Source organism: Pseudomonas sp. LA5, assembly GCF_028640825.1.
Lineage (GTDB): Bacteria > Pseudomonadota > Gammaproteobacteria > Pseudomonadales > Pseudomonadaceae > Chryseomonas > Chryseomonas aestiva.
Genome location: NZ_JAQYZY010000053.1, coordinates 2,179 through 57,776, shown reverse-complemented (window position 1 = coordinate 57,776; position 55,598 = coordinate 2,179). Strand labels below are relative to the sequence as shown.

Annotated in this window: 52 protein-coding genes, 3 tRNA genes and 5 pseudogenes; 32 read left to right on the top strand and 28 right to left on the bottom strand. The window is 65.8% G+C overall.

The window, feature by feature from the left end; translation table 11 throughout:
- Nucleotides 1–254: 254 nt before the first annotated feature.
- A complete protein-coding gene (locus tag PVZ72_RS20235; RefSeq protein ID WP_273862852.1) occupies nt 255–1,424 on the top strand; it encodes a GAF domain-containing protein in 1,170 nt (389 codons plus the stop codon).
- 5 nt (nt 1,425–1,429) lie between these two features.
- Nucleotides 1,430–2,041: a histidine phosphatase family protein gene (locus PVZ72_RS20230; RefSeq protein ID WP_273862851.1), complete on the top strand. Its 612-nt coding sequence runs from the start codon at nt 1,430–1,432 to the stop codon at nt 2,039–2,041.
- Here PVZ72_RS20230 and PVZ72_RS24355 read toward each other — a convergent pair.
- From PVZ72_RS24355 to PVZ72_RS20205, 7 genes and pseudogenes are all read right to left on the bottom strand, one after another.
- Nucleotides 2,038–2,475 (bottom strand): annotated as a pseudogene (locus PVZ72_RS24355) (methyl-accepting chemotaxis protein); the annotation flags it as partial. The gene PVZ72_RS20230 and the pseudogene PVZ72_RS24355 sit on opposite strands and share 4 nt — an antisense overlap.
- 105 nt (nt 2,476–2,580) lie before the next feature.
- Nucleotides 2,581–3,351, bottom strand: a pseudogene (locus tag PVZ72_RS24350) (PAS domain-containing protein); the annotation flags it as partial.
- Nucleotides 3,352–3,601: 250 nt separating this feature from the next.
- Nucleotides 3,602–5,068, bottom strand: coding sequence for a chemotaxis protein CheW (locus tag PVZ72_RS20220; protein ID WP_273862849.1), 1,467 nt, complete (start codon nt 5,066–5,068; stop codon nt 3,602–3,604).
- Nucleotides 5,065–5,511 (bottom strand): annotated as a pseudogene (locus PVZ72_RS24345) (methyl-accepting chemotaxis protein); the annotation flags it as partial. The pseudogene PVZ72_RS24345 and the gene PVZ72_RS20220, both read right to left, overlap by 4 nt.
- Nucleotides 5,512–5,676: 165 nt before the next feature.
- Nucleotides 5,677–7,539 (bottom strand): annotated as a pseudogene (locus PVZ72_RS20215) (PAS domain-containing protein); the annotation flags it as partial.
- Between the two features lie 141 nt (nt 7,540–7,680).
- Nucleotides 7,681–8,466 carry a sulfite exporter TauE/SafE family protein gene (locus PVZ72_RS20210; RefSeq protein ID WP_273862847.1) on the bottom strand — a complete coding sequence of 262 codons (786 nt, stop codon included), beginning with the start codon at nt 8,464–8,466 and terminating at the stop codon, nt 7,681–7,683.
- A 117-nt stretch (nt 8,467–8,583) separates the two neighbouring features.
- Complete coding sequence (locus PVZ72_RS20205) at nt 8,584–8,946, bottom strand: hypothetical protein (RefSeq protein ID WP_187979044.1); 363 nt, start codon at nt 8,944–8,946, stop codon at nt 8,584–8,586.
- Nucleotides 8,947–9,112: 166 nt separating this feature from the next.
- On the opposite strand from PVZ72_RS20205, the gene PVZ72_RS20200 reads away from it, so the two are divergent.
- The 3 genes from PVZ72_RS20200 to PVZ72_RS20190 all read left to right on the top strand — a co-directional run bounded on the left by PVZ72_RS20200 (nt 9,113) and on the right by PVZ72_RS20190 (nt 9,884).
- A complete protein-coding gene (locus PVZ72_RS20200; RefSeq protein WP_133859334.1) occupies nt 9,113–9,316 on the top strand; it encodes a hypothetical protein in 204 nt (67 codons plus the stop codon).
- Nucleotides 9,317–9,391: 75 nt separating this feature from the next.
- A complete protein-coding gene (locus PVZ72_RS20195; RefSeq protein WP_260175664.1) occupies nt 9,392–9,520 on the top strand; it encodes a hypothetical protein in 129 nt (42 codons plus the stop codon).
- A gap of 178 nt (nt 9,521–9,698) precedes the next feature.
- Nucleotides 9,699–9,884: a hypothetical protein gene (locus tag PVZ72_RS20190; RefSeq protein WP_133859335.1), complete on the top strand. Its 186-nt coding sequence runs from the start codon at nt 9,699–9,701 to the stop codon at nt 9,882–9,884.
- A 95-nt stretch (nt 9,885–9,979) separates the two neighbouring features.
- Here the strand turns inward: PVZ72_RS20190 and PVZ72_RS20185 are convergent.
- From PVZ72_RS20185 to PVZ72_RS20175, 3 genes are all read right to left on the bottom strand, one after another.
- Nucleotides 9,980–10,064: transfer RNA gene (locus tag PVZ72_RS20185), tRNA-Leu, on the bottom strand.
- Nucleotides 10,065–10,115: 51 nt separating this feature from the next.
- Nucleotides 10,116–10,191: transfer RNA gene (locus tag PVZ72_RS20180), tRNA-His, on the bottom strand.
- A gap of 35 nt (nt 10,192–10,226) precedes the next feature.
- Nucleotides 10,227–10,303 (bottom strand) — tRNA-Arg (locus PVZ72_RS20175).
- Nucleotides 10,304–10,550: 247 nt separating this feature from the next.
- Between PVZ72_RS20175 and folD the strand changes: the two genes are divergently transcribed.
- Nucleotides 10,551–11,405: a bifunctional methylenetetrahydrofolate dehydrogenase/methenyltetrahydrofolate cyclohydrolase FolD gene (gene folD, locus PVZ72_RS20170; protein ID WP_133859336.1), complete on the top strand. Its 855-nt coding sequence runs from the start codon at nt 10,551–10,553 to the stop codon at nt 11,403–11,405.
- A 42-nt stretch (nt 11,406–11,447) separates the two neighbouring features.
- Here folD and PVZ72_RS20165 read toward each other — a convergent pair whose 3' ends face one another.
- On the bottom strand, nt 11,448–12,293 hold the full coding sequence (locus PVZ72_RS20165) for a glycine betaine ABC transporter substrate-binding protein (protein WP_371099721.1): 846 nt from the start codon (nt 12,291–12,293) through the stop codon (nt 11,448–11,450).
- 269 nt (nt 12,294–12,562) lie between these two features.
- Here PVZ72_RS20165 and PVZ72_RS20160 point away from each other — a divergent pair, with 269 nt between their 5' ends.
- Together PVZ72_RS20160 and PVZ72_RS20155 are read left to right on the top strand one after the other, a co-directional pair.
- Nucleotides 12,563–13,873, top strand: a complete 1,311-nt coding sequence (locus tag PVZ72_RS20160; protein ID WP_133859337.1) for an alpha/beta fold hydrolase — start codon at nt 12,563–12,565, stop codon at nt 13,871–13,873.
- A 97-nt stretch (nt 13,874–13,970) separates the two neighbouring features.
- Nucleotides 13,971–14,687 (top strand): MlaA family lipoprotein, encoded by a 717-nt coding sequence (locus PVZ72_RS20155; RefSeq protein ID WP_252977306.1) that lies wholly within the window; start codon nt 13,971–13,973, stop codon nt 14,685–14,687.
- A 3-nt stretch (nt 14,688–14,690) separates the two neighbouring features.
- Here the strand turns inward: PVZ72_RS20155 and PVZ72_RS20150 are convergent, their stop codons facing one another.
- Both PVZ72_RS20150 and PVZ72_RS20145 read right to left on the bottom strand, forming a co-directional pair.
- Nucleotides 14,691–15,827, bottom strand: a complete 1,137-nt coding sequence (locus PVZ72_RS20150) for a patatin-like phospholipase family protein (RefSeq protein ID WP_273862845.1) — start codon at nt 15,825–15,827, stop codon at nt 14,691–14,693.
- Nucleotides 15,828–16,763, bottom strand: coding sequence for a lipid A biosynthesis lauroyl acyltransferase (locus tag PVZ72_RS20145; RefSeq protein ID WP_187979041.1), 936 nt, complete (start codon nt 16,761–16,763; stop codon nt 15,828–15,830).
- 151 nt (nt 16,764–16,914) lie between these two features.
- On the opposite strand from PVZ72_RS20145, the gene minC reads away from it, so the two are divergent.
- From minC to PVZ72_RS20115, 6 genes are all read left to right on the top strand, one after another.
- Nucleotides 16,915–17,661, top strand: coding sequence for a septum site-determining protein MinC (minC, locus tag PVZ72_RS20140; protein WP_133859341.1), 747 nt, complete (start codon nt 16,915–16,917; stop codon nt 17,659–17,661).
- A 134-nt stretch (nt 17,662–17,795) separates the two neighbouring features.
- Nucleotides 17,796–18,614, top strand: coding sequence for a septum site-determining protein MinD (minD, locus tag PVZ72_RS20135; protein WP_133859342.1), 819 nt, complete (start codon nt 17,796–17,798; stop codon nt 18,612–18,614).
- Nucleotides 18,611–18,865 (top strand): cell division topological specificity factor MinE, encoded by a 255-nt coding sequence (gene minE / locus PVZ72_RS20130; RefSeq protein ID WP_017642793.1) that lies wholly within the window; start codon nt 18,611–18,613, stop codon nt 18,863–18,865. The genes minD and minE overlap by 4 nt, the downstream gene beginning before the upstream one ends.
- A 117-nt stretch (nt 18,866–18,982) precedes the next feature.
- Nucleotides 18,983–19,618 carry an RluA family pseudouridine synthase gene (locus tag PVZ72_RS20125; protein ID WP_187979040.1) on the top strand — a complete coding sequence of 212 codons (636 nt, stop codon included), beginning with the start codon at nt 18,983–18,985 and terminating at the stop codon, nt 19,616–19,618.
- 45 nt (nt 19,619–19,663) lie between these two features.
- Nucleotides 19,664–20,242: a class I SAM-dependent methyltransferase gene (locus PVZ72_RS20120; protein WP_273862844.1), complete on the top strand. Its 579-nt coding sequence runs from the start codon at nt 19,664–19,666 to the stop codon at nt 20,240–20,242.
- Nucleotides 20,243–20,330: 88 nt separating this feature from the next.
- Entirely contained in the window at nt 20,331–21,620 is a 1,290-nt protein-coding gene (locus PVZ72_RS20115) for a M18 family aminopeptidase (RefSeq protein WP_273862843.1), read from the top strand.
- Between the two features lie 7 nt (nt 21,621–21,627).
- Here PVZ72_RS20115 and PVZ72_RS20110 read toward each other — a convergent pair whose 3' ends face one another.
- Complete coding sequence (locus tag PVZ72_RS20110) at nt 21,628–22,365, bottom strand: UTRA domain-containing protein (RefSeq protein ID WP_273862842.1); 738 nt, start codon at nt 22,363–22,365, stop codon at nt 21,628–21,630.
- A 182-nt stretch (nt 22,366–22,547) separates the two neighbouring features.
- Between PVZ72_RS20110 and PVZ72_RS20105 the strand changes: the two genes are divergently transcribed.
- Genes PVZ72_RS20105 through PVZ72_RS20080 form a run of 6 tightly spaced genes read left to right on the top strand, consistent with a single transcriptional unit; the run spans nt 22,548 to nt 27,649 of the window.
- Nucleotides 22,548–23,609, top strand: coding sequence for an ABC transporter substrate-binding protein (locus PVZ72_RS20105; RefSeq protein ID WP_133859346.1), 1,062 nt, complete (start codon nt 22,548–22,550; stop codon nt 23,607–23,609).
- A 4-nt stretch (nt 23,610–23,613) separates the two neighbouring features.
- Nucleotides 23,614–24,411, top strand: coding sequence for an alkaline phosphatase family protein (locus PVZ72_RS20100; protein WP_273862841.1), 798 nt, complete (start codon nt 23,614–23,616; stop codon nt 24,409–24,411).
- A complete protein-coding gene (locus PVZ72_RS20095) occupies nt 24,408–25,241 on the top strand; it encodes an ABC transporter permease (protein ID WP_133859348.1) in 834 nt (277 codons plus the stop codon). Before PVZ72_RS20100 ends, PVZ72_RS20095 begins: the two co-directional genes overlap by 4 nt.
- Complete coding sequence (locus PVZ72_RS20090) at nt 25,228–26,013, top strand: ABC transporter permease (RefSeq protein WP_133859349.1); 786 nt, start codon at nt 25,228–25,230, stop codon at nt 26,011–26,013. The genes PVZ72_RS20095 and PVZ72_RS20090 overlap by 14 nt, the downstream gene beginning before the upstream one ends.
- The gene (locus tag PVZ72_RS20085; protein WP_273862839.1) at nt 26,010–26,999 is read left to right on the top strand and encodes an ABC transporter ATP-binding protein; all 990 of its coding nucleotides are present in this window, start codon (nt 26,010–26,012) and stop codon (nt 26,997–26,999) included. The genes PVZ72_RS20090 and PVZ72_RS20085 overlap by 4 nt, the downstream gene beginning before the upstream one ends.
- Nucleotides 26,996–27,649, top strand: a complete 654-nt coding sequence (locus PVZ72_RS20080; RefSeq protein WP_187979034.1) for an HAD family hydrolase — start codon at nt 26,996–26,998, stop codon at nt 27,647–27,649. The genes PVZ72_RS20085 and PVZ72_RS20080 overlap by 4 nt, the downstream gene beginning before the upstream one ends.
- 173 nt (nt 27,650–27,822) lie before the next feature.
- On the opposite strand, the gene PVZ72_RS20075 is transcribed toward PVZ72_RS20080, so the two are convergent.
- Nucleotides 27,823–28,785, bottom strand: coding sequence for an NAD(P)H-quinone oxidoreductase (locus tag PVZ72_RS20075; RefSeq protein WP_187979033.1), 963 nt, complete (start codon nt 28,783–28,785; stop codon nt 27,823–27,825).
- Between the two features lie 237 nt (nt 28,786–29,022).
- On the opposite strand from PVZ72_RS20075, the gene PVZ72_RS20070 reads away from it, so the two are divergent.
- Both PVZ72_RS20070 and PVZ72_RS20065 read left to right on the top strand, forming a co-directional pair.
- Nucleotides 29,023–31,104, top strand: a complete 2,082-nt coding sequence (locus PVZ72_RS20070; RefSeq protein WP_187979032.1) for a carboxy terminal-processing peptidase — start codon at nt 29,023–29,025, stop codon at nt 31,102–31,104.
- Between the two features lie 92 nt (nt 31,105–31,196).
- Complete coding sequence (locus PVZ72_RS20065) at nt 31,197–32,942, top strand: bifunctional diguanylate cyclase/phosphodiesterase (protein ID WP_273862838.1); 1,746 nt, start codon at nt 31,197–31,199, stop codon at nt 32,940–32,942.
- Between the two features lie 3 nt (nt 32,943–32,945).
- On the opposite strand, the gene PVZ72_RS20060 is transcribed toward PVZ72_RS20065, so the two are convergent.
- From PVZ72_RS20060 to PVZ72_RS20050, 3 genes are all read right to left on the bottom strand, one after another.
- The gene (locus PVZ72_RS20060; RefSeq protein WP_133859354.1) at nt 32,946–33,317 is read right to left on the bottom strand and encodes a hypothetical protein; all 372 of its coding nucleotides are present in this window, start codon (nt 33,315–33,317) and stop codon (nt 32,946–32,948) included.
- 5 nt (nt 33,318–33,322) lie between these two features.
- A complete protein-coding gene (locus PVZ72_RS20055) occupies nt 33,323–33,787 on the bottom strand; it encodes a YkvA family protein (RefSeq protein ID WP_133859355.1) in 465 nt (154 codons plus the stop codon).
- Between the two features lie 150 nt (nt 33,788–33,937).
- Entirely contained in the window at nt 33,938–34,711 is a 774-nt protein-coding gene (locus tag PVZ72_RS20050) for an FKBP-type peptidyl-prolyl cis-trans isomerase (RefSeq protein ID WP_133859356.1), read from the bottom strand.
- Nucleotides 34,712–34,966: 255 nt separating this feature from the next.
- On the opposite strand from PVZ72_RS20050, the gene PVZ72_RS20045 reads away from it, so the two are divergent.
- From PVZ72_RS20045 to PVZ72_RS20010, 8 genes are all read left to right on the top strand, one after another.
- Complete coding sequence (locus PVZ72_RS20045) at nt 34,967–35,257, top strand: hypothetical protein (RefSeq protein ID WP_187979031.1); 291 nt, start codon at nt 34,967–34,969, stop codon at nt 35,255–35,257.
- Nucleotides 35,258–35,320: 63 nt separating this feature from the next.
- Nucleotides 35,321–35,995: an ABC transporter ATP-binding protein gene (locus PVZ72_RS20040; RefSeq protein WP_273862837.1), complete on the top strand. Its 675-nt coding sequence runs from the start codon at nt 35,321–35,323 to the stop codon at nt 35,993–35,995.
- Nucleotides 35,992–38,451 (top strand): FtsX-like permease family protein, encoded by a 2,460-nt coding sequence (locus PVZ72_RS20035; protein ID WP_273862836.1) that lies wholly within the window; start codon nt 35,992–35,994, stop codon nt 38,449–38,451. The genes PVZ72_RS20040 and PVZ72_RS20035 overlap by 4 nt, the downstream gene beginning before the upstream one ends.
- Nucleotides 38,441–39,493 carry a lipocalin-like domain-containing protein gene (locus PVZ72_RS20030; RefSeq protein ID WP_273862835.1) on the top strand — a complete coding sequence of 351 codons (1,053 nt, stop codon included), beginning with the start codon at nt 38,441–38,443 and terminating at the stop codon, nt 39,491–39,493. The genes PVZ72_RS20035 and PVZ72_RS20030 overlap by 11 nt, the downstream gene beginning before the upstream one ends.
- 125 nt (nt 39,494–39,618) lie before the next feature.
- Nucleotides 39,619–39,930, top strand: coding sequence for a DUF6482 family protein (locus tag PVZ72_RS20025; RefSeq protein ID WP_273862834.1), 312 nt, complete (start codon nt 39,619–39,621; stop codon nt 39,928–39,930).
- Nucleotides 39,931–40,093: 163 nt separating this feature from the next.
- Entirely contained in the window at nt 40,094–40,525 is a 432-nt protein-coding gene (locus PVZ72_RS20020) for a DUF4440 domain-containing protein (RefSeq protein WP_273862833.1), read from the top strand.
- Between the two features lie 143 nt (nt 40,526–40,668).
- A complete protein-coding gene (locus tag PVZ72_RS20015) occupies nt 40,669–41,694 on the top strand; it encodes a TerC family protein (RefSeq protein WP_273862832.1) in 1,026 nt (341 codons plus the stop codon).
- Between the two features lie 14 nt (nt 41,695–41,708).
- Entirely contained in the window at nt 41,709–42,101 is a 393-nt protein-coding gene (locus PVZ72_RS20010) for a hypothetical protein (protein ID WP_273862831.1), read from the top strand.
- Between the two features lie 353 nt (nt 42,102–42,454).
- Here PVZ72_RS20010 and PVZ72_RS20005 read toward each other — a convergent pair whose 3' ends face one another.
- A complete protein-coding gene (locus PVZ72_RS20005) occupies nt 42,455–42,928 on the bottom strand; it encodes a GreA/GreB family elongation factor (protein WP_273862830.1) in 474 nt (157 codons plus the stop codon).
- A gap of 141 nt (nt 42,929–43,069) precedes the next feature.
- Between PVZ72_RS20005 and PVZ72_RS20000 the strand changes: the two genes are divergently transcribed.
- Nucleotides 43,070–43,903, top strand: coding sequence for a DUF1206 domain-containing protein (locus PVZ72_RS20000; RefSeq protein WP_273862829.1), 834 nt, complete (start codon nt 43,070–43,072; stop codon nt 43,901–43,903).
- A 235-nt stretch (nt 43,904–44,138) separates the two neighbouring features.
- Here PVZ72_RS20000 and hrpA read toward each other — a convergent pair whose 3' ends face one another.
- From hrpA to PVZ72_RS19985, 3 genes are all read right to left on the bottom strand, one after another.
- Nucleotides 44,139–48,164 carry an ATP-dependent RNA helicase HrpA gene (gene hrpA / locus PVZ72_RS19995; RefSeq protein ID WP_273862828.1) on the bottom strand — a complete coding sequence of 1,342 codons (4,026 nt, stop codon included), beginning with the start codon at nt 48,162–48,164 and terminating at the stop codon, nt 44,139–44,141.
- Between the two features lie 143 nt (nt 48,165–48,307).
- Nucleotides 48,308–49,087: an SGNH/GDSL hydrolase family protein gene (locus PVZ72_RS19990; protein WP_273862827.1), complete on the bottom strand. Its 780-nt coding sequence runs from the start codon at nt 49,085–49,087 to the stop codon at nt 48,308–48,310.
- Between the two features lie 152 nt (nt 49,088–49,239).
- Complete coding sequence (locus tag PVZ72_RS19985) at nt 49,240–50,919, bottom strand: long-chain fatty acid--CoA ligase (protein WP_133859369.1); 1,680 nt, start codon at nt 50,917–50,919, stop codon at nt 49,240–49,242.
- Between the two features lie 259 nt (nt 50,920–51,178).
- Here PVZ72_RS19985 and PVZ72_RS19980 point away from each other — a divergent pair, with 259 nt between their 5' ends.
- The gene (locus tag PVZ72_RS19980) at nt 51,179–51,649 is read left to right on the top strand and encodes a MaoC family dehydratase (RefSeq protein ID WP_187979019.1); all 471 of its coding nucleotides are present in this window, start codon (nt 51,179–51,181) and stop codon (nt 51,647–51,649) included.
- A gap of 16 nt (nt 51,650–51,665) precedes the next feature.
- Here PVZ72_RS19980 and PVZ72_RS19975 read toward each other — a convergent pair whose 3' ends face one another.
- The 6 genes and pseudogenes from PVZ72_RS19975 to PVZ72_RS19950 form a co-directional block, all read right to left on the bottom strand.
- Complete coding sequence (locus PVZ72_RS19975; protein ID WP_273862826.1) at nt 51,666–52,241, bottom strand: DUF1349 domain-containing protein; 576 nt, start codon at nt 52,239–52,241, stop codon at nt 51,666–51,668.
- Nucleotides 52,242–52,294: 53 nt separating this feature from the next.
- The gene (locus PVZ72_RS19970; protein ID WP_133859372.1) at nt 52,295–53,365 is read right to left on the bottom strand and encodes a protein-glutamate methylesterase/protein-glutamine glutaminase; all 1,071 of its coding nucleotides are present in this window, start codon (nt 53,363–53,365) and stop codon (nt 52,295–52,297) included.
- A complete protein-coding gene (locus PVZ72_RS19965; RefSeq protein WP_187979017.1) occupies nt 53,362–53,871 on the bottom strand; it encodes a chemotaxis protein CheD in 510 nt (169 codons plus the stop codon). The genes PVZ72_RS19970 and PVZ72_RS19965 overlap by 4 nt, the downstream gene beginning before the upstream one ends.
- Nucleotides 53,872–53,873: 2 nt before the next feature.
- The gene (locus tag PVZ72_RS19960; protein WP_133859374.1) at nt 53,874–54,677 is read right to left on the bottom strand and encodes a CheR family methyltransferase; all 804 of its coding nucleotides are present in this window, start codon (nt 54,675–54,677) and stop codon (nt 53,874–53,876) included.
- 10 nt (nt 54,678–54,687) lie between these two features.
- Nucleotides 54,688–55,158, bottom strand: coding sequence for a chemotaxis protein CheW (locus PVZ72_RS19955; protein ID WP_183630429.1), 471 nt, complete (start codon nt 55,156–55,158; stop codon nt 54,688–54,690).
- Nucleotides 55,158–55,598: pseudogene (locus PVZ72_RS19950) on the bottom strand (methyl-accepting chemotaxis protein); the annotation flags it as partial. The pseudogene PVZ72_RS19950 and the gene PVZ72_RS19955, both read right to left, overlap by 1 nt.

Sequence of the window (55,598 nt, the reverse complement as noted above, 5' to 3'; positions counted from 1 at the left end):
CCCCGCGCCAACGTGGCGTTTCCAGGTGTACCTGGACAAGGAACATCCCTTGCGTGAGAGGATCCCACCGATGAAAAGCATCACCCCGGCCAATCTGTTGCTGCTACTGCTTTGCCTCACGGTGCTGGCCTACGCGACCGACCTGATCGGCTAGCCTCGGCCTGGAACAACCTCAATGAGGCGTAGCTGATGGTTGCCGTCCGGCGTCTCTTGGCCTAGCGTTCAGGCCGTGTCCGTCAGAGAACTACAGCGTCATGCCCAGCCAACTCTCCAGCACCGTCGAAAGCATCGAGCTGCTGGCGTCCCTGGATTCCGTCGCGGCGCTCCTGCGCGTCGTCTGTGATGTCAGCGGCCTTGGGGTCGCCACCGTCGCCGAGGTCACCGAGCAGCGCTGGATCGCCTGCGCGGTGGAAGATCGCATCGCCTTCGGCCTGCAACCCGGCGCCGAATTGGACCTCGAATCCACCCTCTGCAACCACGTACGCTCCTCCCACGACGCCGTGATCATCAGCGACGTGACCCAGAACCCCACCTACTGTGATCACCCGGCGCCCGGCCTCTATGGCTGGAAGAGCTACCTGTCGGTCCCGGTGTTTCGACCCAACGGCACCTTCTTCGGCACGCTGTGCGCCTTTGATCCCCAACCCGCACCGCTGCTGGAGCAGCGCCCGGTGATCGCTACGCTGGAGGGCTTTGCCCGCCTGCTGGGCGAACTCCTCGCCCGCGAAGAACAGCGTCGCGAAGAAAGTCCCGGCCCGCGTGGCGACCTCGATCTCACACCGTTGCGCGAACAGTTGCTGGTGCTGCTGGAGGAGGATCTGCAGCATCCGCTGCAGGCGCTGGCCAAGGACGCGCCCGTGGATGCCTCCCAGGCGCAGCGCTGGCAGACCGAGGCCCGGCGCCTGGCCGAACGCAGCGCTGCGGCCGCCGACTTCGTGCGCGTCCGCCTGGGCCATGGCCTGCCCCTGAAACCGGCCCTGGTGGCAGGCGCCAATGAACGGCTCCTGGACCTGCTCGTCAGGCTGCAGACGCGTTTCCCCGACCATACCCTGGGCAGCGAGTTGCCGGAGCTACCCGCCGCCCTGCGCCTCGACCTGCCGCGCCTGTTGCAGGCGGTGGAGGCGCTGCTGGAGTGGGTCGCATCCCGCAACCCTGCTGGTGGCACCCTGCTGCTGCGCGGCGTGCTCGACGAACGCTGCTACCGCCTCGCCGTGGAAAGCCGCACCGCCGTGGTGGAGCCTGCAACCCTGAACCAGGTGTTCCAGCCGCTGCTGACCCAGGCCGATTCCGAGCAGCCCGCCCGCCTGGACCTGGGCCTCTATCTCGCCCAGGAAATCGCCCGCGGCCATGGCGGCAGTCTGGTCGCGCGCCTGGAAGCCGGCCACCTGAGATTTCTCCTTACCCTGCCCACTGCTCTGGATTGATACCCTTGCCCTTCCCTTCTCCCCTGCTGGTGATCCGTCACGGCGAAACCGACTGGAACGCCAGTGGTCGCCTCCAGGGTCGCCAGGACATACCCCTCAACGCGCGCGGCCGTGCCCAGGCCGAAGCCGTGGGCCTGGCCCTGCGCGACCGCCTCGACGTCTCTCGCTTCGCCTGCCTGAGCAGTCCGCTGCAACGCGCCAGCGCGACGCTCGATCTGATCCTGGCGCAGCTGCCGGGCACGCCAAGAAGCCTGGCCCGCGATGCGCGCCTGGCGGAAAAGGCCTTTGGTGACTGGGAGGGACTGGACATGCCGACCATCGCCCAGCGCTATCCGGAGCAGCACGCCCGACGCGTCGCCGAGCCCTATACCTTCCGGGTACCCGGTGGCGAAAGCTATGCCGATGCCGCCGAGCGGGTGCGCCCGCTGCTGGAAGAACTCCAGGGTCCCACGCTACTGGTGGCCCATGGCGCCCTGATCCGCAGCCTGCTGGTGGCGACCGGTCTGGCCAGCACTGAGGTGGCGACCCGGATGGTCATCCACCAGGGGCGCTGGCTGGAACTCGATGCGACCGGTTATGCGTGGTACAGCGCTCCTGGCTGGGACGAGCAGTCCTAACTCAGCCGCCGGGCGAACTGGCTGACCGCGCCCACCACCTGGCGGGCGCCCTCCTGGATCTCGGTGATGCGCACCCCGGCGTTGCTCGCCAGGTGCAGCCCCTGCTCCGCCTGCTGGCGGCTGGCGGCCATGTTGCTGACCGCGGTCTGCGCCAGTTGCTGATTCTGCTGCACCACCCCGACGATCTCTTCGGTGGCCTTGCTGGTGCGCCCGGCCAGTTGCCGGACCTCGTCCGCCACCACAGCGAAACCCCGGCCCTGTTCGCCCGCCCGGGCGGCTTCGATGGCGGCGTTGAGCGCCAGCAGATTGGTCTGCTCGGCGATACCGCTGATGGTCTTGACGATGGCGCTGATCACCAGCGACTGCTTGCCGAGGTCCTCGATGCCGTTGGCAGCGACCTGGATCTCGTCGGCGATGCGGGTCATCACCGCCACCGTGTCCCGCACCACCGCCGCACCCTGACGGGCGCTTTCGTCGGTGGTCTGGGAGATGTCGAAGGCGACCCGCGCGGCTTCGGCCACCGCCAGCTCCTGCTCCACCTGCTCGGTGATGACGGTGGCGAACTTGATGACCTTGTACAGCTCGCCGCGGGTGTTGAGCACCGGGTTGTAGGAGGCTTCCAGCCAGACCGTGCGGCCATGGCTGTCGATGCGCTTGAAGCGACTGGCCACGTAGTCACCCCGGTTGAGCCGCTCCCAGAAGGCGCGATAGTCGGCCGATTCGGCCTCTTCACGGCTGCAGAACATCCGATGGTGCTTGCCGACGATCTGCGCCAGCGAATAGCCCATGCCCTGCAGGAAGCGCTCGTTGGCGGTGAGCACCTCACCGGACAGATCGAATTCGATCACCGCGGTGGAGCGCAGCAGTGCATTGATGATGCCCGAGTGCTCGGTGGAGACTTCCACCTGCTCGGTCCGGTCGTAGGCATAGCAGCGGATCTGCTTGACCTGGCCCTGGCTGTCACGCACCGGCGTCCAGATCGCATAGAGCCAGGCAACGCCGCCCGTGCCGCGCAGCAGCCGATAGATGCCACTGGCCTGGTGACCTTCGCTGAAGCTTCGCTTCAGATCCCGATAGCAGTCCATGCATTTGATGTAGTCGGGAATGAGGTCGTCGAGTTTCCATCCGGTCAGGCTACCAGGCGCGTAGCCCAGGCAGAGCGCGAAGTTCTCGTTGAAATCCTCGATCCGGCCCTGGGCGTCCAGCAGCAGATGCAGCGAATCCTGATGGAAGGCCGCGCTGACCTGGCGGTGTTCGGACAGTTCGGCTTCGAGATCGGCGATGCGGCGTTTGAGTGCGGAGTTGAACATGGGATCACCCAGGAAAGTTGTGTCTTCCTCTGGTTCGACGCGCCGCGGAATTTCTTGACAACTCGCTGATGAACGCCTGCACCCGGTTCCGGCAGAGGAGGCGCGGGTGGCGCGCCCCGTCTGGCGACTCCCGGCAAACACCACTCGCTCTAGCCTGCCGGTACCGCTTTGATGAGGGACGCCTGCGGTGGCCGACAAAGCCACGGGTAATCCGTTACCCGACCGTTCGACGAAGCGACGAGCGGTATCGTCAAACTGTCGCAGCCACGCGCTCCGGAAGGGTCTGCCGGGCCTGACCTTCCAGACGTTTCACCAGCGCCCCGAGATCGATCAGGGTCGCCTGGCGACTGTTGCCCGCGGATCCTACGCCCACCCAGCTCTGCGCCCGCTGCGCCGGTACTGCCCCGCCCTCCCCTGGCAACTGCCAGCTGCGCGCCAGGGCATCGGCGCGCAACTCGGTAAAGGCCTCGATGGCCTCGACCCGCTGCACCACGAAACCCAGGCGCTGGCGTTGCCCTTCCACCACGATCACCTGATCGCCGGGACCGGACTCCACCGCTGTCGCACCGGCCAGGGTCCGCAGGCAGACCAGGGTGATCTGCTGGCCGCGGACCTCCATCAATCCCAGCAACCGCGGATCCCGCTGGCCGAGGCGTAGGTAGTGCGCCGGCAGCGGCAAGACCTCCGCCACCTGCTCCAGCGGGACGGCGAACAGCAATTCGGCGAGAAAGGTCAGGCACGGCTGACGGCGGACCTGACGACGCTCTTCGCGCAGCAGGTCGCGATCGGTGCGATAGATCCGCGCATAGGCCACCGCCGCCTCCTGGCACCCCAGGGCCAGGTGATCGATCACGATGGCCGCCTCGCCCTCCGCGGCGCTGAACACCCCGCGCAACAGCCCGGGCTGCTCCAGCCCGAAGCCAAGCAGCGGCGCGCACTGCGCCGGATCCCGCCGCCACATGCCGAGCAGCCGCTGGAAGCCGAAGGCGACCCGATACTGACCCCGGTCGCCCGCCGCCAGCACCAGCAGCTGCTCATGGTGAGCCTGGGCGGACGTGGCCAGCCCCAGCAGCTCGGACAGCTCCAGCACCGGCAAGGCCTGGCCTCTCAGCTGCACCTGGTAGCGACAGCTGTCGCTGGCGAATTCGCTGGGCGTCAGCTGCGGTCGATCCACCAGCTCCTGAACCACCGCCGCATCCAGGCACAGGCGCCGCCCGTCGCACTCGAACAGCAGATAGAGCCGCTCCGCTTCCGTGCCAATGGCGGCCTGCCGCTGTAGCGGCGGCGGCCTGTCGGCACTGACCTCGAAGCCCGGCAAGGCGGCCAGGGTGTCCAGATCCAGCAGATGGACCAGCCGGCCGCTTTCCGGGCGCAGATGGACGCGCCCCAGCAGGCGCCCGGGCGTCCCCTGCAATTGCACGATGGCGTCATCCGCCAGCTTGAGGATGTCCACCACCCCATCGATGGCCAGGCCGAAGCGTCCCCCCCCATGACGGATCACGGCGATCCGGCGCTCGTGCTCGACCGCCGGCAGCCCCAGCAGGCAATGGCCGTGCACCAGCGGCAGCGGCTGGCCGCCCAGCTCGAAGAGGCCCAGCAACCAGGGCACCGGACTTGGATGAGGCGCCAGGCGCTCCGGCCAGGGCACCACGCGTTCCAGGGCCTGGGCGGACAGCGCGACTTCCAGTTCGCCGATCCGCACCACACCCTGGGTCACGGCCGTCCTCCCCCAACCACCGGCGAAAGGGTGGTGGCCGCGTCCAGTTCCTGAATCAGCTGATTGACCCGCGCCGCATCGTCGAGCTGGGCCGCGGTGGAGCCGTTGATGGCCTCGATGGACTGCTGGGTCTTGCCCACCCCTTCGGCGATCAGGCCGAAGGCCTCGCCCACGCTGCGCGAGATCTCACTGCCCTGGGCGATGCTCTTGACCGACTCCAGGATCAACTTGTTGATCTCCTTGGTCGCCTGGGACGACTTCTCGGCCAGCTTGCGGACCTCATCGGCCACGACCGAGAAGCCCAGGCCGTGCTCGCCGGCGCGAGCCGCTTCGATGGCGGCGTTGAAGGCGAGCATGTTGGTCTGATTGGCGATGTCGCTGATCACCTGGACGATGTCCTGGATGCCTCCGGCCGTGGTACCGATGGCCTCCATGGCGTCCAGCGAGCGGGTCAGGGTCAGGGAACCACGCTCGGCTTCTTCCAGGGTGCGTCGGGCCATGCGGTTGGCGTCGTCGGTGGTCTCGGCGATCTGGTTGATGGAGCGGGTCAGGGCGTGCAGCGAAAGATTCATCTGCTCGATCTTCTGCCGCACGTGCTGTTCCATCTCCACCTGGCGGGTGATGTCGGTGGCGAACTTCACCACCTTGTGCACCTGCCCATCGGCGTCGAAGATGGGGTTGTAGGTGGCCTGGATCCAGATCCGCTGGCCGAATTTGCTCAGCCGCATGAAGCGCCCGCCAAACACCTCGCCCTGGGCCAGCCGCGCCCAGAACTCGCGGTACTCGCCGGAGGCGACGTGCTCCGCCTCGCAGAAGATGCGGTGATGCTGGCCGCGGATCTCCTCCAGCCGATAGCCCAGGGTCGCCAGGAAGTTGCGGTTGGCTTCGAGGATCTTGCCGGTCAGATCGAATTCGATCACCGCCTGGCCGCGGTCGACGGCCGCCACCTTGCCCGCATAATCGCTGTTGCGAATCTGGCTTTCGGTGATGTCCACGGCGAACTTCACCACCTTGCACGGCTTGCCGTCGGCGTCGAAGATCGGGTTGTAGGTGGCCTGGATCCAGATCTCCTCGCCCCGGCTGTTGCGTCTCTTGTACACCCCGGCGTCGAATTCGCCCCGCGCCAATTTATCCCAGAACAGCCGGTACTCCGCCGAGCGGGCATAGTCGTCGGGACAGAAGATGCGGTGATGCTTGCCCACCACTTCATCGGTCTGGTAACCCAGGGCCAGCAGGAAGTTGCGGTTGGCGGCGAGCACCGTGCCGTCGAGGGAGAACTCGGCGATGGCCTGGGATCGGTCGATGGCCGCCACCTTGCCTTCGTAGTCGCTGTTGCGCAGCTGAGTCTCGGTGACGTCGCTGGCGAACTTGACCACCTTGTACGGCTTGCCCTCAGCATCGAGGATGGGGTTGTAGGTGGCCTGGATCCACACCTGGCGGCCGTCGCTGGCGCGTCTCTTGTACAGCCCGGCATCGAAGTCGCCGCGGCTGAGCTTTTCCCAGAACAGCCGATAGCCCGGCGAGCGGGCATGCTCGGGTTCGCAGAAGATCCGGTGATGCTTGCCACGCACCTCGTCCAGGCTGTAACCCAGAGCCGACAGGAAGTTCTCGTTGGCCGTCAGGATGTTGCCGTGCAGATCGAATTCGATCACCGCCTGGGCACGGTCGATGGCGGCCATCTTGCCTGCGAATTCGGCGGCCTGAAGTTGCGCATCGGTCACATCGGTGGCGAACTTCACCACCTTGTAGGGTCGACCGTCGCTGTCGAGGATGGGGTTGTAGGTGGCCTGGATCCAGATCGGTCGACCATCGCGGCGGATGCGCTTGTAGACCCCGGTATCGAAGACACCCTGCCCCAGGCGATTCCACAGCAGGGCGTACTCCGCCGAACGCGCGTATTCGGCCGGGCACATCAGGCTGTGATGACGCCCGCGCAACTCGTCCAGCGCATAGCCGGTCATGCCGAGGAAGTTGTCATTGGCCCAGAGCACGTTGCCCTGCAGATCGAATTCGATCACCGCCTGGGAGCGATGGATGGCTTCGATCTTGCCTTCGTACTCGACCGCCTGCAGCCGCGTCTCGGTGATGTCGGTGGCGAACTTGATGATGCGCTGCGGGCGCCCCTGCGCATCCAGCAACGGATTGTAGGTGGCGCGAATCCACCTCAGAGTGCCGTCCTTGTGCTTGCGGCGATAGACACCGCTGTGGAACTCGCCGCGCGCCAACGCCGCCCAGAAGTCCTGATAGTCCTCGCTCTCCGCCACCCCGGGCGGACAGAACAGGCGGTGCTGTCGCCCGCTGATCTCGTCGAGGCGATAGCCGAAGGTCTGCAGGAAGTTGTCGTTGGCGTGAAGGATCGTGCCCTGCAGATCGAATTCGATCACCGCCAGGGAGCGGTCCAGCGCCTGGCGCAGGGCATGATAGGCAGAGGCATCGTCGACAGCAGCGGATTCGGCAGAGGCGGAAAACATGGGCAGCTCCAGGAGAGAACTCGGCGAACAGGTTATCGGCAATCGCGATAACAAATTGAACACCGTCTATCCTAGAGATGTTTTCTCCTGGCGGATTGCCAGTAGTCGTCCGATGAACGACCTTAAGTTTCCCCCCGACGTTCAGACCACCAGCTTGGCGCCTATGACCAGCAGCATCACCGCCAGACAGGGTCGCAGCACGCCATCCGGTACGCGTCCGGAGAGATGGCTGCCCAGGAAGATCCCCGGCAAGGACCCCAGCAGCAGAAAGCCCAAAACATGCCAGTCCAGATTGCCCAACCCGGCGTGACCGAGTCCCGCCACCAGCGTCAGGGGTACCGCATGGGCGATCTCGGTACCGACCAGGCGCCGGGTCGCCATCAGCGGATAGAGCAGGAACAGCGCCACCGTGCCCAGGGCCCCAGCGCCGATGGAAGTCAGGGTCACCATGAAGCCCAGCACTGCGCCGGTAAGCGCCGTCAGGGCATTGAGCCGCCTGGCACTCAGGTGAAATCTGTCGCTGGCATGGCGGCTGGCAAAGGCGAAGATCTGCTTTTTGAAGAGAATGGCCAGGGCCGTCAAAAGCAGCACGATGCCCAGGGCATGCTTGATGAGGGCATTGGTGGCGTGCTGATCACCGGGCAGCAGCGCCAGGGCGAGTAGCGTCAGGGCGGCAGTGGGTACGCTGCCGGCGGCCAGCCAGCCGGTCACCGTCCAGTCGATATTGCGGTTGCGCTGGTGGACGAAGACGCCGCCCGCCTTGGTGATGGCGGCATAGAGCAGATCGGTGCCTACCGCTGCCGCGGGGTTGATCCCGAACCAGAGCAGGATGGGGGTCATCAGCGAGCCACCACCCACGCCCGTCATGCCAACGATGAAGCCAACCACCAGCCCCGCGATCACGAAGCCCAACGCCCCTACTTCCATTACAGCCCCAATTGCCGTTGTCGGCTCATCTTGCGGCCGCACAGGATAACCACTCAGGTTAGACCGACCTATATTGAAAGGGTCTTTGCTTATAACCGATAACACTAGATTCCCGGGTCAGCGGCTCTGGTGGGCATTCAGATAGGCCGCGACCTCTTCGTCGCCATAGCCGGCGCGCCGAGCATGCGCCTCGATGGCGGCACGGCAGGCGGGATCGGTAACGGTCGCCGGCATGACGGTGCCGCAGGGCGCCAGGCTCGCCTGCGCCAGGAAGCTCTCAAGATCCTGCTTGTGTTCGTCCGCGACCGAATGGGTACCCGTGGTGGGTGCGTGGGCCGCTACCGGGGGCGTGGTGGTGGCCACCACGGCTGGCTCACTGCTGGTCGAATCGCTACGGTGGGTGGTTGCCACTGCAGCCACTACCAGCAGGCCGAAACCTGCGGTCAACACCAGCAACTTGCGAGTTGAAGTCCCGCTCATGATTTCTTCTTCCCTATGAAAAAGCTGACAGCTCGGACCTGAAAACGACATGAGCTGCCGAAAGTCCGACTTTTAACCAATCAAGTCAGACAATATTTTTCCAGTCTGTGTTCAGTCAAAGGCGGCGCATGCCACACTCGGCGGTATCAGGAGACAGGAGCGGCTCATGCAGCACAAGGATTTCATCGGCCCCCGGTTGCGCCAGCTCAGCGCGGACCTTTCGCTCGCCGATCGTCTGGCGGAGAGTGCCCAGGTCGATCTCAATGCCGACCTGAAGCGCCGGGTCCGGGAAGACCTCGAACGGGCGTTGCGCGAGGTCGGTCAGCTCAGCGAAGAGCAGACCCTCTGGCTGAACTGGGCGACCAGCTAACCCGGCACGCCCGCCGTCGTCGCGCTGTAACGCGCGGCTGCTATCTGTAGCGGCAGCCATCCTCTGGAGCCGAGCATGAAAGCGGAATACGAAATCAGTGACGACATCGCCCACTTCGTCGGGGGCGCCTTGATCAGCCTGGTGCTGCTCAGTGGCGGAGCCATCGGCGGCGCCCTGTTCCTACTGGCCGAGACCTTCAACTGACCGTTTGTCGCCAGTCGCGTCACTCCCGCAGCAGCTGCGAGGCCGTCCTTGACCGGGTCAGTGTTCGACCGCGCAGCCGTCACTCGCCCCGAATCCGCCCGCATCTTGCATTACCCGCCCGCCGCATTAGTCTTGAAAGTGCCAATAACAATTAGTGCAGACGGCAAGAGGTCGGATCATGCGCACCCAACTGACCCGCTCGATCACCCTGTTCGACAGCCCGGATCATCAGCCTGCGACGGCAGAGGTCTCCTCCGCGCCGGGCAATCGCAAGCGCAACCTGCAGAGGTGGACCAAGACTCTGGTGTTCGGCACCTCGTTCGCCGTCGCGCTCTGTGCGCCGCTGCTGCGGCATCTGCACTGAGACAGGGTACCAGCACTGGACACCCGCTGGCCGCCACCTGAATCCCAGGCACAAAAAAACCGGCGCTGGGCCGGTCTTCTGCTGTGCATCTTGATTGGTGCGGACGGAGAGACTCGAACTCTCACACCTTGCGGCGCCAGAACCTAAATCTGGTGTGTCTACCAATTCCACCACGTCCGCGAGACGCTTGAAAGACGAACGCCAGACACGAGGTCTGGCGTTCGCTGAATATGGGGTGGACGATGGGAATCGAACCCACGACACCAGGAGCCACAATCCTGTGCTCTACCAACTGAGCTACGCCCACCATATCTTACGTGCTTGCCGTCGCCGAACCGCCAATGGCGCGCCCGGCAGGACTCGAACCTGCGACCATCCGCTTAGAAGGCGGATGCTCTATCCAGCTGAGCTACGGGCGCCTGTTACGGCAGCTGCCCTAGCAGAGACTTCCTTGGTGAGAAGCCTCTTGCCTGGCCCTTGTCAGTGACTTGGGCTGTGCTCGGCAAGCGGGGCGAATGTTATAAAGCTCCCGCCGGCCCGTCAACTAATTTTTAAAAAATTTTTAAGCAGAAGAATGAGTTAGCCGCCGCAGAGGCTTCTCTGTTGCCAGCGGGCCCGTCCATGCGAAAATAGCCGACCTCTTTCCGTCACCACCAGAAATCGCCCATGACCGCCCAACTGATCGACGGCAAGTCCATTGCCGCCCGCCTGCGCCAGGATATTGCCCAGCGAGTCTCTCAACGTCGTAGCGCCGGACTGCGCGCCCCTGGCCTCGCCGTCATCCTGGTCGGCACCGATCCCGCCTCGAGCGTCTATGTGGCGCACAAGCGCAAGGATTGCGAAGAGGTCGGTTTCGACTCCTATGCCCATGACCTGCCGGCCAGCACTACCCAGGCAGAACTGGAAGCCCTGATCGACCGGCTCAACGACGACACCAGCGTCGACGGCATCCTGCTGCAGTTGCCGCTGCCCGCGCACCTGGATGCCACCCAGCTGCTGGAACGCATCCGCACCGACAAGGACGTCGACGGCTTCCATCCCTACAACCTGGGTCGTCTGGCACAGCGCAATCCCCAGCTGCGCCCCTGCACGCCCAAGGGCATCATGACCCTGCTGCACAGCACCGGCGTCGACCTCTATGGGCTGGATGCGGTGGTGGTCGGCGCCTCCAACATCGTCGGTCGGCCCATGGCGCTGGAACTGTTGCTGGCCGGGTGCACCGCCACCGTGACCCACAGATTCACCCGCTCCCTCGAACACCACGTCAGCCAGGCCGATCTGGTGGTCGTCGCCGTGGGCAAGCCGGGACTGGTCAAGGGTGAATGGATCAAGCCCGGCGCCATCGTCATCGACGTGGGCATCAACCGCCAGGCCGATGGCCGTCTGGTGGGCGACGTGGAATTCGACAGTGCCTGCGAGCGCGCCAGCTGGATCACTCCGGTTCCCGGTGGCGTCGGCCCGATGACGCGCGCCTGCCTGCTGGAAAACACGCTGTACGCGGCCGAGCAGCTGCACAGCTAGCAAAACGGGCCCCGCAGGGCCCGTTTTTCATTCAGCCAACCCTCAGGGCAGCCAGGACTTCACGCGATCCGGATGGGCAGCGATCCAGGCCTTGGCGGCCTCTTCCGGCTTCTTGCCCTCTTCCACGGCCAGCATCACCTCATTCACCTCACCCGGCTGCCAGGCGAACTTCTTCAGGAAGTCCCAGACCGGCTTGGCCTTGGCTTCCAGCGCGGGGTTGGCCACGGTGTCCACGTGCTCGGAGCCGCCGAACACACCCTTGGGATCTTCGAGGAACTTCAGCTTCCACTTGGCGAACATCCAGTGCGGCACCCAGCCCGTCACCACGACCGGCTTCTGGTCCTTCTCGGCCCGGGTCAGCTCGGCGATCATGCCGCTACCGGAACTGGCCACCAGCTTGTAGTCCAGGCCATAGTCCTTGATCGCCTGGTCGGCCTTGAGCATGACCCCGGCACCGGCGTCGATACCGACGATCCGACCACCGAAGTCGGCCTTCTGCGCCTGCAGATCGGCGATGCTGTTGGCCTTGACGTACTCCGGCACGATCAGACCGATCTTGGCATCGGGGGTGTTGACGTTCAGATCGACCACCTGGTCCTTCATCTTCTCGTAGTAGGCGCCATGGGTGACCGGCAACCAGGCGGACAGCATGGCGTCGAGCTTGCCGCGCGCCACGCCCTGCCACATGATGCCGGCGGCCACCGGCATGAGCTTGACCTCGTAGCCCAGATTCTGGCGGATCACTTCAGCTGCGGTATGGGTGGTGGCCACGCTATCGGCCCAGCCATCGACGTAGCCGATGGTGATTTCGGGCTTGGCCGCCTGGGCCAGGCTCATGGCCGAGGTCAGCGCGACACCGAGTCCTATTCCCAACAGTTTCTTCACCATGCTCATGCAGCAGTCCTCTCGCTATGGAAGTCGGGCGGTTGCCCCACCCCCATCATTCGGGCAATGCAAGATGGCCACTACCGTCTGGGCGACGCATAACGACCGGTTAGCGACAGGAGCTGCACTTTTCACGACATGCGATGTCGCTTGACGCAGCCCGGCGACCGCTCTGTAATCGACGCCGCGCAGAAACCTGCACCTGCCGATGCAACCTATTGGCGGGCCGTTGTCTTACCTACGCTCTCAAGCCCTCTGAAAGGACTCTGTCCATGCGTCTTTCGTTGCGCGTCGCCGCCCTGCTGGGCGCGCTGTTTTCCGGTCTCTGGGCTACCGCGCACGCGGCCGCCGAAGTGGATGCCGCCACCTATGGCTATCCACTAGTCAATCCTTTCGAAGCCACCATCGTCACCACGCCGGAAAAATTCCGTCCCGAGCTGCCGCCTGAAAGCACCATAGACCAGGATGACTACAGCCTCAACTTGCGTCCGGAACGGGAATACCAGCTGCCCGGCAACTTCTGGCCGGTGAAGAAATTCCACTACCGTCTTGCCCGCCAGGACCATCCGGCACCGCTGATCTTCCTGATCGCCGGTACCGGGGCCAACTACTCCTCGAGTACCCAGGAATACCTCAAGCGGCTGTATTACGCGGCCGGTTACCACGTGGTGCAGCTGTCCTCGCCCACCAGCTGGGACTTCATGGTGTCGGTGTCGCGCACCGCTACCCCGGGCTACACCCCGCACGATGCCGAGGATCTCTATCGCGCCATGCAGGCGGTACGCGCCCAGCATCCCAAGCTGCCGGTCACCGACTACTACCTGACCGGCTACAGCCTGGGCGGCCTGGACGCCGCCTTCGTCTCCTACCTGGACGAGAGCCAGCGCAGCTTCAACTTCAAGAAGGTGCTGATGGTCAATCCGCCGGTCAATCTGCTGACCTCGGTACGCAACCTGGATCGCCTGGTGCAGACCGAGGTGAGGGGCGTGACCAACAACCGCACCTTCTACGAGCTGATCTTGTCGAAGCTGACCCGCTACTTCCAGGAGAAGGGCTACGTCGACTTCAACGACGCCGTGGTGCGCGATTTCCAGCGCTCGCCGGAGCGACTGAGCAACGAAGAACTGGCCATGCTGATCGGCTCGTCCTTCCGCTTCTCGGCGGCTGACATCGCCTTCACGTCCGACCTGATCAACCGCCGCGGCCTGATCACCCCGCCGACCTACCCCATCAGCGAGGGCACCAGCCTGACGCGCTTCTTCGCCCGTTCGCTGCAGTGCGATTTCGACTGCTACATGACCGAGCAGGTAATGCCGTTCTGGCAGAAGAACTTCAAGGGGCAGAACCTCGACGATCTGGCGCGCAAGTCCAGCCTCGTCGCGCTGGAAGACTACCTGAAGAGCAGCCCGAAGATCGGCGTCATGCACAATGCTGACGACATCATCCTCGGCCCGGGCGACCTTGGTTTCCTGCGCAAGACCTTTGGCGATCGCTTGACCGTCTATCCCCACGGCGGCCATTGCGGCAATCTCAACTACCGCGTCAACGCGAACGCCATGCTGGAGTTCTTCGCCCGTGGTTAAGTCCCTGCTCGCTCTCCTCCTGATGGCCAGTGCCTCGGTCTTCGCCGCCGAATCGAGTCCGCCGCCCTCCTCGACCCTGACCATCGGCTCGGACACCATGCCGGCCGCGCCGGTGGGCGCCGATGGCTTCAGCAATCCGCTGTCGACCCTCAAGTACAACCCGGGTCTGGACCAGCGCGAATTCGAACGGGCGTCCCTGGTCGCCCTGGACGTCTACGATCCCTTCGAATCCTGGAATCGCCACGTCTACCACTTCAACTATCGGCTGGACGAGTGGGTCCTGCTGCCGGTGGTCAACGGCTACCGCTGGATCACCCCGCGCTTCGTACGTTCGGGCGTGAGCAACTTCTTCAGCAACCTGGGCGACGTCAACAACCTGCTCAACAGCGTGCTGCAGTTCAAGGGCCGCCGCGCCCTGGACACCACCGGCCGCCTGCTGCTCAACACCACCATCGGGGTGTTCGGCCTGTGGGACCCGGCGACTCGCGTCGGGCTGATCAAGCAGCCGGAAGACTTCGGCCAGACGCTGGGCTTCTATGGGGTTGGCAATGGCCCCTACCTGATGCTGCCGGTCCTCGGCCCGTCCAACCTGCGCGATACCGGCGGTCTGGCGGTGGATTTTGCCGCTGAAGCCCAGGTGAACTTCCTCAACGTCAGCGACGAAAGCGGTCGTCATCCGGAGATCATGGTGCTGCGCGGCATCAACCTCAGGTACGTGACCGACATGAGATACGGCCAGCTCAACTCGCCCTTCGAGTACGAGAAGATCCGCTATTTCTACACCAAGGCGCGGGAACTGCAGATCGCCGAATAAGGCCTAGGCGCGGGCGAGAAAGGTCTGGAGTTCGGGCAGGCGGGCCAGGGCATCGGTCCGCCCCAGCGCCATGAGTTCCTGGCAGTAGGCCGCCTCGAACAGCAGATAGCTGAGCAGCGCGCTGCCCGAGGGGCGATTCACCCCGACTCCCCGTAGCAACTGCCGCAACGCCGGTGGCAGGCGTTTGCGGTGCCGGGTGGCGATGTCCGCCAGCGGCTGGCTGGGCGAGATCACCAGCATGTCCACGGGACGGCAGAAGCGTCCGCTGACCGGGTCCCCTGCCGGCAGGGCGCTACTCAGCAGATTGAGGCGCCGGAGGGTTTCGGTATCGCTGTCCAGGGCATCGACGAAGGTGCTGTTGAGCAGATGACCGCCGATCTGCGCCACCGTCGGCGGCCGACCCTGCAGTCCGTGCTCGTGACCCCCAGGCGCGCCGAGTCCGATCACCAGGATACGCTCCGCCCCCAGATGCAGCGCCGGACTGATGGGCGCCGTCTGCCGTACCGAACCGTCGCCCAGGAACTCCCGCCCGACCTTCACCGGCGGAAAGAACAGTGGAATGGCCGTGCTGGCCAGCAAATGGTCGACCGCCAGCCGTGCCGGCACCCCGACGCGCCGATGACGAAACCAGGGATCGAGCGCGCCATGACTCTGGTAGAAGGTCATCGCCTGGCCCGAGGCATAGCCGAAGGCCGTGACCGCCACGGCTCGCAGGGCGCGCTGGCGCAAGGCCGCGGTGATCCCGGAGAAATCCAGCTCGCGGCTGAGCAGCGCCCGCAGGGGCGCGTTGTCGAGCAGGGCCAGCGGTTCCTGGCGCCAGGCGCCGAACAGCGTCTGCAGGCCGAAACGCGCGGCCTGGCGGCTCGCCCCGACCCAGTCGCTGCGATAGATCATCGCCGTTTCCAGGCTCGACCAGACCGCCGCCAGGCGATCCACCGCACGGCCGAAATCCAGGGCGCCGCAGCCCAGCACGGCGGCGTTGAGCGCGCCCGCCGAGGTACCGACGAGGATCGGGAAGGGATTCTCGGAACGGACCGCCAGGGTATCGGCCACCACCTGCAGCACCCCGACCTGATAGGCGGCCCGCGCGCCACCGCCGGCCAGAATCAGCCCGGTGCGCCGCTCGCCGCCCAGACTCATCTAGCGCTTCTTCTTCGGATAGAGCTTGGGCTCGCCGGGCGGACGGGTCTTGAACCGCCGATGGGCCCAGAGGTACTGCTCGGGCAACTCGCTGACGCAGCGCTCGACCCAGTGATTGATGCGCAGGCAGTCGGCTTCCTCGCTCTCGCCAGGGAAGTCGGCCAGCGGCGGATGAACGACCAGGCGATAGCCCGAACCGTCCGCCAGGCGCTCCTGGGTGAAGGGCAGCACCCGTGCGCGCCCCAGGCGGGCGAACTTGGTGGTGGCCGTTACCGTGGCTGCCTGGATGCCGAACAGCGGCACGAACAGACTCTGCTTGGCGCCGTAGTCCTGGTCGGGCGCATACCAGATGGCCCGTCCGGCGCGCAGTACCTTGAGCATGGCGCGGACGTCCTCGCGCTCGATGGCGGTGGCGTCCTGGTTGTGGCGCTCGCGACCGCGGCGCTGGATGAAGTCGAACACCGGATTCTTGTGCTGGCGGTACATGCCATCGATGGTGTGCCGCTGCCCGAGCAGCGCCGCGCCGATTTCCAGGGTGGTGAAATGCAGCGCCATGAGGATCACCCCCTGACCTTCGCGCTGAGCGGCCTGCAGATGCTCGAGGCCTTCGATATGGGCCAGGCGGGCCAGGCGCTGCCGCGGCCACCACCAGCTCATGGCCATCTCCAGCAGGGCCATGGCGCTGCTGGCGAAGTTGCGCCTCAGCAGGCGATCGCGTGCCCGCTCGTCGAGCCGGGGAAAGCAGAGTTCCAGATTGCGGCGGGCGATGGCGCGGCGCTGACCGGCGACGTGATAGAAGAGCCAGCCGAGCCCCTGGCCGAGTCGCAGCAGCACGGCATAGGGCAGTTGCACCAGCAGCCAGAGCAGCCCCAGCCCCAGCCAGAGCGGCCAATAACGTGGATTGAGAAAGGCGAGGCGGAAAGACGGCCGCTCCATCGGAACTCCTGCATGAAAAAGTCGCGCCATTCTACAGGGCTCGCGCAGATTTCCCGTAGCCTTCACAGTCATGGTCCCCCAGACCCGGTGAGGGTTGCGACACGCGGGGCATCCCGCTATAAGTCCCGCCATCCAAGCACAAGTACCCACCATGACCGCAGCCGATCCTTCCGAAAGCGACTCCGTCTTCCAGCTCAAGGGCAACATGCTCGCCGTGACCGTGCTGGAGCTTCTCCGCAACGACCTGGGGCGCCTGGACCGGCAACTGGCCCAGAAGGTCGCCCAGGCCCCCAACTTCTTCCAGGAAACGCCGCTGGTACTGGGCCTCGACAAGCTCGCCGAGGATGCCGGCCCGCTCGACCTGGGCGCCCTCCTCGACCTCTGCCGCCGGCACGGCCTGCGCACCCTGGCCCTGCGCGCCAGTCGCAGCGGGGATCTGGCCGCCGCCAACGACTACGACCTGCCGATCCTGCCAGTCAGTTCCGGCGGGCGTGAACGCCAGGTCGAACCGCGCGATCGCGAGCCGGTCAAGCCGGCGGAACCGCCCAAACCGGCCGCACCGACGATCAATCCGACCAAGATCATCACCGCCCCGGTGCGCGGCGGTGTGCAGCTCTATGCCCCGGCCGGTGACCTGGTGGTGCTGGCGCCGGTCAGCCCGGGCGCCGAATTGCTCGCCGACGGCAACATCCATGTCTACGGCCCCATGCGCGGCCGAGCGCTGGCCGGGGTAAAAGGTGATACTAAAGCGCGGATTTTCTGCCAGCAGCTGACCGCGGAACTGCTCTCCATCGCTGGCCAGTACAAGGTCGCCGAGGACCTGCGACGCCATCCACAATGGGGCAATCCGGTACAGGTCAGTCTGGTGGGAGATGTGTTGAACATCACCCGTCTTTGACGGATACTTCCGCGAATTTTTCGCACTTGGCGCCTAAGCCGCCAACGGCAACACGAAGCGCGACACTGCCTGCAATCTCGTCACCGAGGGCATCGAGTCGCTTCAGTTATTCCTTTCGATCAAGGTGAATCAGTTTGGCCAAAGTACTCGTAGTCACCTCCGGCAAGGGCGGCGTCGGCAAGACCACCAGCAGCGCCGCCATCGGTACCGGTCTCGCCCTGCGCGGCCACAAGACCGTCATCGTCGACTTCGACGTCGGCCTGCGTAACCTCGACCTGATCATGGGCTGCGAGCGCCGCGTGGTGTACGACTTCGTCAACGTGATCAACAACGAAGCCACCCTGAGTCAGGCCCTGATCAAGGACAAGCGTCTCGAGAACCTGTTCGTGCTGGCCGCCAGCCAGACCCGCGACAAGGACGCCCTGACCCAGGACGGCGTGGAGCGCGTGATCAACGAACTCAAGCAGACCTTCGACTTCATCGTCTGCGACTCCCCGGCCGGCATCGAGAAGGGTGCCCACCTGGCGATGTACTTCGCCGACGAGGCCATCGTGGTGACCAACCCCGAAGTCTCCTCGGTCCGCGACTCCGACCGCATGCTCGGCCTGCTGGCCAGCAAGTCGCGCCGCGCGGAAAAGGGCGAGGAAGCCATCAAGGAACACCTGCTGCTGACCCGCTACAACCCCGAGCGCGTCACCAAGGGTGAAATGCTCGGCGTCGAGGACGTGGAAGAGATCCTGTCCATCCGCCTGCTCGGCGTGATCCCCGAATCCCAGGCGGTGCTCAAGGCGTCGAACCAGGGTATCCCGGTAATTCTCGACGAACAGAGCGACGCCGGTCAGGCCTACAGTGATACCGTGGAACGACTGCTCGGCAAGGAAGTGGCCTATCGCTTCCTCGACGTGAAGAAGAAAGGCTTCCTGCAACGTCTGTTCGGGGGTGGTAGCGAATGAACATCTTCGACTTCTTTCGCGATCGGAAGAAGCAGAACAGCGCTTCGATAGCCAAGGAGCGGCTGCAGATCATCGTGGCCCACGAACGCGGTCGCCACGAGCAGCCGGACTATCTGCCGCAATTGCAGAAAGACCTGCTGGAAGTGATCCGCAAGTACGTGCCCATCGAGCAGGACCAGATCCAGGTCGAACTGGAAAATCAGGGCAGTTGCTCGATCCTCGAACTCAACATCACCCTGCCCGACCGCTAAGGCGAGCGCAGCAGGACAGCGGCGGCCCCAGGGCCGCCGCTGGCGTTTAAGCCATGGCGAATCCTCGGTACCTGCCCAGCGCGGTGCCGCGATTCGCCGCCAGGCCCCAGGAAGCCCATGCCCCTCTCCAACATTCGCATCATTCACGAGGACGCCGCCCTGCTGGTGGTCGACAAGCCTACCCTGCTGCTGTCGGTCCCCGGTCGCGCCGAAGACAACCGCGACTGCCTGGTGACCCGCCTGCAGGAAAACGGCTATCCCGAGGCGCGCATCGTCCATCGCCTGGACTGGGAGACCTCCGGCGTCATCGTGCTGGCGCGGGACGCCGACAGCCATCGCGAGCTGTCCAGGCAATTCCATGATCGCGAAACGGAAAAGGCCTACATCGCCCTCTGCTGGGGCGAACCGGAGGCCAACAGCGGCCGCATCGAATTGCCGCTGCGCTACGACCCGCCGACCAAGCCGCGCCATGTGGTGGATCACGAACTGGGACGCCATGCCCTGACCTTCTGGCAGGTGCTGGAGCGCCATGGCCACTACAGCCGGGTGGAGCTCACGCCCATTACCGGCCGCTCCCATCAGCTGCGCGTCCATATGCTGAGCATCGGGCATCCGCTGCTGGGCGATCAGCTCTATGCCGAGGGCGAGGCGCTGGCGGCCCAGCCGCGCCTCTGCCTGCACGCCAGCCTGCTGACGCTGACCCACCCCCTTTCGGGCGAGCGGATGAGCTTTACCAGTCCCGCGCCTTTCTAAGCCTGGGCGCTGGCATACTGAGGCATTCAGCCAGAGGAGTGCCGCTTGTCTCACTGGACGTCCTACTACACCGCCACTGCCGCGGGCGGTCCGCGCGAGACCCTGCTGCAGGCACTCTCATCCCGCTCAGATCCGCCAGGATTGGCGCTGGATCTGGGCTGTGGCACCGGGCGCGACACCCTCGTCCTGCTGGAACGCGGCTGGCAGGTGCTGGCGGTGGATGCCGAGGCCGAGGCGCTGAGCACCCTGTGCGAGCGCACGCCGACCCTGCTGCAGAAACGCCTGGAAACCCGCCAGGCACGCTTTGAAACGCTCGAAATCCCTCCCTGCGACCTCGTCAATTCCAGCTTCGCCCTGCCCTTTTGCGAGCCAGCGCGCTTCCCGCTGCTCTGGACCGGGATCACCGCGGCGGTGCGCCCGGGTGGGCTGTTCTGCGGCCAGTTGCTCGGCGAGCGGGACAGCTGGGCCAGCAAGGGGGTGGCGGTCGTCGACGCCGCGGTCCTGCAACAGCTGCTGCGGGACTGGCAAGTCCTCCTGCAGCGGGAAGAGGAGGAGGACGGCCATACCGCGGTCGGGCGGCCCAAGCACTGGCATATCCATCACCTGGTGCTGCAGCGCCGCTGAGCCCTGAGCTGCCGTCCGCCCTGGGCGCTACGCTCGACTCCCCTGGGTCCAGAACCTAGACTGGACGCCTTGTCGTCCGGAGTCGTCCATGCGTACCGATCAGATCCAAGGCCTCATCGATTTCCTCTCCACCTCGCCCACGCCCTTCCACGCCACCGCAACCCTCGCGCGCCGTCTCGAAGCCGCCGGCTACCAACGCCTGGACGAGCGAGAAAGCTGGTCCGTGCAGCCGGGTGGACGCTACTACGTCACCCGCAACGATTCGTCGCTGATCGCCGTGCGCCTGGGTGCCCAACCGCTGGAACGCGGCCTGCGCCTGGTCGGCGCCCATACCGACAGTCCCTGCCTCAAGGTCAAGCCGCAGCCGGAGCTGCAGCGGCAGGGCTTCTGGCAACTGGGCGTCGAGGTCTACGGCGGCATGCTGATGGCGCCCTGGTTCGACCGCGACCTGTCCCTGGCGGGCCGGGTGACCTATCGCGCCGAGGGCCGGGTGCAGAGTCGCCTGATCGACTTCCGCAAGCCGCTGGCGATCATTCCCAATTTGGCCATCCACCTCAATCGCGAAGCCAACCAGGGCTGGGCCATCAATGCCCAGAACGAGCTGCCACCTATCCTGGCCCAGGTGCCTGCCGGCGAGCGGCGCGACTTCCGCGCCCTGCTGGCGGCGCGCCTGCAGCAGGAACATGGCATAGACCAAGCCGAGGTGCTGGATTTCGAACTGAGCTTCTATGATGTCCAGCCCGCCGCCCTGATCGGGCTGGATGACGACTTCATCGCCGCCGCTCGCCTGGACAACCTGCTGTCCTGCTATGCCGGCCTGGCAGCCCTGCTGGCCGACGAGGGCGACGAGAACGCCGTGCTGGTCTGCACCGATCACGAGGAAGTGGGCTCCACCTCCTGCTGCGGCGCCGACGGTCCCTTCCTCGAACAGGTGCTGCAACGCCTGCTGCCCGCCGGGGATGCCTTTACCCGCAACCTGCAGCGCTCGCTGCTGATCTCGGCCGACAACGCCCATGGCGTGCACCCCAACTATGCCGACAAGCACGATGGCAACCACGGCCCGAAACTGAACGGCGGCCCGGTGATCAAGGTGAACGCCAACCAGCGCTATGCCACCAGCAGCGAAACCGCGGCCTTCTTCCGCGACCTCTGCCAGCGCGAAGCGGTGCCGGTACAGAGCTTCGTGGTGCGCAGCGACATGGGGTGCGGTTCCACCATCGGCCCCATCACCGCCGGGCAGCTGGGGGTGCGCACCGTAGACATCGGCCTGCCCACCTTCGCCATGCACTCCATCCGCGAACTGGCCGGCAGCCATGACCTGGGCCATCTGATCAAGGTGCTGACGGCCTTCTATGCGAGCAGCGAACTGCCGCTCTGAAGCCAGCCTAGTCCGGTACTTCGACCCTGACCTGGATGGCGTCATGCCGCCAGAATTCCAGGTCGCAATCGATCAGTCGCCCCTGCTGGTCGTGGTTGATGCGGGTGATGTGCAGCGCCGGACTGCCCTGCGCCACCCGCAGCGCCTGGGCTGCCTCCGGCAGCAGCGCCGTCGGCAGGATCTCGAAGCGCACCTCGCCGTAGCGAATGTCGTAGCGGTCGAGATACAACTCGGTGAGGGAGCGCTGCAGATCGTGCTCCAGCAAGCCCGGGAAATAGGCGGCATTGAGGTAGTGCTCGACATAGAGCACCAGCCGGCCGTCCACCCGACGCACCCGGCGGATCTGATAGACACTGGACAGCGCCGGCAACTCCAGCAGGCGACAGATCTCCGCGGACGCCAGCATCTGCCGCGCCGCCACGACCTCGGTCGCCGGTACCCGTCCCTGGGCTTCCACCATGGCGTGGAAATGGGTCCGTGCCAGGGGGTTGTAGGCCAGCCGTGGCGGGGCGACGAACCAGCCCCGGCGTTCTTCGCGATAGATCAGCCCCAGGGCCTCCAGCTGCAGCAGGGCTTCGCGCAGGGTGATACGGGTGGTGACGAACAGCTCGCTCAGCTGGCGCTCGGAGGGCAGGCGCTCCATGGCCGGCAGCAGGCCATGGGCGATCTGCTCCTGCAATGCCTGGCGGATGGCACCGGCACCCGGCGCACTTCTTTGGACTAGACCAGTTTCGGATTGGTGCACCCGGAGTGCCTCGACTAGGGTTTGTTGGGAGACTAAGACGGCCAGATGACCGCTTGGTGACGACTGCAGCGCCCGTGCCAGCGGTGAAACAGGGCGCATTGCCATCAAATCGTCATACCCCGGTCCTAGATTGGCCTGTGTCTTGCTGACCTAGACCAAGCCCTAACACCTGGAGCACCCGTATGACCCGTCTGCTTGCTTCCTTGTTGGCCACTGCCGTTGCGCTACAGGCCGGTACCGCCTTCGCCGATACCGTCGACCTCAAATCCCTCGAAGCCGCCGCCCGAAAGGAAGGCGAGGTGAACAGCGTCGGCATGCCCGATACCTGGGCAAACTGGAAAGGTACCTGGCAGGACCTTGAGCAGAAATATGGGCTCAAGCATCAGGATACCGACATGAGCTCCGCCCAAGAGATCGCCAAGTTCGCCGCCGAAGGCGAAAACGCCTCCGCCGACATCGGTGACGTCGGTGCTTCCTTCGGCCCCATCGCCGTGCAGAAGGGCGTTACCCAGCCCTACAAGCCGAGCACCTGGGACCAGGTACCGAGCTGGGCCAAGGACAGCGACGGTCACTGGGCGCTGGCCTACACCGGCACCATCGCCTTCATCGTCAACAAGCAGACCGTCAAGGACGTCCCCCACTCCTGGGCCGATCTCCTCAAGGGCAACTACAAGGTCACCATCGGCGACGTCAGCGCCGCCTCCCAGGCGGTGAGTGGCGTACTGGCAGCGGCCTATGCCAACGGCGGCGACGAAAAGAACATCAAGCCGGCGCTGGACTTCTTCGCCAAGCTGGCCAAGCAGGGTCGCCTGGCCTTCACCAACCCGGTGGTGGCCAACCTCGAGAAGGGTGAAGTGGAAGTCGGGGTGGTGTGGGACTTCAACGCCCTGAGCTATCGCGACCAGATCGATCGCTCGCGCTTCGAGGTGCTGATCCCCTCCGATGGCTCGGTGACCTCCGGCTACACCACCATCATCAACAAGTACGCCAAGCACCCCAACGCCGCCAAGCTGGCCCGCGAGTACATCTTCTCCGACGCCGGCCAGATCAACCTGGCCCAGGGCTATGCCCGGCCGATCCGCGCCGAGCACCTGACCCTGCCGGCCGACGTCCAGGCCAAGCTGCTGCCCCAGGCGCAATACGCCAAGGCCCGGCCCATCGCCGACGCCAAGGCCTGGGAGGAAACCTCCAAGCGCCTACCGCGGCTCTGGCAGGAACACGTTCTGATCAACATGCAGCAGTGACGTCATGAAGGTCATCCTGGTCGTGCTGGACGGACTCGCCCTGAGGGTCGCCGAACACGGACTCGGCTTTCTCCAGGCGCTCTGCCTGGCTGGCCGGGGTCGCCTCTACCGGTTGGAATGCGAGTTGCCCTCGCTCTCCCGCCCGCTCTACGAATGCCTGCTCACCGGGGTACCCCCGGTGCGCAGCGGCATCGTCCACAATGGCGTGGATCGGCTGTCCAACCAGATCAGCCTCTTCCATCTGGCCCAGGCCGCCGGCCTCACCACGGCGGCGGCGGCCTATCACTGGGTCAGCGAACTCTACAACCGCAGCCCCTTTGATCGAGCGCGGGACAGGCATGTCAGCGACACCGCCCTGCCGATCCAGCACGGCCACTTCTATTACGCCGACCACTACCCGGATTCCCATCTGTTCGACGACGCCGAGCACCTGCGCCTGACCCAGGCGCCGGACATCCTCCTGGTCCATCCGATGAACATCGACGATGCCGGCCACCGGCACGGCCTCTCCAGCCCCGAATACCGCAATGCCGCGCGCCGCGCCGACGGCCTGCTGTCCCACTACCTGCCCGCCTGGCTGGACGCCGGCTACCAGGTGCTGGTGACCGCCGACCACGGCATGAACGACGACCGCGGTCACGGCGGGACGCTTCCGGAAGAACGCGAGGTGCCCCTGTTCGTCTTCGGCGCGGGCTTCTCCCTGGGCGAGGCCACACCGCGCCAGGTGGAGATCTGCGGCACCGTCTGCACGCTGCTGGGTCTTGCCCACGACAAGCCGCTATGCCGGGAGTTGCTGGCATGAAGCGGCCCTGGCTCGCCCTGCTGCTGATCCTGCCTTTCCTGCTGGTGTTCGGCGCCTTCCAGCTGGCGCCCCTGGCCTGGATCGCCTTCAACAGCTTCAATTCCAGCGAAAGTGGCTGGGGCCTGGGCAACTACGCCGAAATCCTCGGCTCGCCCTTTTACCTGCAGGCCATCCGCTTCTCCCTGGAAATTTCGCTCTGGTCCAGCGTCTGCGGTCTGCTCATCGCCCTGCTCGGCGCCTATTCGCTGACCCGGGTCGACTCGCGGCTGCGCGGCTTCGTGGTGGCCTTCACCAACATGACCAGCAACTTCGCCGGGGTGCCGCTGGCCTTCGCCTTCATCATCCTGCTGGGCATCAACGGTTGCCTGACCCTGGCGCTCAAGCAATTCGGACTGATCGAAGGCTTCAACCTCTACACCAAGGGCGGACTGATCCTCATCTACACCTACTTCCAGATTCCCCTGGGGGTGTTGCTGCTGTTCCCGGCCTTCGAAGCCCTCAAGCAGGACTGGCGCGACGCGGCGGCGCTGCTCGGCGCCGGCACCTGGCAATACTGGCGGCACATCGGCCTGCCGGTGCTCAGCCCGGCGCTGGTCGGCACCTTCATCATCCTGCTGGCCAACGCCCTGGGCGCCTACGCCACGGTCTATGCGCTCACAACCGGCAACTTCAACGTGGTACCGGTGCGCATCGCCGCCCTGGTTTCCGGCGACATCTATCTGGAGCCCAACCTGGCCGCGGCGCTGGCCATGCTGCTGGTGGCCTTCATGACCCTGATCACCCTCGTCCACCAGTGGCTGCTACGGCGGAGTCGGCATGTCCAGAACTGAGCGCCTCTATCATCGGACAGTGGTCTGGGTCCTGTTCCTGATCCTGTTCACGCCCCTGGCCGCGACCCTCCTCTATTCCCTGGCCACCCAGTGGTCAGCGACCCTGCTGCCGGCGGGCTTCACCTTCAAGTGGTACCTGCAGCTGTGGAGCGAGCCGCGCTTTCTCGCCGCCTTCGGTCGTTCCCTGGCGATCTGCTTTGGCGCCCTGGCCCTGTCCTGCGTGCTGATCCTGCCGGCCATGTTCGCCGTCGCCTATCACTTTCCACGGCTGGATGCGCTGATGAACGTGCTGATCCTGCTGCCCTTCGCCGTACCGCCGGTGGTCTCGGCGGTTGGTCTGTTGCAGCTCTACGCAAGTGGTCCGTTGCCGCTGACCGGCACGCCTTGGATCCTGGTGTTCTGCTACTTCACCATCGCCCTGCCCTTCATGTACCGCGCCATCAGCAACAACCTCCAGGCGCTGAATCTGCGCGACCTGATGGACGCCGCCCACCTGCTCGGCGCCAGCTCCTGGCGCGCCGCCCTGCTGGTGGTGCTGCCCAATCTGCGGACCGGGCTGATGGTGGCGCTGTTCCTGTCCTTTTCCTTTCTCATCGGCGAATTCGTCTTCGCCAACCTGCTGGTGGGAACGCGCTACGAGACGCTGCAGATCTACCTCTACAACCTGCGCAACGGCAGTGGCCACCTGACCAGCGCCTTGGTGATCTCCTATTTCCTCGCGGTCCTGCTGCTGACCTGGATCGCCAATCGCCTGAATCGGGAGCGGACATGAGCTATCTCGCGGTCAAGGGACTGCACAAGCGCTACGGCGCCAACACCCTGTTCACCGACATCGAATTCCATGCCGAACAGGGCGAACTGGTGACCCTGCTCGGCCCCTCGGGCTGCGGCAAGTCCACCCTGCTGCGCTGCCTGGCCGGGCTCACCGAGGTCGACCGTGGCGCCATCATGCTGGCCGACCAGGACATCACCCAGTTGCCACCGCAGCGCCGCGGCATCGCCATGGTGTTCCAGAGCTATGCGCTGTTTCCCAACATGACGGTGGAGCAGAACGTTGCCTTCGGCCTGCGCATGCAGCGCCTGGCACGGGATGAGGTGCAGCAGCGCGTGCAGGAGGTCCTGAACCTGGTAGAACTGCAAGGCTTCGCCACACGCTATCCACACCAGCTCTCCGGTGGCCAGTGCCAGCGGGTGGCCCTGGCGCGCTCGCTGATCGTGCGGCCACGGCTGCTGCTCCTGGACGAACCCCTCTCGGCGCTGGATGCCCGTATCCGCCGCCACCTGCGTGAGCAGATCCGCGCCATCCAGCAGGAGCTGGGGCTGACCACGGTGTTCGTCACCCATGACCAGGAAGAGGCTCTCACCCTGTCCGATCGCATCGTGCTGATGCGCGACGGGCGCATCGTCCAGAGTGGCGATGCCGAGACCCTCTACACCGCGCCGGTGGATGCCTTCGCCGCCGGCTTCATCGGCAACTACAACCTGCTCAGCGCCGACCAGGCCAGCCGGCTGTTCGGCCAGACCTTCCAGGGACAGGTGGCGATTCGTCCCGAGGCCATAAGGCTCGGCGTCGCCGGTGGTTTCAGCGGCCGCATCGTCAGTCACAGCCTGCTGGGCAACGTGATCCGCTACCGGATCGCCACCGAAGCCTGCGAACTCAATGTCGACGTTCTCAACCATGGCCCGTCGGCCTTGCAGGCGAACGGCACAGCCGTCACCCTGGCCGTCGATTCCGACAGCCTGAGAGAAGTGGCATGACCCTGGCGATTTTCGATCTCGACGAAACCCTTATCGACGGTGACTGCTCCAGTCTCTGGAGCCAGCAGATGGGCGTGCTCGGCTGGGTCGACCGCGAGTCATTCGTGCGGCGCGACAGCGAGCTGATGGCGGCCTACGCCCAGGGCGAACTGGCCATGGAAGACTACATGGCCTTCCACCTCGAACCCCTGGTGGGCCGCACGCCCGAAGAAGTGGATTTCGAGGTCGGTCCCTGGGTCGAGGACGTCATCGAACCGCTGATCTTCAGCGACGCCATGAAGTGCATCGCCGCCCACCGCGCCGCCGGCGACCGCGTGATCATCGTCTCGGCTTCCGGGGTGCATCTGGTGGAGCCCATCGCCGAGCGGCTGGGCGTGGAAGAGGTGCTGGCCATCGACCTGCAGGTCAGCCACGGCGTCTACAGCGGCCAGGTGGAAGGGGTCATGACCTTTCGCGAAGGCAAGCTGACCCGGCTGCTGGAATTGCTCGGCGGCGACTGCAGCCTGCTGGCTAACGCCAGCTTCTACTCCGACTCGCGCAACGACCTGCCGCTGCTCGAAGCGGTAGGCAAGCCGCACGTGGTCAACCCGGATCCGGTATTGCGCGAGCGCGCGACACAGGCCGGCTGGCCGATCCTCAGCTGGCGGTAGAGTCAGTAAGACACTTATGTTATCGCGGCCATGGGCCGCTCCTACAGAAGCATCGCCCCTCGTAGGAGCGGCCCATGGCCGCGATGAAGACAGTTGCGCCTACAGCGGACTCGATCTGTAGGAGCGACCGTAGCGGCGGACCGCCATGGCCGCGATAACCCTGGCCGTGGGTGCTACTCCAACCCCTCGTCCAGCACCAGCACCACCTTGCCGTTCACCTCGTTGCTTTCCAGGGCGGCAAAGGCGGCTTCGGCGTTCTGGGCGGCGAAGCGGCGTTCCAGGTTGACGTTCAGCTTGCCTTCGGCGAACAGCGGCCAGACCCTGGCTTCCAGGGATCTCATGGTCTTGGCCTTGAACTCCACGGATCGATTGCGCAGGGTCGAACCGATGATGCGGATGCGCTTGCCCAGTACCTTGCCCAGATCCATCTCGGCCTGACGACCGCCCATGAGGCCGATCAGCACCCAGCGTCCATCCTGGCCCAGTAGGTCCAGGTTGAGCGACGCATAGTTCGCCCCCACCGGATCGAGGATGACGTGGAAGGGCGCGAAATCGCGCAGGCCTTCCAAATCGGTCTTGCGCAGCACCCCGCCCTCGGCGCCGAGGCGCTCGCAGTGCGCCAGACGATCCTGGGAACCAACGCTGACCCAGCAGGGATTGCCAAAGGCCTTGCACAGCTGGATGGCGGCCGAGCCAACGCCGCTGGCACCGGCATGCAGCAGCACCTTTTCACCCGGCTGCAGGGCGGCCAGGTCGAACAGGTTGCTCCAGGCGGTCGCCCAGACCTCGGGCAGCGCCGCGGCCTCGACCAACGACAGGCCTTCCGGCACGGAAGCGGCCTGGCGCCCATCCACAACCACCTCGCTGGCCATGCCGCCGCCGGCCAGGAGTGCGCAGACGCGATCACCCACCTGCCAGCGCGAATCCGCGGTGGTCTCGCTGACCACCCCGGCGCATTCGAGGCCCAGGGTCGCCGGCGCGCCGGGTGGCGGCGGATAGTTGCCGGCCAGTTGCAGCAGGTCGGCACGGTTGAGGCCGGCGGCCGCCACCTTGATGCGAATTTCCCCTGGCGCCAGAGCGCGAGCGCTCAGTGACTGCCATTCCAGTTGCCCTTCGATACCTTGCAATGCGTTCACGGTGCCTCCATAGTGGCTCAGGCTTTGACGAAAAGCGCCTGCGCCGGCGGGTTCTGCGGGAGTCGAGCGGACCGGAAGACGCGGGGCTGTCACAGCCTTCCCCTCCGATCGCCGCTACCCTTCAGACCGCCGTCAGACGACTTTCGTCAGCGCCCGTCATACTTCCCCTGGCCGCGGAACCGCCCGGGCCGGGAAGGGCCTATAGCCTATTCCTTTCCGTGCATTAGTCGAATACACATGAAGCAGCTCTTGTCCCGTACCGCCCTCGTTGTCCTGCTTGGCGTCAGCGCAACGCCCCTCTTCGCCAAGCCCAACGCGCCGGTAGGCGCCGAGAAACTGCAACCCGACCGCGACCAGGTTATCGCCAGCCTCAACATCGTCGAACTGCTCAAGCGGCACCACTACAGCAAGCCGCCGCTCAACGATGCCCAGTCGATCAAGATCTACGACAGCTATCTGAAGATGCTTGATCCCGGCCGGCTATATTTCAATGCCGCCGACATCCGCGAATTCGATGCCTCGCGCACCCGTTTCGATGACTACCTCAAGCAGGGCAATCTCGAACCGGGCTTCGCCATCTACCGCCGTTATGCCCAGCGCATGACCGAGCGGCTGAACTATGGGCTGGGCCTGCTCAACGCCGGCATCGGCAAGCTCGACTTCAGTGTCGACGAGTCCTTCAACACCAATCGCGAGAAGGCGGCCTGGCCGGCGGACACCGCCGCGCTGGACGATCTCTGGCATCGCAAGCTCAAGGACGAGGTGCTGCGCCTGCGGCTGTCCGGCAAGACCGACCAGCAGATCCAGCAGCAGCTGACCAAGAGGTACAAGAATCAGCTGGCGCGCCTCAACCAGACCCGTGGCGAAGATGTCTTCCAGACCTACATCAATGCCTTCGCCGAGTCCTACGACCCGCACACCCAGTATCTCTCGCCGGAAAGCGCGGAGAACTTCGACATCAACATGAGCCTGTCGCTGGAAGGCATCGGCGCAGTGCTGCAGAACGACAACGACTACGTGCAGATCCTGCGCCTGGTCCCGGCCGGCCCTGCCGACAAGTCCAAGCAGATCGCTCCGGCCGACAAGATCGTCGGCGTCGCCCAGGGTGACGGCGAAATGGTCGATGTCATCGGCTGGCGCCTCGACGAGGTGGTCAAGCTGATCCGCGGGCCCAAGAACTCCAAGGTGCGCCTGGAGATCATCCCGGCGAGCAATGCGCCGAACGACCAGAAGACCAAGATCGTCACCATCACCCGCGAAGCGGTCAAGCTCGAAGAGCAGGCGGCGCAGAAGCACGTGATCGACGTGCCCCACGAGGGCAAGCACTACAAGCTCGGCGTGATCGACGTGCCGGCGTTCTACCTGGACTTCAAGGCCTATCGCGCGGGCGATCCGAACTACAAAAGCACCACGCGTGACGTGAAGAAGCTCATCGGTGAGCTGCAGAAGGAAAAGGTCGACGGCATCGTCCTCGACCTGCGCAACAACGGTGGTGGCTCGCTGCAGGAAGCCACCGAGCTGACCGGGCTGTTCATCGACCAGGGTCCCACCGTGCTGGTGCGCAATGGCGACGGCAAGGTCGAGGTGCTGGCCGACGACGAAGGCGGCGCCTTCTACAAGGGCCCCCTGACCGTGCTGGTCAATCGCCTGTCCGCTTCGGCCTCGGAGATCTTCGCCGGCGCCATGCAGGACTATCACCGCGCGCTGATCGTCGGTGGCCAGACCTTCGGCAAGGGCACCGTGCAGACCATCCAGCCGCTGAACCATGGCGAGCTGAAGCTGACCATCGCCAAGTTCTATCGCGTCTCCGGCCAGAGCACCCAGCATCAGGGCGTCCTGCCGGACATCGATTACCCGGCGGTGGTGGACACCAAGCAGATCGGCGAGAGCGCCCTGCCCGATTCCATGCCCTGGGATACCATCGCCCCGGCGGTGACCGGCCTGAGCAATCCCTTCGCCAACTACCTGCCGGAACTGGTCAAGCGCCATGACGTGCGGGTGCAGAAGGATCCCGACTTCATCTTCGCTGGCGAGCGCCTGAAGCTGGCCCAAGAGCTGGCGGCGGACACCACCGTCAGCCTCAACGAGCAGAAGCGCCGGGCCGAGCAGACCGCCCTGGACAATCGCCAGCTGGCCATGGAAAACCAGCGGCGCCAGGGCAAGGGTGAAGCCCCGCTCAAGGAGCTGAAGAAGATCGACGAGGACAACCCGGCGATCGACGACGACAAGACCAAGCCGCAGGACGACGCCTACCTGATGGAGTCGGGTCATGTACTGCTGGACTATCTCGACCTGAGTCAGACACCACCCAAGCGCTGACATCAAAGCGTCATATCTCTGTCGTGAAATGCCCGGGGGTCGCCAAGTGCGACCCCCGGGCATTTTCGTTTCTGGGTTTCTACAGGCTAACCATGACGCTTAACGACCAGGCTGGGGTGTTGGATCGCATTCTCGCCAACCGCGAGCTGCATTCGCTCTTTCAACCCATAGTGTCCTTGAGCGAGCGACGCATCCTCGGCTACGAGGCGCTCATCCGCGGCGCCTCCAATACTCCGCTGCAATCCCCCCTGCCCCTCTACGCCACCGCCCGCCAGGCCGGTCGCCTGTCCGAACTGGAAATCGCCGCCCGCCAGCAGTCCTGCCAGACCTTTCGCGAACTGGCCCTGGATGGCCTGCTGTTTCTCAATGTCTGCCCGGAAACCCTGCTGGAGCCGGCGCATCAGTCGGGGCAGACCCTCAAGCTGCTGCAGCGCCTGGGGCTCTCACCGGCCCAGGTGGTGATCGAGCTGACCGAACAGGCGCCCATCGATGACTTCGCGCTGCTGGCCACCGCCCTGCACCACTACCGCGCCATGGGCTTCTCCATCGCCCTCGATGATCTGGGCGCGGGCTATTCCAGCCTCCGGCGCTGGTCGGAGTTGCGCCCGGACTTCGTCAAGATCGATCGGCATTTCATCGAATCCATCCACCGCGATGCGGTGAAACGCGAATTCGTCGGCTCCATCCTGAAGATGGCCGAAGCCTCCCGGGCCCAGGTGATCGCCGAGGGCATCGAGACCCACGAAGAGCTGTCGACCCTGGCTAGCATGGGCATCGACCTGGTGCAGGGCTATCTGCTGGGCCGCCCGACGGCGGCCCCGCCGCGCGAGATCCAGACCCTGCTGCCGGTGATCACCACCCGCAGTTCCGATTTCGCCGAGGAAGCGACCACCGTCGCCAGCCTCAGGGTCGAGCAGGTCGCGGTCGGCCAGGACATGCTGATCCCCGAGGTACTGGAGCGCTTCCGCCTGCAACCCAGCCTCAATACCCTGGCGGTGGTGGACGAGGACGATCGCCCGGTGGGCATCGTCCATCACCACGAGCTGAGTTCGGCGCTGCTCAAGCCCTTCGCCCACGAAGTGTTCGCGCGCAAGCCCATCGCCCGGCTGATGAGCCAGGATTTCCTGGCCACCGAAACCAACCAGTCGCTGCAGCAGGTCAGCCGGCTGCTCACCGCGCGGGCACGCCAGCGCATCGAAGAGGATTTCATCATTACCGAGGGCGGTCGCTATGTCGGGGTCGGTCGGGTGATGGATGTCCTGCGGCTGATTACCGAGCAGCGCATCCAGCAGGCCAAGCACGCCAACCCCCTCACCCAGCTGCCCGGCAACGTGCCCATCCAGCAGTGCCTCACGCGCTTGCTGGATCAGCAGCGCGAAGCCGTGGTGTGCTACGTCGACATCGATGGCTTCAAGCCCTTCAACGATCTCTATGGCTACGCCAAGGGCGACGAGGTGCTGCTCTCGCTGGCGCAGACCCTCTCCGAACGCCTGGATCCGCAGCAGGACTTCGTCGGCCATATCGGTGGCGACGACTTTCTGGTGGTGCTGGGTTCCTCGGACTGGCGACAGCGACTCAACGGCCTGATGGCGGGCTTCCAGGAGCGCTGCCGGCATTTCTATCGCAGCGAGCACCTGGAAGCCGGCTGCTTTCTCGCCTACGACAGAGACGGCCGCCGCCGCGAGTATCCGCTGCTGTCGCTGTCACTGGGGGTCGTGGAGCTGGACAAGGAGGCCGGCAAGCGGGTGGATGCCAGCGGCCTGGCCGGCCTTGCCTCGGAAGCCAAGCGCAACGCCAAGAGGGTGCCCGGCTACAGCCTGCACCTGATGCGGGCTTGAACCCTATTCAAGGCGATGGTCGGGATAGCGGTGGTCGAATACCCGGGTCACCTCGGCCGCGTGCCAGCTGACTGCATCGCTCACCGGCGGCGAGCCGTCCAGGGCACCCAGGCGCAGGGCGCAGTCGAAGAAACCTTCACGAGGGATGCGCGTCCCGCTCTGGCTCACCACCAGCGCACTGCGCAGGGGCCGGCCCTCGCGACGGTCGAGGGCCGCCAAATACTCCAGAGCGGTGGTCAGAGTCACCATCGCCGGCTGGGGCAGCCCCAGCCGTTCGATCACCGAGCGATAGGTCAGCAGGCTGCGGCTGCGCCGCGCACTTTCCAGTTCATCCAGCAAGGCCAGCCAGTGCTGGCGACTGATGCGTACGCTCAAGCCATTCAGTCCCGCAGCTGATCGAGGGCGACACCCGCCGCCGGCCGTTCGTGCCGGTCGGGCAGCGCGGCCAGGGCCGCCTGCTGACTTGCGGTACGGTTGGCGCGCCAGGCTCGGAAGCCATCCAGCTCGTCGCTGCAGGCCTTGCCGACCCAGGCCAGCACGGCGAGGTCGTCGAGCAGACCGAACATGGGCACCCAGTCGGGAATGAGGTCGATGGGCAGCAGGAAATAGACCAGGCCGCCGGCTACGGTCAGCAGCGTCTTGCGGCTGACCCCGCGATACTCGCCGCGCCACCAGGCCAGCAGCAACTGATGGAACAGCCCCAGGGTCTCACGGGCTTCGCCCAGCTTGAGTCCACGCTTGCTGGTCTTGCGCGCGACGCCGAGCAGCAGCGCCGGCAGGCGGCCACGGATCAGCAGGCGCTGGGCGATACCCAGATAGCGATCAAAATTCTTCGGCGGCTTCATGGACACCTCGAGCAATGGAGAACGGAGGGCAGCAACCCCTTTGGCGCAGGGCTTTTCACCCCAGCTTTGATCGCACCGCTGCGTCAGGGTTTCCCGCCGCCCAACGTAAAACGCCCTGCAAGGCAGGGCGTCTGATACAGCAGGAGCGGCTTACTTCTTGGCCGGGGCCTTTTCGGCAGCGGCCGGCGCATCGGCAGCCGGAGCGACCGGGGCGTCTTCGGCGTCGGCAGCGGCGGCGTCCTTGATGCCGAGCAGTTCCAGGTCGAACACCAGCACCGAGTTGGCCGGGATCGCCGGGCTCGGGCTCTGGGCGCCGTAGGCCAGCTCGGAGGGGATGTACAGCTTGATCTTCTCGCCGACATGCATCAGTTGTAGCGCCTCGACCCAACCCGGAATCACGCCGTTGACCGGCAGGTCGATCGGGGTGCCACGCTTGATGGAGCTGTCGAACACGGTACCGTCGACCAGCTTGCCCTCGTAGTGCACGGTGACCACGTCGGTGGGCTTGGGCTGCGGGCCGTCGGCCTTCTTGACCACTTCGTACTGCAGGCCGGAGGCGGTGGTGATCACACCAGGCTTCTTGCCGTTCTCTTCAAGAAACTTCTTGCCGGCCTTGGCGTTGTCTTCGCTGACCTTGGTCATCTTCTCTTCGGCACGCTTCTGCAGGGCGGCGAAGGCTTCGGTCAGCTGCTGATCGGTCAGCTTCTGGTCCTTCTTGCCAACGGCGTCCTCGATACCCAGGGCGACGGCCTTGGGATCCAGGTCATCGATACCTTCCTGGGCCAGGCTCTTGCCCATGTTCAGGCCGATGCCGTAGGACGCCTTCTGGGCCGGGCTTTCCAGCTCGACCTTGGGCTTGGAGTCGCAGCCGCTCAGAACCAGACCCACCAGGGCCACCGCTGCTGCCAACCGATACTGTTTCATGTTGATTCCTTATCCGTGCGCATTGTGCGCGTTCAAATAACTGATCGAGCTTACAAGGAGACCTGCTCGCTTGCCATCGTCAGGCCTCTAAATGGCTGCAAAGGATAAGATTTCAAGCTTAGGTCTGCCTGAACATCGCGTGAACGAGGGGCGGGCAATCCCTGCGACGTCTTGTCCGGGGTGCCCGAGCAGTGGCGACCGGCGCGAGTCCAGGCGCTAGACTAGCGCCTTCTTCAGTGCCTGCCAGAGACCTCCATGTTCGAGCCCAACGATCTGAATCGCCCGCCCCTCGACCTCGCCCGCGAATCGCGCAAGGCCGGCGGCTACGGCCTGCTGTACTCGGTGCTGCTGGCGATCGGCATCCTGCTCTATCACCACTGGGTGCCCAGCGCCTTCCCCGGCAGCCTGCTGGAAATGTCCCTGGCGCTGCCCATCATCCTGTTCGCCGGCAGCGCCGTGTACTACCTGAACATGGTGCGCAAGTGCGAACGCCTGCAGCGCGAGGAAGACGAAAAAGCTGGCAAGGGCAAGGCCAAGCGCCGCTGACCGCGCTGAACGTCACCGCCCGCGCCCGGTCGATTGCAGACCACGACCGGCGCTGGAGGCGCGATGCTGACCATCACCGATCTGCACAAGAGTTATCCCACGCCCCAGGGGCCGCTGCCGGTCCTGCGCGGCGTGGACCTGAGCCTGGCGCGGGGCGCGAGTCTGGCGCTCATGGGCGAATCCGGCAGTGGCAAGAGCACCCTGCTGCATCTGGTCGCCGGTCTCGACCGGCCTGACCGAGGCGATATCCAGGCCGCGGGCCAGGCACTCGCCAGCCTCAACGAGCGTGACCTCGCCACCTGGCGCCGCGAGGGCATCGGGCTGATCTTCCAGCAATTCAATCTGATCGCCAGTCTGACCGTGGCCGACAATCTCGCCTTCCAGGCCCGGCTGGCCGGCCGCCATGATCCGCGCTGGCAAGCCGAGCTGGCCGAACGCCTGGGCCTGGCCACCCTGCTGGAACGCTATCCGGAACAGCTCTCCGGCGGCCAGCAGCAGCGCGTGGCCCTGGGGCGGGCGCTCGCCTCCCGGCCACCCCTGCTGCTCGCCGATGAACCCACCGGCAATCTCGACGAAGCCAGTGGCGACCAGGCCCTCGCCTTGTTGCTGGAACTGGTGGCCGAGACCGGCAGCAGCCTGCTGATGGTGACCCACAGCGCGCGTATCGCCAGTCATCTCGATAGCACCCTGCAACTGGAACGCGGACGTCTCGGCGGCGCAGCCGTGGGCCCATCATGAGGCTGCTCTACTGGAGTCTGCACAGCCTGGTCAGTCACTGGCGGCGGCATCCCCTGCAACTCGCCGGCCTGGTCACCGGCCTGTGGCTGGCGACCGCACTGCTGACCGGAGTGCTGGCGCTCAACGCCCAGGCCCGCCAGAGCTATGCCCAGGCCAGCGCCCTCTTCGGCGCCGACCAGTCGAGTCTTGAAGCCCCCGACGGCAAGCGCTTGCCCCAGGCGCTGTTCGTCGAACTGCGCCGCCAGGGCTGGCCGGTGTCGCCCGTCCTACAGGGGCGCCTGACCCTGGCCGAGCGCGAGGGCGCCCTGCCACTGCTGGGCATCGAACCGGTCAGTCTGCCCAGCGATCGCGGCGTGACGGCCAGCGCACCGCCAGAGGCCCTGTTCGACTTCCTCGGTCCGACCGGGACCACCTGGATCGCGCCAGAGACGCTGCGTGAATGGCGGCTGCAGGCCGGCGCGGTGCTGCATCGCGCCGATGGCCTGGTGCTGCCACCGTTGCAGCCGCGCCCCGGCCTGGCGCCCGGTACCCTGGTAATGGACATCGGCCAGGCTCAGCGCCTGCTGGACGCGCCAGACCAGCTTTCCCGGCTGATCCTGCCAAAGACCTTCCAACGTGCCCTGCCCACCCTGGACGGGGTCAGCCTGCAACGGGTGGAGAATGACCAGGGCGCCGAACTGGACCGCCTGACCGACAGCTTCCACCTTAACCTGCTGGCACTCGGCCTGCTGGCCTTTGCCGTCGGCCTGTTCATTGTCCATGCCGCGACCGGTCTGGCGCTGGAACAGCGCCGGGCCCTACTGCGTACCCTGCGCGCCTGTGGCCTGTCGGCCGCGACCCTGGTACTGGCGCTGACCCTGGAGCTGGCGCTGATCGCCCTGGTGGCGGGCGCCCTGGGGGTTGCCAGCGGGTACCTTCTGGCGGCGCTGTTGCTACCCGATGTGGCGGCCAGCCTGCGCGGCCTCTACGGCGCCGAAATCGCCGGCAGCCTGACCCTGAGTCCGGCCTGGTGGCTGGCCGGCCTCGGCCTCAGCCTGGGTGGAGCCCTGCTGGCCGGTGCCGATGGTCTGTGGCGCGCGGCGCGGCTACCGCTGCTGGCCCTGGCCCAGGGCGAGGCCTGGCGCGCTGCCCATGGCCGCTGGCTGCGTCGCCAGGCGCTGGGTGCCCTGCTGGTGGGCCTGGCGGCGCTGGTCCTCTGGCTGGGCGGCAACAGCCTGGCCAGCGGCCTGGCCCTGCTGGGTTGCCTCCTGCTGGCTGCCGCGCTGGCGTTGCCCCCGCTGCTGAGCGCCCTGCTGGATCTCCTGCTGAAGCGGGCACGGCGGCCACTTTCGCGCTGGTTCCTGGCCGACGCCCGACAACAGTTGCCCGGACTGTCCCAGGCGCTGATGGCGTTGTTGCTGGCCCTGGCGGCCAATGTCGGCGCCGGCAGCATGACCGAGGGTTTTCGCCGCACCTTCGATGGCTGGCTCGACCAGCGCCTGGCCGCCGAACTCTATCTGCGCCCGCAGGACGCTGCCCAGGCGGCGACCCTGCTCGACTGGCTGCCCCGCCAATCCAGCGTGCGCGCGGTACTGCCGGTGTACGAACGGGAGACGGGTATTCAAGGCCAGCCATCTACCCTGAGCGGTATCCTCGACGCCGATCTCTATCGGCGACACTGGCCGCTGCTCGATGCCGGCGACGAGGCCTGGACGCCGTTCTTCGCCGGTGATGGCCTGATGCTCAGCGAGCAACTGGCCCGCCGCCTGGGGGTGGTCAAGGGGCAACGGCTGGAGCTGCAGGGCAGCCAGGGTCGCTGGTCCGCCCCGGTGCTCGCCACCTATGCCGACTATGGCAATCCGCGCGGCCACCTGCTGCTGCCTCAGGCTCGCCTGCGGGCGCTGTGGCCGGATGCCGCCCTAGTGCGCATCGTCGTCCGCATGGCGCCGGCGCAGGTGGAGGCCCTGCGCAGCGAGCTGCAGCAGCGCTTCGGGCTGGACGCCAGTCACTCCATCGATCAGGGTCAGCTGCGGCGTTATGCCGACCAGGTCTTCGAGCGCACCTTCAGCGCCACCGCGGCGCTCAATGCCCTGACCCTGGCGGTGGCCGGTCTTGCCCTGTTCATCGCCCTGCTCGGCCAGGCGCAACGCCGTCTCGGCCAGCTCGCGCCACTCTGGGCGCTGGGCATCGAGCGTCCGCGGCTGATCCTGCTCAGTCTGGGCCAGTTGCTGGGGCTCGCCCTGCTGACCCTGGCACTGGCCATCCCGTTGGGCATCCTGCTCGCCTGGTGCCTGGTGGCGGTGGTGAACGTCCAGGCCTTTGGCTGGCGATTGCCGCTGCAGGTCTTTCCGGGCCAGTTGCTGGCGCTCTCCGCCATTGCCCTGCTGGCAACCCTGCTGGCGGCCGCCTGGCCCCTGCTTCGGCTGCAGCGCAGTCAACCGCTGGATCTGCTGCGAGAACTCGGTAATGAACGCTAGGGTCCTGCTGGTCGCATTCCTGCTGCTCACCGGTTGCGACGAGCAGCCGCCGTCCGCAGGCTTCGCCGGCCTCGGCCAGGGCAGCGAGAACTTCGCCGCGGTGGTGCCCGGCAAGGTCTTCAGCTTTCCGGCCGATCACGGCGCCCACCCGGATTTCCGCATCGAATGGTGGTACGTCACGGCCAACCTCAGCGATGCCGAGGGCCATCAATACGGCGTGCAATGGACGCTGTTCCGCAGCGCCCTGCGCCCCGGCGCCGACCAGCCCGGCTGGAGCAACGGCAACCTCTGGCTGGGCCATGCCGGCCTTACCAGCGAGACCCGCCAGTTTTCCGCCCAGACCCAGGGTCGCGGCGGCATCGGCCAGGCCGGGGTGACCGCCGCGCCCTTTTCCGCCTGGATCGACGACTGGCGGCTGAGCGGAGACCTGAACGGACGCGCCGAGGTTCGGGCCCAGGGTCCGGGCTTCGCCTACCGGCTGAATCTCGCCGCCACCGGCCCGCTGGTGCTCCAGGGCGAAGGCGGGGTGAGTCGCAAATCCGCCAGCGGCCAGGCGTCCTACTACTACAGCCAGCCGTTCTTCCAGGCCCAGGGCGAATTGGAGATCGAAGGCCGGCGCGTGCCGGTCAAGGGCCTGGCCTGGCTGGATCGCGAATGGAGCAGCCAGCACCTGGCCGCGGACCAGCTCGGCTGGGACTGGTTTTCCCTGCACCTGGACGACGGTCGCCAACTGATGCTCTATCGCCTGCGCCAGGCCGACGGCCAGCACTATCTATTCGGCAACCTGATCGGTGCCGACGGCCACAACCAGCCCCTGCATCCCGGCGATATCCGCCTGGCGCCGGAGTCCACCCACAGGGTCGCCGGACGCGAGGTGCCGGTGCGTTGGTCCATCACCCTGCCGGGGCAGCAGCTCGATCTGCATATCGCGGCGGTCAACCCCGATGCCTGGATGGCCCTGGGCACGCCCTACTGGGAAGGTCCGGTAAGGGTGGAGGGCAGCGCCAAGGGGGTGGGCTATCTGGAAATGACGGGGTACTGAAAAAAGCCGCAAAACGCGCCCTGGCCGCCTCTCGCATCGGAACTCCCAGCCCTGCCCTCGCCTCGAATCCCTAACTCCCCCTGCCGCCGCGCAGGGCTCGTTAGCGTGATAACCGAGGTGTGTCGATGAATGTCAAAGAGCTGAATCAGCAGGTCAAGGCCGGCGCGGTCAAGGAAGTCAACCTGGTGTCCATGGAAGGCGGCTCCTACGTCATCCATGCCTTGGTGGAAGGCACCTCGGTACCGGTCGCCGATGACAAGGGCGCGACCCTGCACGTGGCCTCGGTGGAAGAAGCCCGGCGTATCCTCGACGACGTCAAGGGGGTGCGCCTGTTCATCGCCCAGCCAGCGGTCTATGAAGAGATGGTCGGCCAGCCGGTGAGCGAGACCGATTCCCGCGAAGAGATCCCGCTGCGCTCGAAGATCGAGAATCGCTGAGCCGCACTCCTCCGCCGTCGCCGGCTACCGACGGCGACGCCGCCCCGTCATGACCCGGATCTCCCCGACCGGTGTCATCTTCCAACGATCTGGCCATGGCACGTACTCGCTCAGTACCAATTGTTATATTATAACAATTTCAAGTTCACCTGAGGATAATGCCATGTCCGTTGCCAGTCCTGCCCACGCGCCTGCTCGCTCCAACGAAGAGATCGCCTGCCTCGCCGGCGCCAAGGCTGCCCTGCACACCTGGGCGGCGCCCGTCGCCACCCGCGAGGTGGAAGCCATTCTTGCGCTCTATGCGCCCGACGCCATCCTGGTGCCGACGCTTTCCAACGAGCTGCGGGACTGCGAGGACAGCCGGCGGGAATATTTCCGCAATTTCCTCGCCAATGAGGGGCTGGTGTGCGACGTGGAGATCTTCAAGAAGAGGGTCGGCAGCAAACTCAGCACCGTGGTGGTCGGCGGCCTCTATGTCTTCCACTATCGCGATGGCGAGCAGGTCATCAGTGTGCCCGCACGCTTTCTCTTCACCTTCGAGCAGATCGACGGCCGCTGGCTGATCACCGGCCACCATTCCTCTCGAGAGGCCTGATCCAGAGCGGTTGCATTTTGTAAAACTGCAAGCCTTGCCGAATGTGCGCGAGTTCGAAATCCTGTCCTGGTGACCCGGGCCCCTCTGACGGTATGTACCGCCATGTCGAGTCATAGTCTTGAAACTTGACTAAGGAGGGGCTCATGAACGCCCTGCATGCATTCTTCTTCGCCGACTTCCTCGGCACCGCCACCTGGATGTGGCTGACCTTCTTCGCCGTCGTCATCGCCCTGCTGGCCTTCGACCTGGGTGTCCTCCACAAGGAGAACAAGCCCATCGAGGTCAAGGAAAGCCTGCTGCTGTCCGCGGGCTACATCACCGCGGGCCTGCTGTTCGCCCTCTTCGTCTGGCAGCTCAAGGGCGCCGATGCCAGCCTCGACTACGTCACCGGGTTCCTGATCGAGAAGTCGCTGTCCATGGACAACGTCTTCCTCATGGCGGTGATCTTCGGCTTCTTCGCCATCCCGCGGGAATACCAGCACCGGGTGCTGTTCTGGGGCATCCTCGGGGTGATCGTGCTGCGCGCCATCATGATCGGCCTGGGCGCCGCCCTGATCCACCAGTTCGACTGGATCCTCTACGTCTTTGGCGCCTTCCTGGTGATCACCGGGGTCAAGATGCTGTTCGCCAAGGTGGACGAAGAGCCCAAGCTCGACGACAACGTCTTCATCAAATTCCTGCGCAAGAAGCTGCGCGTGACCGACGAGCTGCACGGCCAGCATTTCTTCGTGCGCCAGCCCGATGCCAGCGGCAAGACGGTGCTCTGGGTGACGCCGATGTTCCTGGCGCTGATCGTGATCGAGTGCGCCGACCTGGTGTTCGCGGTGGACAGCGTGCCGGCGATCTTCGCCATCACCCAGGATCCCTTCATCGTCTACACCTCCAACGTCTTCGCCATCCTTGGCCTGCGCGCCCTGTACTTCGCCCTGGCGGCGATGATCCATCGCTTCGCCTATCTCAAGTACGCCCTGGCGCTGGTGCTGGTGTTCATCGGCTGCAAGATCTTCCTGGTGGGCATCATCGGCAAGATCCCCCCGGCGATCTCCCTGAGCGTGACCCTGGGCCTGCTGGCCGGTGGCGTGCTGGTGTCGCTGTACAAGACCCGCAGCGAGGCCAAGCCCACCGCTGCCGGTCATGAGCCGCGCGACTCCCTGAACAGGCCTTCGTGAAGGAGCGGACGACCATGACTACCAGAGCCATCCTCGGACTCGCCGGCATTCTCCTGCTACTTGGTCTCGGCGGTTGCGACAGTGCCGAGAAGGCCGCGGACAGCTTCGCCACCAAGGTGGAGGAAGCCGCTCGCGAACAGGCGCGGGAAACCCTCGGCGGGACCCTCGACGAGCTGAACAAGAAGGTCGACGAGGCCCAGAATCAGGGCCGCGCCTGGCTGGATCAGCATCGGCCGAAGTCGGAAAAGGAAGAGGCGGCACCGCCCAGGGCCAACCGGCCGGTGGAGGGGTGGAGACCTGAGAGAGGGATCGCCCTGGCGGCAATCCTGGAATCACGGCGGACCTCAACGTCTCTTGATCGCGGCCATGGCGGTCCGCCGATGCAGCCGCTCCTACGGCCAACCTGAAGGGTTGGAGCACTGCCCTAACCGCAGTACAGGGTAGGTTGGGTTGAGACGGCCTCGTCGTCGAAGGCCAACATGGTCGACGCTCTGAAGCGTGACCTGTAGGAGCGGCCCATGGCCGCGATTACCATCAACGGCACCACATGGCATCGTAGCGTGGAAAACGGCGTAGCCTTTTCCACCGGGGCTTCGTGGCGAAGGCACCCTCACCCCAACCCTCTCCGAGGGGAGAGGGAGCTATCCGGGCGGGCATTCATCTCCATCGGCACCGGCACGCCCGCGATCCGCCGCCATTGCCCAGTCCACAGGCGCGGGCCAAGGCCACGATGGAGACAGGACGTTACCTCTGTCCTACGCTAATACACCGCCAGGATCTCCTGCCGGTGCACCTTGCCTTCCACCGTCACCGCCACCTCATCGCCCTCCTCCCGCCCCAGCAATGCCTGACCCAAGGGTGCGCGGGGCGAGATCACCAGGACATCGTGGCCATCCAGCCTGACCTTGAGTCCCGCTGCATCCGGGCCGAGGAACATCCAGCGGCTGGCCGTCGCGGTGGTCAACTCGACCAGGGCACCGACGCGAATGCCGTCGTTCATGGCCACGGGTGTCAGCGCCCGGTAGGCCGCCAGGGCCAGCTCGATCTCGTGCAGGCGACGGCGTTGGCCATCCGCCAGATAGGCCGCTTCCAGACCGCGGGTGTCGTACTTGTTCTCGGCCTTGCTTTCGCTGTGGGTGGCCGCCTCGTGGCTGGCCGCCAGTTGCTGGCTGATGACCTCGCGGTCGGCTTCCAGGGCCTGAAGAATGAGGGGAAGCAGTCGCGCTTTGTCCATGAACCGGTCGCCGGAGCAAAGGGTGCGAGCCTAAGGCCAAAACTCGCTCGCTGCCAGTCCCCGGAGAACGTCCGTCCGGCCATTAGAACCCGCACGCGGGCCACCGGTCAGTACAAGGCAGAATGTAACAGGGCATAACAGATGCACACTCGTACCGGACTTACCTTGCTGGCTCGCGGCGGCTACGCCGCTCGTGGCCTCGTCTATCTCATCATCGGCGTCCTGGCGCTGCTCGCCGCACGCGGCTCCGGCCAGCCGGCGGACAGCCACGACAGCCTGGAAGCCCTGCTCGCCCAGCCCTTCGGGCACTTTCTGGTCGGCCTGGTGGTGGTCGGTCTGATCGCCTTCGCGGCCTGGCGTATTCTCCAGGCCATCCGCGATGTCGATGACCATGGCAGCAAGCCCAAGGGCCTGGTGATCCGCGCCGGCCTGCTGGTGGGCGGCATCACCTATGGCGCACTGGCCTTCTTCGCCCTGGGGCTGCTGATCAGCGGTCTGCGCCAGAGCGGTGGTTCGGGTGGGGAAACCAACGACCTGCTGCAGATGATCCTCGGCTGGCGCTATTCCAATCTGCTGGTCTACGTCGCCGCACTGATCCCCCTGGGGGTGGGCCTCGCCCATTTCGTGAAGGGCTGGAAGGCCAGCTTCGAGCGTTATCTCGAAGCCAGTCCCGAACAGCTGCGCATGATTCGGCCCATCGGTCGCTTCGGCCTGATCGCTCGGGGCGTGGCCTTCGTCGAGATCGCCGTCCTGCTGGTGGTCAGCGGTTCGCGCTACCAGGCGCTGCATCCGCCGGGCATGAAGGACGCCCTGAACGGCCTGCAGAATCTGCCCTTCGGCGGACTGGTGCTGTCGGTGGTAGGCCTGGGCCTGATTGCCTTTGCCTTCTACAGCTTCGCGGAAGCCTGGTGGCGGCGTATCGAGATGGACCTGCCGGATGTGGGCGGCTCGCTGCGCCAGGTGCTGCCGCGCTAGGCCCGCATTAGACGTTCATACATCGCGCGCCAGTGGCTGGGTGGCTCCCCGTCCGGAACACCTAGTAGTCGTCTGGACAGTGAACGAAAGACGGGCGGCGGGCGCCAACCCATGCCGGGAGACGCTCCGCCACGCGGCCAGCCGTACCACCAGGTTGCCGCCCAGACAGCGCGGCTCAGAGATCTACGGACGATCGCTCGAACATCTTCCGAGCGGCGCCGCCGATGGAGGACCGCTAGGCCTCCACCTGGCTCCACTGCTTGTTCAGCCGCTTGTCCGACACCGGCATCCGCGTGCCCAGCTGCTGGGCCCAGAGCGACACCCGATACTCTTCCAGCATCCAGCGATAGAGCTCTAGGTTGGCGTCGCGCTTGCCCTCCTGACCATGCTTGGCGGCGCGGGCGCGATACTGCTCCCAGAGTCCGGCCAGCTCGCCGCTCCAGACGCGATCGCGCTGCACCTGGCCGCCGAGCTTGTCGAAGCGCTGCTCGATGGCCTTCAGGTAGCGTGGATACTCCTTGAGCCATTCCAGCGGCGTATCGCGGACGAACCCGGGATAGACCAGGCTACCCAGCTGCGCCTTGATGTCGTTGAGGGCCACCGCCTGGGCCAGGTCGATGCGACCCTTGAATTTCTTCTGCAGGCCATGCCAGAGCTTGAGGATCTCCAGGGTCAGGCGCGCGATGCGTTCCGCCTGCTCGGTCCAGCCCGCCTTGCGCCGTTCGGCCAGCGAGGCCAGGCCGGCGCCATCGCGGGGCAGCTCGGCGTCGTCGGCGAGGATGGTGGCGTCCAGGCTGGCCAGCAGGATGTCTTCCACCAGGGCCTCCGGCCGGCCCAGTTCGCGGTGCAGCAGGCCCAGCTCGGTGAGCCCGGGCAACTTGCCGCGCAGGAACTTGGCCTGTTCCGCCAGTTGCTGCAGCAGCAGTCGCTGCAGGGCGCGGCGGTGCTGGTAGCGGGCTTCGGCCTGGGTGGCGAAGCGGCCTTCGCGCACCGTGCCCTGCTCGTCCACCAGCGCCGGATAGACCGTCATGGAAAGGCCGGCCACCTGCTGCTGGGTCTTGGCCGCCACCTCGGCGAAGGCCTTGGCCTCCACCGGGCGCTGCTCCTGGCGCTTCTGCGTCGGCAGCGCCAGGGCCGCCTGGCTTTCCTGGGCGAAGCGCGCCGTCACCTCGGCCAGGTCGCGGCCCTCGCCCAGCGGCTTGCCCTGGGCATCGACCACCTCGAGATTCATGCGCAGGTGCGGATCCAGGCCGGCTTCGGCCTCTGGCCAGGCGTCGTCGGGGATGCGGGCGCCGGTCATGCGCTGCAATTCGCGCCCCAGCGCCTCGTGCAGCGAGCCCTCGCCGAAGGGGATCTTGTCCAGCGCCGCGCGAACGAAATCCGGCACCGGCACGAAGTTCTTGCGCAGGGCCTTGGGCAGGTTGCGCACCAGGGCCACGCAGCGGTCATAGAGCAACCCCGGCACCAGCCAGTCGAGGCGCTGGGGCGGCAGCTGTGGCAACAGTGGCGCCGGCACCCGCAGGGTGACGCCGTCACGCGGATGGGTCGGGTCGAATTCGTAGGACAGCGGCAGGGTCAACTCGCCCAGGCGCAGGGTGTCCGGATACAGGGCGGCGGTGACCTCGCTGGCTTCGCGGGCGAGGACGTCTTCCTCGCGCATGATCAGCAGATCGGGCTGCTTGGCGCTTTCGCGGCGGTACCAGCTGTCGAAGGTGGCAGTCTGGTAGACGTCCGCCGGCAGACGCGCGGCATAGTAGTCAAACAGGGTTTCCTCGTCGGCGAGGATGTCGCGGCGGCGGGCCTTGGCTTCCAGTTCGTCCAGCCGCTCCAGCAGCGCCCGGTTGGCGGCCAGGCACTTGGCGCGACTGTTGATCTCGCCACGTACCAGGCCTTCGCGGATGAACAACTCGCGGGCAGCGGGCGGATCTACGGGGCCGAAGTGCACCGGGCGACGACCGACCACGATCAGGCCATAGAGGGTGACCTGCTCATAGGCCACCACCTGGCCCCGCTTCTTCTCCCAGTGGGGTTCGAGGTGGGTCTTCTTGACCAGGTGGCCCGCCACCGGCTCGATCCAGTCCGGTTCGATCTTGGCCACCATGCGGGCGAACAGCTTGGTGGTCTCCACCAGCTCCGCGGCCATGATCCAGGTGGGTTTCTTGCGGCCGATGACGCTGCTGGGATGGATCCAGAAGCGCCGCTGGCGCGCGCCCAGGTAGTCGCCATCCTCGCTCTTCTGGCCAATCTGGCTGAGCAGACCGGCGAGAATGGCCTTGTGCAGCGCCGCGTAACCACGGGCGCGTACCGCCGCCTCGCTGGCTTCGGCCTGTTGCTGGGCCTTGGCGTTGACGTGCTTGTCGGTGGTCGGCGCGGGTTTGTGGGTGCCCTCCACGGCTGCTGGCGCTGGACTTTCGGCCTTGCGCACCTGGAGCCCCAGTTCGCGGCACAGCAGGGTCAGCTGGCGATGGGCATCGCGCCACTCGCGCAGCCGCAGGTAGTTGAGGAAGTGCTTGCGGCACCAGCTGCGCAGGGCGTTGGAACCCAGCGCCTGGCGCTGCTCTTCGAAGCCGTGCCAGAGATTGACCAGGGCGGCGAAATCCGAATCCGGGTCCTTCCACTGGGCGTGGGCCTGATCGGCCTGGGTCTGGCGGTCCGCCGGGCGCTCGCGCGGGTCCTGCACGGACAGCGCGCTGGTGACGATCAGCACCTCGGCGAGACTGCCCTGCTCGGTCGCCTCCAGCAGCATGCGCCCCAGCCGCGGATCGACGGGCAGGCGCGCCAGTTGCCGACCCAGGGGCAGCAGGCGGCCTTCGACATCGACCGCCGAAAGTTCCTGCAACAGGGTGAAGCCGTCCTTGATCGCCTTGCCATCCGGCGGCTCGATGAAGGGGAAATCTTCGATGCGACCCAGGCGCAGATGCAGCATCTGCAGGATCACCGCCGCCAGGTTGGTGCGCAGGATTTCCGGATCGGTGAAGGTCGGGCGACCGAGGAAGTCCTCTTCGCTGAAGAGGCGGATGCAGATGCCTGGCTCGACCCGGCCGCAACGACCCTTGCGCTGGTTGGCGCTGGCCTGGGAGATGGCTTCGATGGGCAGTCGCTGGACCTTGGCTCTATAGCTGTAGCGACTGATGCGCGCGGTCCCGCTGTCGATCACGTAGCGGATGCCCGGCACGGTCAGCGAGGTCTCGGCGACGTTGGTGGCCAGCACAATCTTGCGCCCGGGGCGCGGCTGGAAGATCTTCTGCTGCTCGGCCGGGGTCAGCCGCGCATAGAGCGGCAGCACCTCGGTGAATTTCAGCTGGACCTTGCGCAGGACCTCGGCGCAATCGCGGATCTCGCGCTCGCCGGGCAGGAACACCAGCACATCGCCCGGGCGCTGACCGACGCTGCGCTCGTGGGCCTCGATCTCGTCCAGCGCCTGGAGGATGCCCTGGTCCACCGAGAGATCGTCCACCAGCCGTTCGCCGTCTTCATCCACCTCGGCGCTGAGCGGGCGGTACCAGGTCTCCACGGGATAGGTCCGCCCGGACACCTCGACGATGGGTGCGCCGTCGAAGTGCCTGGAGAAGCGCTCCAGATCGATGGTGGCCGAGGTGATGATCAGCTTGAGATCGGGACGACGCGGCAGCAGGGTCTTGAGAAAGCCCAGCAGGAAGTCGATGTTGAGACTGCGCTCGTGGGCCTCGTCGACGATGATCGTGTCGTAGCGCTCGAGAAAGCGGTCGTGCTGGGTTTCGGCCAGCAGGATGCCATCGGTCATCAGCTTGATCAGGGTGGCATCGGTGCTCTGATCCTCGAACCGCACCTGATAGCCCACCAGTTCGCCCAGCGGCGAACCCAGTTCCTCCGCCACCCGGGCGCCCACGCTGCGCGCCGCCAGCCGGCGCGGCTGGGTGTGGCCGATCAGTCCCTGCACACCCCTGCCCAGTTCCAGACAGATCTTGGGCAGCTGGGTGGTCTTGCCCGAACCGGTCTCGCCGGCGATCACCACCACCTGATGGGCGGCGATGGCGCGCTTGATCTCCTCGCGCTTGGCGGCGATTGGCAGGGCGTCGTCGTAGCGGATGCGCGGCACGCTGGCACGCCGCGCCTCGACCTTGGCACAGGACGCCTGGAAACGCTCCAGCCACTGGGCTTCGCGAGTCGGATCAGGTTGTTTCTGCAGGGCCTGGAGCTGGCGCCGCAGGCGATGGCGATCGGCGTTGAAGGCCTGATCCAGGTTGGCGGCGAGACGGGCAACGGAGGGGGTATCGGTCATGAAACTCTTTCGACGGCGGTCGCTTGGACCGGTAAGTGTAAAAGAGTTGGGGGGTGCGGCGGGGCTTTACAAGAACGGCGGGTGGAAAACCGCCGGGTTGCCGGCCCCTGCGCGACGCCTGGTCGCGCAGGGGCGGTAGCGCATTAGCGCTTGGCCTGGACGCTGGCCACGTTCAGTTTGGCCGGCGGCGTGCGCAGGGCCATGTCCAGGGACTGCAGGGCCTTCCAGGCGTCCTGTTGCAGATCGGCGGGATCGGCGTGATCGAACTTGATCTTTTCGCCGGCGGCCGGCAGCGGCGGACGGGTGCCGTAGATCAGCGCATAGAAGACCGAGGCGGTCAGGTAGGTGCCGGTAAAGGACGGATGGCTGCCGTCGGGCAGGAACAGCCCCGGCTGCGGCTGATCGGCCAGGGCCTTCTGCCAGGCCTGGCCCACCGGGGCCAGCAGTGCGCCGGTCTCCTTGGCCAGGGGGGTGTAGACGCTGTCCAGCTGCGCCTGCATGGTCGGGTTGTTCTGCCGGGCCCAGGTCAGGTACAGGATCGGCTGGGCGCCGTCCTTGCGCGCCAGATCGGCGATCAGGCGTACGTACTGACGGGTGAGGTCCGGATTCTTCACCGGCATCATGCTGTGATCCTGGATCACCACGTAGTCGTAGTTGGCCTTGGCCAGCTCGTCCTGCACGTCGTGGCGCTTCCAGTGTTCCTCGAGGCTGGCGCCGCTGAAGGTTACATGCTTGACGTCCAGCGGACGCGACTGACCAGCCTCGACGGACATTTGACGGACCATTGCCGGCAGATCGTTGACGAAGGTGTAGCTGTTGCCCACGAACAGGACGCGGATGGGTTCACCGGCCTGGACCTGACCGAGCACGCTGGAGCCCAGCAGGAAGAGGCCCAGCACGGCCTGGCGTACGCTAATTCGCATGGTGTGTCCTCAAGGAAAGAGGTCGGAGAGATGACGGCAAAATGCCGCCTGCGGTTTATACCCGAACCTCTTGCGAAAACCATGCTTGGAAACCAGCGGCACCGCTACCAGTCGACGAGAGGTAGCGGCGCAGGGGACGTAGCGACGTCCTGTTACGCCTTCTTGAGTTCGGCGTCACGCAGTTCACGACGCAGGATCTTGCCGACGTTGGTGGTCGGCAGGCTATCGCGGAATTCCACCAGTTTGGGTCGCTTATAGCCGGTGACGTTGTCGTGCATGTGCTTGAGCACCTGCTCGGTGGTCAGGGACGCACCGGGCTTGGGCACCACGAATACCTTGATCTTCTCCCCCGCCACCTCGTCGGGAATGCCGATAGCCGCGCACTGCATCACCCCGGGCAGCTGGGAGAGCACCTCTTCCAGCTCGTTGGGATAGACGTTGAAGCCGGACACCAGAATCATGTCCTTCTTGCGATCGACAATGCGCAGGTAACCATCCGGCTCGATCACGGCGATGTCGCCGGTACGCAGCCAGCCCTCGGCATCCAGCACCTCGGCGGTGGCCTCGGGTCTCAGCCAGTAGCCTTTCATGACCTGGGGGCCCTTGACGCACAACTCGCCGGGGGTGTCGAAGCCCTGGGCCACGCCATCGGCATCCACCACCTTGCAGTCGGTGCCCGGCACCGGCATGCCGATGGTGCCCAGCCGGCGACGCTCCAGCGGATTGAAGCTCACCACCGGACTGGTCTCGGTCATGCCGTAGCCTTCGCAGATGCCGCAGCCGGTGACCTCTTCCCAGCGCAGGGCCACGGATTGCTGCAGCGCCATGCCGCCGGAAAAGGTCACCTTGAGCTGGGAGAAATCCAGCTGGCGGAAATCCTCGCTGTTGCACAGGGCGGCGAACAGGGTGTTGAGACCGACGAAGCCGTTGAAGCGCCACTGCCTGAGTTCCTTGACCAGCGCCGGCAGGTCGCGCGGATTGGTGATCAGGACATTGTGGTTGCCCTGGATCAGCATGGCCATGCAGTGAATGGTGAAGGCATAGATGTGGTAGAGCGGCAGCGGCGCGATCATGACCTGGGCACCGCCGCCCAGGTACTTGGTCATCAGCACCTGGCACTGCAGCATGTTGGCCACCAGATTGCGGTGCGTCAGCATGGCGCCCTTGGCGATGCCGGTGGTGCCGCCGGTGTACTGCAGCACGGCGACGTCCTCCGCCGCAGGGTCGGCGTCGACGAAATCGACGTGCTCGCCCTTGGTCATGGCATCGACGAAGCGGATGGAATGGGGAATGCGATAGGCCGGCACCATCTTCTTGACATGGCGGACCACGGCGTTGACCAGCAGGCGCTTGAAGGTCGGCAGCAGGTCACCAACCTCGGTGATGATGACGTGGCGGATATCGGTCTGCGGCAGCACCTGTTCGGCCAGGTGCGCCATGTTGGCCAGGCAGACCAGCGCCCGGGCGCCGGAATCCTTGAACTGGTGCTGCATCTCGCGGGCGGTATAGAGGGGGTTGGTGTTGACCACCACCAGGCCGGCGCGCATGGCGCCAAAGACCACCACCGGGTACTGCAGCACGTTGGGCATCTGCACGGCGATGCGATCGCCGGGTTGCAGGTCGGTGTGCTTTTGCAGATAGGCGGCGAACTGGCCGGACAATTCATAGAGTTCGCGGTAGCTCAGCGTCCGCCCCAGATTGCTGAACGCCGGGCGCTCGGCGTAGGTCTGGCAGGCCTCGCGAAATACCGCCAGGACGTTGCGATAACGGTCCAGGTCTATGTCTGTCTGGATGCCCTCGGGATATTTGTCACTCCAGAAATTCGGCATCATGCAGCCCGCTCCCGCTCTATGGTTATTGTTCGTTGGCGTGCCGTGATCAGCGCTGAACCGGCCCTGCGAGCCTAGCAGCTTTGCCTAGCCCGCAACAGCATCAATATCCGCCCTTGACGTCACTTAATGACCATATGATCAATTACGGTCACGCTCTCTGCCGGCTTTTCCGGGAGGTGATTAGCCTCTGGCGGCGAGGCTGGGTAGAATGCCCGGCTTCGCGGCGTCCGCCGCCTTGTCACAGCTGCCGGAGCGCTTCATGAGCCTGACCGAAAACATCCCTTATGAAGCCCTCGAAATCGGCCAGAAGGTGACCGTGACCCGTACTATCGAGGAGCGCGACGTGCTGCTGTTCGCCGCCGTCTCCGGCGACTGCAACCCGCTGCACTTGGACCCTGAATTCGCCGCCAAGACGCTGTTTCGCGAGCCCATCGCCCACGGCATGCTCAGTGGCGCCCTGATCAGCGCCGCAGTGGCCTGCAACCTGCCGGGACCGGGCACCCTCTATGTCGACCAGACCATGACCTTCGAAAAGCCGGTCAAGCTGGGCGATACCCTGACGGTGGAAATCGAGGTGCTGGAAAAGCTGCCGAAGTTTCGCGTGAACCTGGCTACCCGGGTGTTCAACCAGCATGGGGACAAGGTCGTCGACGGCGTCGCCAAGGTGGTCGCGCCGCGTAAGCCGGTGCAGGTGCAACAGGTGGAACTGCCCCCCGTCACCGTCGGCTGAACCACCCTTCCCCGCGTCAACTCAGATCGGCCAGGCCTCGTTGCAGCGGGGCTTGCAGACTGAACTCGCTGAACGCCACTTCCATGCCGCCGCGCTCCGGGGTGCCACAGACCGGGCCGACCCGGTATTCCGCGGCGGCTGGCAGGCTGGCCAGGCGCAGCAGCGGCCAGCGCTGACCGTCGAACGAGGTCTGGACCCGCAGGGTACCCTGGGTCAGGGTGACCCTCAGCCACACCTCCTCTCGCTCACCCAGCGGTGCGCCCACGGCCAGATCCGAGCGTCCCAGGGTCAGGACGCTGAGCAGCTGGGGGGTATCGTCGAAGTAGCCGATGCCGACGCGCAGCCACTGCTGCTCATCGATCCGCACCATCAGCCCGGCGTGGTCGCCCTGGTTCTTGCAGCGCGCCGCCACCCGCAGCTGGGCGGTGAAGCCACTGGTGACCCGGGCGCCGAAGAAGTGGCCGCTGTGGCGCTCGGCGCCGTCGTGGGTCTGACGCCAGAAGTCACTGTGGCGATCGGTGATGACCCGCAGCCGCTCGGGCTCGGCCAGCCAGGTCTCGGGTTCATTGATCCATTGGCAGATGTCGAACATGGGGCTCTCCTCGCGTGCTCGCGCTTGGAGTCCCGCCTGCCCCGCAAGTTCGTCTAGACCCCACCTTTGAGAATGGCGGCGGCGATCTGGCCGAGGCCGATTTCCTGCTCCACCGCGCCGAGCTTCATGGCTTCCTTGGGCATGCCGTAGACCACGCAACTGTCTTCGTCCTGGCCGAGGGTCCGGCCGCCGACGTCACGCAGCTCCTTGAGGCCGCGGGCGCCGTCATCGCCCATGCCGGTCATGATGATACCCAGGGCATTGCTGCCGGCGGCCCGCGCCACCGAGCGGAACAGCACATCCACCGAGGGGCGATGGCGACTCACCGGCGGACCGTCGACCACGTCCACCTGATACTGGGCACCACTGCGCTTGAGCAGCATGTGGCGACCGCCCGGGGCGATCAGCACCCGCCCCGGCAGGACCCGATCGCCATGCCGGGCTTCGCGCACCTCCAGCTCGCAGAGGCGATCCAGGCGCTCGGCGAAGGCGGCGGTGAAGCGCTCGGGCATGTGCTGGACCACGACGATGCCCGGGCAGACCCGTGGCAGTGAGGTCAGCACCGCTTCCAGGGCCTGGGTCCCGCCGGTGGAGGTACCCAGGGCGACGATGCGCTCGGTGGTGCGCGCCATGGCCGGGCTGCCGCCGGCCGGCAGGATGGCGTCGGCGCTGAGCTTGGGCGTCGGCACCACCGGCACGCCACGGGGCGCCAGGCGCTTGAGATTGGCCCGGGCGGCGGCCTTGACCGCGCTGGTGAGGTCGTCCGAGGCGTCCTTGAGGAACTGCTTGAGATTGGCCTGGGGCTTGGTGACGATGCTGACCGCCCCGGCGGCCATGGCCTGCAGGGTGGTGGCGGCGCCCTTCTCGGTCAGGGTCGAGCAGATCACCACCGGGGTCGGACGCTCGGCCATGATCTTCTTGAGAAAGGTGATGCCGTCCATGCGTGGCATCTCCACGTCCAGCACGATGACGTCGGGCCACTGCTTGCGCATCTTGTCCTGGGCGAACACCGGGTCGGCGGCGACCCCCAGCACCTCGATGGCCGGATCCTCCGCGAGACTCTGGGCGAGCACCTGCCGCACCACGGCGGAGTCGTCGACGATAAGGACCTTGATCTTGTTCATGGAGTAATTCTCGTAAGCGGCGGAACATAGGGTAGCTCCACCTGTTGCATGAGCACCCGGCCGTCGACGAGGTCCAGGGACAGTTTGCGATGGCCGGCGCCGCGGACATGGGTCCGCACCGAATGGATACCGGCCTGGGCCAGCTGCGCCAGCGCCGCCTCGACGTTGACGTCGCCGATGCTGCGGACGCGATCGCGCAGGAGCTGGGGAAACATGTTGCCGCCGCCGTAGAGGTGCACCTGGTAACCGGGCAGATCACCGCCGTGGCGGGCGATCGCCCCCAGCAGCAGCTGCAGGGATTCGTCGACATAGTGACCGTCGGCGGGCGCGCCGGGCACGGCGCGCTGGCGCGTGGGCAACAGCGCATGGGTCATGCCGCCGAGACGGCGCCGCGGGTGCCAGAAGACGAAGGACACGCAGGAGCCCAGGATGGTCCGGATCCGCACCTCGCCCTGGCCGAAATACCATTCGCCTGGACGCAGAAACAGCTCCGGCGCGGCTGCCATGGCTAGAGCGGACGTTGATAGATGGAAGGACTGACCATTTTCAGGGCGTCGGTCACCCCATTGAGGCTCTCGGAATGACTGACGAAGAAGTAGCCACCGGGTCGCAGGTGGCGGACCAGGCGGGCCACCACCTGGCGCTTGGTGGGCACGTCGAAGTAGATCATCACGTTGCGCAGGAAGATGATGTCGAAGGTGCCCAGCTCCGGCAGCGAATTGTTCAGATTGATCTGGCGAAAGGCGATCCGCGCGGTCAGGCGCGGATCCACCAGAAAGGTGCCGTCGTTGTCGCCCACGCCCTTGAAGCAATAGCGCCGCAACAGCGCCGGCGGGATGTTCTCGGCTTCGGCGAGCGGATACTGGGCATTGCGCGCCTTGGCCAGCACCCGGGTGCTGAGGTCGGAGGCGACGATTTCCCAGGGCCGCTCGCCCAGTCCTTCGGCCAGGGTCATGGCCAGCGTATAGGGCTCCTCGCCCGAGGAGCAGGCGCCGCTCCACAGCCGCAGCGGCTGGCGCCTTTCCCAGTTCGGCAGCACCTGCTCGCGCAGGAAGTCGAAGTGCTTGGGCTCGCGAAAGAAATAGGTTTCGTTGGTGGTCAGCAGATCGACCGCCATCTGGCATTCCGCCTGGTCGCGCTGGATCAGCTGGAAATAGGCGTCGTAGCTGGGCGTGCCGCGCTGGCGCACGCGCTTGGCCAGGCGACCGCTCACCAGCGGGCGCTTGGCATCGGACATGCTGATGCCGGCGACCCGGAAGATGAAGCTGCGAAACTGGCGGAATTCGCTGTCGGTCAGCGCGGGGAGTTCCATGGTTCGCGACTCAGGCAGCCGTCATGGCGGCGAGCTGGGCGAGATCGTCTGCGCCCAGCACCCGATCCATGTCGAGCAGGATGACGAAACCGGCACCCTGCTTGGCCATGCCGAGGATGAAATCGGTGCGGATCGAAGCGCCGAAGCGCGGCGCCGGCTCGATGCCGTCGGCGCCGATCTCCAGCACCTCGCAGACCGCGTCCACCACGATGCCGAACACCTGGGGGCCACCGTCGACCTGGATCTCCAGCACCACGATGCAGCTGCGGCGGGAGGTCTCGGTCACCTCGTTGCGAAAGCGCACGCCGAGGTCCATGACCGGCACGGCGGCGCCGCGCAGGTTGATGACGCCACGGATGGCCGGCGGCAGCATGGGCACCGTGGTGACCGCGCCGTACTCGATGATCTCCCGCACGCAGCCGGTGTTCACGCCGTAGAGGTCACCGGCGAGCTGAAAGGTCAGAAACTGGCGCAATAGCATCAGGCTTGCTCCTCGAAACGGGCGAAACCGGCCGGCACGCTGCCACGGGGCGCGCGACGGGGCGAGTCGATCAGCGCCGAGGCGCGCTCGGCCAGGCTCGACCCCGAGCGCTTGGCGCCGGGACGGGCGACCTGCTGGGCCACCGGCGAACCGCTCAGGGTGAAGTATTCCATCATCTGCTGGAGCTGCTCGGCCTGGCCGCTCATCTCCTCCGCGGTGGCGGCCAGCTCTTCGGACGCCGAGGCGTTCTGCTGGGTGATCTGGCTCAGTTGCAGCATGGCGCCATTGATCTGCTCGACCCCGGCGCTCTGCTCTTCGGAGGCCGCGGTGATTTCCTGCACCAGGTCGGAGGTCTTGTTGATGGAGGGCACCATCTCGGCCAGCAGCGATCCGGCGCGCTCGGCCAGGGCCACACTGCTCTTGGCCACGGTGCCGATTTC

Coding starts and splice junctions, on each gene's coding strand:
- PVZ72_RS20235 (WP_273862852.1), top strand. CDS start 255: ATGCCCAGCCAACTCTCCAGCACCGTCGAAAGCATCGAGCTGCTGGCG.
- PVZ72_RS20210 (WP_273862847.1), bottom strand. CDS start 8,466: ATGGAAGTAGGGGCGTTGGGCTTCGTGATCGCGGGGCTGGTGGTTGGC.
- PVZ72_RS20205 (WP_187979044.1), bottom strand. CDS start 8,946: ATGAGCGGGACTTCAACTCGCAAGTTGCTGGTGTTGACCGCAGGTTTC.
- PVZ72_RS20200 (WP_133859334.1), top strand. CDS start 9,113: ATGCAGCACAAGGATTTCATCGGCCCCCGGTTGCGCCAGCTCAGCGCG.
- PVZ72_RS20195 (WP_260175664.1), top strand. CDS start 9,392: ATGAAAGCGGAATACGAAATCAGTGACGACATCGCCCACTTCGTCGGG.
- PVZ72_RS20190 (WP_133859335.1), top strand. CDS start 9,699: ATGCGCACCCAACTGACCCGCTCGATCACCCTGTTCGACAGCCCGGAT.
- folD (WP_133859336.1), top strand. CDS start 10,551: ATGACCGCCCAACTGATCGACGGCAAGTCCATTGCCGCCCGCCTGCGC.
- PVZ72_RS20165 (WP_371099721.1), bottom strand. CDS start 12,293: ATGGTGAAGAAACTGTTGGGAATAGGACTCGGTGTCGCGCTGACCTCG.
- PVZ72_RS20160 (WP_133859337.1), top strand. CDS start 12,563: ATGCGTCTTTCGTTGCGCGTCGCCGCCCTGCTGGGCGCGCTGTTTTCC.
- PVZ72_RS20155 (WP_252977306.1), top strand. CDS start 13,971: ATGCCGGCCGCGCCGGTGGGCGCCGATGGCTTCAGCAATCCGCTGTCG.
- PVZ72_RS20150 (WP_273862845.1), bottom strand. CDS start 15,827: ATGAGTCTGGGCGGCGAGCGGCGCACCGGGCTGATTCTGGCCGGCGGT.
- PVZ72_RS20145 (WP_187979041.1), bottom strand. CDS start 16,763: ATGGAGCGGCCGTCTTTCCGCCTCGCCTTTCTCAATCCACGTTATTGG.
- minC (WP_133859341.1), top strand. CDS start 16,915: ATGACCGCAGCCGATCCTTCCGAAAGCGACTCCGTCTTCCAGCTCAAG.
- minE (WP_017642793.1), top strand. CDS start 18,611: ATGAACATCTTCGACTTCTTTCGCGATCGGAAGAAGCAGAACAGCGCT.
- PVZ72_RS20125 (WP_187979040.1), top strand. CDS start 18,983: ATGCCCCTCTCCAACATTCGCATCATTCACGAGGACGCCGCCCTGCTG.
- PVZ72_RS20115 (WP_273862843.1), top strand. CDS start 20,331: ATGCGTACCGATCAGATCCAAGGCCTCATCGATTTCCTCTCCACCTCG.
- PVZ72_RS20105 (WP_133859346.1), top strand. CDS start 22,548: ATGACCCGTCTGCTTGCTTCCTTGTTGGCCACTGCCGTTGCGCTACAG.
- PVZ72_RS20100 (WP_273862841.1), top strand. CDS start 23,614: ATGAAGGTCATCCTGGTCGTGCTGGACGGACTCGCCCTGAGGGTCGCC.
- PVZ72_RS20095 (WP_133859348.1), top strand. CDS start 24,408: ATGAAGCGGCCCTGGCTCGCCCTGCTGCTGATCCTGCCTTTCCTGCTG.
- PVZ72_RS20090 (WP_133859349.1), top strand. CDS start 25,228: ATGTCCAGAACTGAGCGCCTCTATCATCGGACAGTGGTCTGGGTCCTG.
- PVZ72_RS20085 (WP_273862839.1), top strand. CDS start 26,010: ATGAGCTATCTCGCGGTCAAGGGACTGCACAAGCGCTACGGCGCCAAC.
- PVZ72_RS20080 (WP_187979034.1), top strand. CDS start 26,996: ATGACCCTGGCGATTTTCGATCTCGACGAAACCCTTATCGACGGTGAC.
- PVZ72_RS20070 (WP_187979032.1), top strand. CDS start 29,023: ATGAAGCAGCTCTTGTCCCGTACCGCCCTCGTTGTCCTGCTTGGCGTC.
- PVZ72_RS20065 (WP_273862838.1), top strand. CDS start 31,197: ATGACGCTTAACGACCAGGCTGGGGTGTTGGATCGCATTCTCGCCAAC.
- PVZ72_RS20055 (WP_133859355.1), bottom strand. CDS start 33,787: ATGAAGCCGCCGAAGAATTTTGATCGCTATCTGGGTATCGCCCAGCGC.
- PVZ72_RS20050 (WP_133859356.1), bottom strand. CDS start 34,711: ATGAAACAGTATCGGTTGGCAGCAGCGGTGGCCCTGGTGGGTCTGGTT.
- PVZ72_RS20045 (WP_187979031.1), top strand. CDS start 34,967: ATGTTCGAGCCCAACGATCTGAATCGCCCGCCCCTCGACCTCGCCCGC.
- PVZ72_RS20040 (WP_273862837.1), top strand. CDS start 35,321: ATGCTGACCATCACCGATCTGCACAAGAGTTATCCCACGCCCCAGGGG.
- PVZ72_RS20035 (WP_273862836.1), top strand. CDS start 35,992: ATGAGGCTGCTCTACTGGAGTCTGCACAGCCTGGTCAGTCACTGGCGG.
- PVZ72_RS20030 (WP_273862835.1), top strand. CDS start 38,441: ATGAACGCTAGGGTCCTGCTGGTCGCATTCCTGCTGCTCACCGGTTGC.
- PVZ72_RS20025 (WP_273862834.1), top strand. CDS start 39,619: ATGAATGTCAAAGAGCTGAATCAGCAGGTCAAGGCCGGCGCGGTCAAG.
- PVZ72_RS20020 (WP_273862833.1), top strand. CDS start 40,094: ATGTCCGTTGCCAGTCCTGCCCACGCGCCTGCTCGCTCCAACGAAGAG.
- PVZ72_RS20015 (WP_273862832.1), top strand. CDS start 40,669: ATGAACGCCCTGCATGCATTCTTCTTCGCCGACTTCCTCGGCACCGCC.
- PVZ72_RS20010 (WP_273862831.1), top strand. CDS start 41,709: ATGACTACCAGAGCCATCCTCGGACTCGCCGGCATTCTCCTGCTACTT.
- PVZ72_RS20005 (WP_273862830.1), bottom strand. CDS start 42,928: ATGGACAAAGCGCGACTGCTTCCCCTCATTCTTCAGGCCCTGGAAGCC.
- PVZ72_RS20000 (WP_273862829.1), top strand. CDS start 43,070: ATGCACACTCGTACCGGACTTACCTTGCTGGCTCGCGGCGGCTACGCC.
- hrpA (WP_273862828.1), bottom strand. CDS start 48,164: ATGACCGATACCCCCTCCGTTGCCCGTCTCGCCGCCAACCTGGATCAG.
- PVZ72_RS19990 (WP_273862827.1), bottom strand. CDS start 49,087: ATGCGAATTAGCGTACGCCAGGCCGTGCTGGGCCTCTTCCTGCTGGGC.
- PVZ72_RS19985 (WP_133859369.1), bottom strand. CDS start 50,919: ATGATGCCGAATTTCTGGAGTGACAAATATCCCGAGGGCATCCAGACA.
- PVZ72_RS19980 (WP_187979019.1), top strand. CDS start 51,179: ATGAGCCTGACCGAAAACATCCCTTATGAAGCCCTCGAAATCGGCCAG.
- PVZ72_RS19975 (WP_273862826.1), bottom strand. CDS start 52,241: ATGTTCGACATCTGCCAATGGATCAATGAACCCGAGACCTGGCTGGCC.
- PVZ72_RS19970 (WP_133859372.1), bottom strand. CDS start 53,365: ATGAACAAGATCAAGGTCCTTATCGTCGACGACTCCGCCGTGGTGCGG.
- PVZ72_RS19965 (WP_187979017.1), bottom strand. CDS start 53,871: ATGGCAGCCGCGCCGGAGCTGTTTCTGCGTCCAGGCGAATGGTATTTC.
- PVZ72_RS19960 (WP_133859374.1), bottom strand. CDS start 54,677: ATGGAACTCCCCGCGCTGACCGACAGCGAATTCCGCCAGTTTCGCAGC.
- PVZ72_RS19955 (WP_183630429.1), bottom strand. CDS start 55,158: ATGCTATTGCGCCAGTTTCTGACCTTTCAGCTCGCCGGTGACCTCTAC.